The organism is Pantoea sp. Seng (assembly GCF_009829935.1).
GTDB lineage: Bacteria > Pseudomonadota > Gammaproteobacteria > Enterobacterales > Enterobacteriaceae > Pantoea > Pantoea communis.
In genome coordinates this window covers 172,608-230,278 of the sequence record NZ_SZZV01000002.1, presented here as the reverse complement: position 1 = coordinate 230,278, position 57,671 = coordinate 172,608, and the positions used below count along the sequence as shown (strand labels likewise).

Below are 57,671 nucleotides of genomic sequence, written 5' to 3'. Positions count from 1 at the left end.
TTGCAAAACATTCAATATAGTAACCAACCACACTTGGAAATAGCGAAGTATGTTGGCTCGTTAATAGAACCAGCATTTAAGCCCAGCACACAATACACGGGGGCCAATGCTCCTGCTCTTGCGGTCAGTGAAGACTTTAAATCTCTGCTAGCGCGCTCTTATGACAGCTCGATTTGGACCACCATCATCGACCCGAAAGTGACGCTAGACTTCTTCCACGCCAATCAATGTATCGTGCTTATTCATTATTCTGATCAGTACACCAGCTCAGCCAGCTACGATGCGATAACCGTGACGGCACAGCGTGGTTTGTTCGAAAGGGTGGTTGCACAAAGTGGCGGCAAGCAGATTAACGAGTTCAATGCCTTCAATGGTGATTGGCTACTGAAGATGTTGACTTGCAACGACACCATTCGCAAAGAGCGAACTGGCATTATCGGCGCCTATAAATTTGCGACGTGTCTGGTACACCAATCTGATATCACCTGGGTTCCGCTCTCAGTTGGTGAAATGATCCGCGTGTCGGGTAACATCGGCCTGAAAATGACCGACAGTGACTTCTCACGCAATGTGCAGAGATATAAAAAAGGCGCGATTTCAGATGATATACTGCTGGTGGGCTTTAAAGAGGGTAACCTTTATTTGCTTCCTGTCGAAGTGAAAGCAGGCTCCACGCCAGACTACAAAAAAGCAGTACAGCAAGCGAATGAGCTTCGCCGCTATCTAACAGAGCTTTTGAGCGACGAGACACTGGCGTCGAAGCTATACCGAGGCTTGTTTATCCGCCAAGTGTTGATGCAAATCGACAAATACCGTCTGTACAACGTATTCAGCAATGACTATTTCGAAGCCCTGCTGGCAGAGAAAGAAGAGTGGCTACGCGGTAACTACGCGATTGCGGAGCTTGAGAACTATCCAGCAGGTATGGTGGTTAGCCACCTTGAAAGCGGAAGCTGTTTCGAACCTGGCTATAACATGCAGGATGGCGTGTTGAAGGTTGACCTTCCTATGTCTTTGCTGCCTTCACTGGTGCAACACCCGCTTCAAGTATTAATGAACGAAAAGGACATCGCACAGATCTGCCATGTGCCGGCGGAGTATATGTTGGTGGGGCAGACAGCTTTGAAAAAAAGAGAGTCGCTCGTTCCATTAGACGTTGTGGTCGATAAGCCAGAGGATTTAAAACCGAACCTCCAAACAGAGGAGCCGTCAAAGTTAGCTGCAGAGCCAACCCCAAATTATGCGAGTGAATGCCGAGTTGAAATTGGTCAGAATACGCTTACCGGCGAAAAAGTTTTCTGGGAGTACGGGCACAAGGATTTAGCAAACCGTCACCTGATCATTTTTGGTAGCTCAGGGCAGGGTAAGACCTACTGTATACAAGGTTTGTTGATGAGCTTGGCCGATGCTCAAATTCGGTCGCTGGTTATTGATTATACAAACGGATTCTTGCCGAATCACCTTGAGCCGGAGTTTATTGAACGAACAAATCCGAAATCCAATATTCTTTGTAATGAGCCATTTGGTATGTCGCCATTTAGAGCTCAAAAGCAAGATTTTGGCGGGATTTTTCTCGAAGAGAAGCCTCATATGGTGGCTGGAAGGGTAGCCTCTGTTTTTAACAAGGTATATTCGACAATTGGCGAGCGCCAGATCGCAGTGCTCAATGAAGTGATTGAATCTGGTGTCAAACGATATGGTAGTGCTTATAGCTTACAGAATATGTTGGATGACCTAAACGAGGAAGAAACTGCAGGACCAGCACTTGCAAGCAAGCTGGCTCCTCTTGTTAAGTCTAACTTGTTTTCATCTGACAGTGATAAAAGTTGGAATGATGTGTTTGAGAGTGAACATCACCGCTCAACAATTATGCAACTTGCGTCGCTTAACCACGATATTTCAATGCTTTGTACTGAGTTTTTACTTTGGGATCTATATTCCTACGCATGTAGTTACGGTAGTAAGGAAAAACCGATTCCTATTGTATTGGATGAAGTGCAGAACCTCGATCATCGCCTGGAGAGCCCATTGGGCAAAATGTTAACGGAAGGACGCAAGTTTGGGGTATCCCTAATTCTGGCGACTCAAACGCTAAGTATGCTGCGTAAAGATGAGCAAGATCGTTTATTCCAGGCGTGTCACAAGCTGATTTTTGCACCAGCAAAAACAGAGACAAAGACGTACGCGAAAATTCTTGAACTGAGCATGCCAGGTACAAAGCAGGCTGAGTGGGAAAAGCAACTAGGAGACCTATCCAAAGGACAGTGTTTATCAGTTGGCAACCATTTGGATAACGGTCAGTTGAAGATGAGTGTTAAGAAAGTGAAGGTTACCTCGATGTTATCCCGCCTGAACAATTCTAAGGGTTGAGCCTGGTAGGTCTATGGATCTTAGCTTTCTGAAAAATTTAGTTAATTTCGTGCTGGCGGCGAGGGGACTAAAGGGCCCCTCATAATCCTTTGATGTTGTTATATGCACTGGTAATCCCCCCTGCATTCAGGTTAGGAGAAAATTCTACTTATGCCTGCATCGATTTTTCGGGGGGATTACCATATGTCAGATCAAGTCGCGACTAATACAGATTACCGTTGTTAGTGTGCTATTTTCATGCTTTGTTAGCAAAGATGGGGTGAATATCGACTTATTATTTTCCATTATTTGTATACTCCATATACAAAATCTTTTACCGAGCGATAGTTTCTTAACCCCGCAATCCCATCCTCAACATGTGCTGCCCAGGCTTTAATCATATCCTTCTGCGTCATCTGTGGATAAAGCATCTTCAAAACTAATTCTGTAGTCTGTAATGTCTCCCCAAGCCAGGTAATTTTATCCAGTACCAGCGTACCATCCAGCTTCTTACTATCTCGTTCAGGTGAATAGCGAAACTCACTCTCTACCGAGCGGAAAAAAGCCAGTCGGGCGGCAATATTCGGAGTGATCCCGGTATACCCTTTCAATTTTTTAAGCTGCTCTTCAGTCTGACGACTGAGCACCATTCGATTCGGGAGCATCAGACTGCCTCCTTGGTTAATTCCCAGAAATAACCGGGTTTCAGCGCCGATGATTTTGTATGCGCATTAAAAACAATCTCATAAGCGTGAGAGATATCATCACGCAATTGATCGACAAAATAACGCTCATCCACTTCCGTATCTGTAGACAGCAACACTACCTGATGACTGGCAAACGGGAAGTAGTGGTTAATCAGTTTATCTCTATGTTGAGAGTCTAAACGGCCCAGTGGAGTATCAATGATTACCGGCAAATCACGACCAGAAGTTTTTGCCAGCGCCTCAAGAATCGCAATCGCATAGATCTGTTTCTCTCCGGCAGAGAGCAGCTTGCGATTGATCACTGAGCCGTTTTCATCCACTAATTCCACATCAAACGTTTCAGGATTGATGTGTGCATTGAGCTGTAAATCTTCTTTACGAGCTAATTTACGGTAAGCACCTTCAAAATTCGCTGATAGCGTTTTCACCCTTGCTTGAGTTAAAAGTTCACTGTAGCGGTCAAGCAGGTTGATTGTTTCTTGGGCATTATTAAATGCACTATCGGAGTTATGTTGATTACGTGCCAGATCGTGTGTTTTTTGTACCTGACGAGCACAGTCCAGTTGCAGCTGTTTAGTTTGTTTAGCTTCTTCCAACAGCGAGCGATACTCCTGCCGTTTACTCTCGCGTTTACGGTCAAGTTCCCGAAGTTTTTCAAATATATCGATAAGTTGATCATCTTCCGGTGCACGAGCAATGTTTGCTGCGGCTTGCTCAAGCTGCTCTTCAACTTCAGCCAATTGGTTACGATAAAGATCAAAACGCTGCCACGCTTTCTTGCTGTCCTTTTCGATCGATTGTTGGATCATCCCAGCTTCGCGTTCGGAGATGTCAAATAACAGTTCCCCTTTGGGTTTCCCAGCCAGGTAATCTTTCAGATTATCTTCAATTGATTCGGCAGCAATTTTGCCAGTAGTTCCTGAGCGGAATGAAATATCATTTTTCAGCTGCGTAAGAAATTGAGTTAATTCTTTTTCAAAACTGTTCGCCTGCTTAATTTGTATCTCTGCACTAATTTGCTCAAGCAAAAGCTCTAAAGTCTTAGGTGCCAGAGCGTAAGGTAGTGAGCTATCGCATTCATGGCGCAATGCTTTTTCAAGGCGATCTTTTTCTTTTAACAGCGTGTCAACTTTCTGTTTCTCTTGTGCTTTTGTCTGAGCAAAAGCACCACCTTGCGCATTCAGAAGTCCTTCATATCGGTTGATTTCTTTTGATAGCAAATCAATTCGTATTTTGGCAAAATCAGCTTTTTCTAAAATATGCTCTGTCTGGAAAGCAAACCGCTTAACCTGTTCTTCAAGTTCAGCAAGCTTTAGTTGTTGGGAGTCTGCTAGTTGGCTGGATTGCTGACGCTTAACAAAGATCATCAAATCATTACGAAGTTTCGCGATGAGATCTAAACCTAACAAGCGACGTACGGCTGTACGCAAAACATTACCAGAGTCATCTTCAGCGAGCTCTGCAATTTTTTCACCATCAAAGAAGAACAAATCGGCAATTCCATGCGGAATTAATTCATTCAAGAACCCCTGGCATTGATCATAATCCAGCTCTTCAAGGAGTTGGTCATCTTGCTGGAGGGATAGTTTATCCTTTTTCCCTTTTTTCCATGTGCGCGTGACGGTAAACTCAGCTTCATGCCCGCCTTTGTTATAGGTGAAAACAAGTTCAATCGACGCTTCACTTGGCCGTTCATCAGTCGTAGATCCGTTGTGTATTAATGCGCTGAGTTCTTCAACATACTCTTGTTGTTGAGTTGCTGGGCCAAACGCTAACCGACCATACAATGCCAGGCGGATTGCAGACAGAATTGATGTTTTTCCTGCTCCGTTAAGCCCACCGAAAAGAACTATCGGACGTGGGTTATCATTGTTCTGGCGCTTTCTCGGAGCCAAATCAATGATATGAGTACCATTAAATACACGGAAATTACGCAATACCAGCTGTTTAATTAACACGTTCTTTTTCCTCACTGGTAAGCAGAGTCGGCTCACTCACTTCGGCAATTCTGCGCTGCAAGTTCTGTAGTTCGGCTTCCAATTTTGCTACTTCTACATGATGAATATCTCGGTCGTTCCGTTTCTGTAAGGTCTCTTGCTGCTGTTTAATTTCTTCGAGACTGCCCCAGTCTTGTTTCAAGATGGTGCCAAGTTTGTCGAAGATACCCTGACGACGGCTGAGTCCTTCCATAGAAACCTCAAGCTCAATCAGTTTCATAACCATCTCAGGAACCACCTCAAACCCTTGGGCGATCTGCTCAAGCAGTTCCGCATCACTAGCATTGAAACGTGACTGGTCGTCAATAACCCAGTCCAGGTCTTTCCCGTAAACGTCGCGATAAATACCTGGCAAAGTGTCGTACCAGTCCGGCTCATTAGGATCTTTCAGCCATTCCTGTCGAATAGCATGTAGCTCCGGCTGCGTAATTAACGTGATGGTATGGCCCTGATCGTTCAAATCACGCTCAATTTCCAACAAATCTTTAAGCCACTTCTGACGATATTTAAGCCAGTAAGGGCCGGGAACATGCTTGCGTTCCGCACTGATTTCTTCGCCATCCTTGGCATATTGATAACTCACTTTACCGGTACGGCGCTTATAGTTGCGGAACGTATCTTTATTCACGGGGTCGGTAGTAAATGCCAGCAGATCGCGATATTTCAGCAAAGGGGACATCCACTCTTCGCCATTCTTGATCAGACTTTCCATCGCTTTATCTTTGGTGACTACGGTACAGGTCCAGCAGCCAAAGCGGGAGTTACCACAGGAAGGGGTGCTCTCATCGATCACTAATGGGCACTCCCCCTGTGCTGAGGAGTCCATATATAGAGTCCAAAGAGGGCGGTTATTTCCTGCCCATGGACTTTCCCATTCATTGATATCATCAGGGGCATAGCGAAACGCACCGCGCAACAATTTCCATACGTCATCTACGTCCCAGCTATCGATAGGGGTATAGATAAATGCATTTGGCAATGTGGTATGTCTTGCGAGGCGTGAGCCATCAATTTTGTGCTTCGCTATCACCTGTGCGCGTGAAGCACTCTCGCTACTTCGTGAGCCTAGCACAACAATCACTTCATCAAACTGGCTCACCTTATCTTTAATAAAGTCACTAACCGGATTGATTTTCATTCTTTCTGTACACCAGCGGAAACTTCGCGTTGGAGCAGGATATCCTTTACCTAGCAGATTGACCCAGAAAGTTTCATTGGTTTTAGGTGTGACCGAATGCTGAGTTATTGGCAAGTTATTTCGCTTTGCGCCAGCCTCAATCTGCAACATTGTTTTTTTAATCAAATCAACCACTACTGGTGTTTCAACCAATGTATCTGATGATACTAAAAAAACATCTTTGTTGCGCATCTCAGGAGTTAGACCTAACAAGGCCAAATATACTAAGGTGATAACTGCTGATGAATCTTTACCACCGCTGTAGCCGATTACCCAAGGGCGTCTATCTGCGCAATAAATTCTCTGCACTTCAGAAACATATTCAGATAGGGGGCGTCCAGCAAATTGCTCGTTATTAATAAAATCTTCGTATTCAGCCAAATCAAAGGCCTGAACTAGTTTACTCATGATGCAACCATTTGAGCTTCGAGCTCCTGTTCTTCAGGAGAGAGAGGAAGGGATAATGCATTTTTAAGAGCATTACTAGTTAACTGGATAGCTGTGCTGGTTTTACTCAGCTTACCGTGCTGCATTGCACGTTTAATCAAATCTGGATTATTTCTTCGCCAGTTAAATGTTTTCAAATCAGTAATTTTCTCCTGCCATTGATCAGGATAATCTGTCAGAAGTGTATATCCTAGCTGCCCTAGAGCCTGCAAACCTATGCCATGTGCGTGAACATAGTCTTGTCTTAACTGGACCGGAGAAACTTCTTTCTTAGCAGCTAACTGCCAGTCCGGCATCACGTTAAAAACAGCCTGCCAGTAGCGTGTGGCAATTTGAGAACACTCTTCAAAATTGTCCTCTTTTGGCTCTTTACCTAATAGAGCACGAGTTGCCTGTTTAATACTACTCAATGTAAACAGCTTGTTTGAGCGTTGACTAATTCCTGATTTTTCTAATTCAGTCATTCCCAAAAATGGTTCCACGGACATGGCCAAGTAACGTGCCAAGTTTGAACTGATGTCACGGTGATCGTAAAGCGATGACAGTGATGGGCTAGGGCGGATAGCATATTTGTTCAAGTCAGCAAACATTTGTTGACTGCGTTTCAGACCTTCATCAACAAAAAACAGTACAGGGATGTTGTCCTGTCCCAATTCTGGACGGGCATCTAGAGCATCTTCGATCGCCTTGCGACGGTGCTGTCCATCATTTATGAGGATCTGCGCATCCATTGGAACACTTAAAGTACCTAAGTTGTTTGAGCCAGGAAACTCATCGAACTGAACATCAACTGCAATAGAGGCAGTTAGTGCTGAAAAAATGTAATCTTTAGGATTTTCAAGTAAATACTTAACCATTTCTGGAATGCGTGATTTATTTAGTGTACGTTGCGCACGTAGTTCAGGTGGTACGTCATTCCCGTCAAAACTGAAGATCTTGGGTATAATGCGCATCGGGCATGTAGCAATGTAGAAAGGGCGTCCAGCTTGTATGCCCCTTATAGCTGGAAACGAATAGCAGTAATCTGCATCTACACTAGCCATAACTATAATTCCATTAATCGCGTTTATCGGTTACGTGATATTTTACGTATCTCTAAGCGGGATTTATAGTATTTTATACGTAATTTTTTGCGTACTAGTGCTCATATTGCAGTGTAATTAAGTTGCAAAAAACATTAACTCAGTTGCGCAACTGGTGTGATCAGCCTTAACCTTCATCAATCTCTAACACACAAAATAGGGTAAGAGTTACTCTTCCAGACTTGGTTTCACACCAACCACCCAGATTCATCCCCAGCCCCCAACGGCAAATCCTCCCCAACGTCCCCAGCAAATACTCGACAAAAATTCTTACCTTAGTTCGCCGTCTGTTTTGTTGCAAACACCGCGCTCACCGGCATTGATCCCACTGCAAACTCCCTCAACACCGGCACCAACGCCCTGGAAGCCAAATCCGGTCCCGACAGTCAGGCCGGAAACTGCGTAATACCCAATCCCGCCAGCGCAACGGCGCGCTGTTGCTCACCATCATTACTCTGAAACCGCCCCTGAGGCATCAGCGTTATCGCCTTAGCGTGCCCATCCGCAAACCGCCACGGATGCATTCCGCGTCCGGCATTAAACGAGATGCACTGATGCTCACTCAGTTCAGCAGGTGAGGCGGGCACACCATACCTCGCCTGATAATCCGTGCTCGCCACCGTAATCAGCGGGCTATCGGCCAGTTTGCGTTGTGTCAGCGCCGAATCCTGCAGTTCGCCGTGGCGGATGGCGACATCGATATTCTCTTCAATCAAATCCACATGCCGCTCAGAGACGCGCAGTTCCACATTCAGCGCGGGAAAGCGCGTCAGCAGAGCGGGCAGGCGCGGCACGATGTAGAAACGGCCGAACACCGGTGCCACTGAGATACGCAGTGTACCTGCCGGTTCATCTGCGCCATAGTGACGTTTAATTCAAGCTGGTCGAATTTATCGCGCAGGCGCAGTGCGCCGTCTTAAAAGGTTCGGCCTGCGTCGGTTATGGCGATGCCGCGTGAGGAACGTTTCAGTAACGGGTGATTGAACTGCTTCTTTAGCGCGGCGATCTGTTTGCTGACCGCAGATTGCCAGTACCGGCTTCTTTAGCGGTACTATTGTAAGCATCCCTACAAAATGGACCATTCACTTTTAGAGATCTTCCGACATACTGACTATGTCCTTTGAGGAGATCACCATGCGCAAAGCCCGATTTACCGAACATCAGATCATTGCCGTTCTGAAGTCCGTTGAAGCTGGACGTACAGTCAAAGATGTTTGTCGTGAGGCGGGAATATTCGAGGCCTCGTATTACAACTGGAAAGCGAAGTTTGGTGGGATGGAGGCCTCTGATATCAAAAAGAAGAAAGATCTGGAGGACGAAAATCGCCGCCTGAAGCAGATGTTTGCCGACCTGAGTCTGGAATGCCGGGCGCTGAAAGACGTCATCGAAAAAAAGCTTTAAAACTAGCGATAAAGCGTGAGCTCATCAGCTATCTCACCACGGAGTTTACGATGAGCATACGCCAGGCATGCAGGACGTTATCGCTGAGCAGGACGGTTTTTCGCTACCAACCGGACACGCGGCGTGATGAACCGGTGATCCAGGTTTTGACTGAACTGGCCGAACGCTATCCCCGCTATGGCTTTAAGAAGCTTTTTCAGGTGCTTCGCAGGCAGGGCCACGTCTGTAACCACAAGCGCGTGCACCGGATTTACCGCCTGCTGAAACTGAATTTTCGGCGCAAGGGTAAACAACGCCTGCCGGTGCGAAATCCGGCTCCGCTGGCCACGCCGGAAGCACTCAACCAGAGCTGGTCGATTGACTTTATGCACGACGCCCTGACATGTGGCCGACGTTTTCGGACTTTCAACGTCGTGGATGATTTTAACCGCGAGGCTCTGGCGATAGAAATTGACCTGAATATCCCGGCGCAGCGGGTCGTTCGGGTGCTGGACAGGATAGTGGCAACCCGTGGATATCCGCTGAAAATGCGGATGGATAACGGTCCAGAACTGATATCACTGGCCTTGGCGCAATGGGCTGAAGACCACGGTGTGACTCTGGAGTTTATTAAGCCGGGTAAGCCAACGCAGAACGCCTTTATTGAACGATTTAACCGAACGTACCGGACAGAAATCCTGGATTTTTACCTGTTCAGAACGCTGAACGAAGCACGGGAAATCACGGAGCGCTGGGTGACGGAATACAACAGCGATCGGCCTCATTAATCCCTGAATAACCTGACGCCAGAAGAATATCGGCTGATGGCTGAGAAACCGGAAACCTCAAAAGTGTGTGGAACTAAAGCTGGGATACTTACACTATGCACGGATACAATGGAGAGATGAAAGCGGAAACGCCGCAGGCAGGGGTGGTTAAATATGGGTACGTTGCAAATCATGGATGGTGGGCACATCCACAACGGGGCGCAAACCGAGTAGATTGTTTCTAACCCAATCGATAAGTACATTCGAAGCGCTCTCTGGCCTATGAAATTTACTAAATTGCGATAAGAGATTCGTTACATCAATTTTTAGTTAAATGTCTTTTTGAACTTTGTGCTTCTTCAGCAATAAGTTCTCGGCAAACTACCAAATTGAGTTCAATAAACTCATCCCAAGTGTAGAAGTGAGCATAATTTCGATTAAACTGTAAATCGACACGGCAAATATCAGGACGATCCTCGTAGATGCTGCAGCCTTTACTGGTTGCGTCATAATGCTTACATGTTCCATCACCACGGTCCAGAAAATGAGTTTCTGAAGAGCGATTGACTCGTTGGCAACAAAGCCCGCATTGAACGCAAGGAAAGGGTGATAGGGTGCTATAGCATTGCATATATATCCCTCATTATGTGGCTCACGTTTGAACGTGAGCCTTAATTAATTTACTACGCGACGATATCATCCAAAGTGTCTTTTTTACCCTCAGCAATAGCCGTAATATCAATAATCCGCCGTTCCGTAGAAAGGACCAAATTGCCCGCTTGATCGAGAATCGGTGTATCAATCATTGCTTTCAGTAATTGCGCGTACTTTACAGACATAAATACGTTGTCTTTACACTCTTGAGGAAAGTCATGGAAGTTTTCGCCGTAGCTATCAAGGGCATTTTTCATGTCGTGAATGGTGCCGCGAAGACGGCCGCTTGCAAGAGAGAAGGTATTATTTGCTAGCGTGGTAACCTTTTGGATAGCTTGCAGTTTATGAACCATTAGCAGACCCTGATCACGGATTGTTTTTGCTTGTTCTAGATTGCTACGGGCATTATTCAGCGCTTCTTCACCTTTATTTCCCAAAATGTGACCAAAAATAGCCAATGCTGGGCCTGCCACAATGCCGCCAAGGACCATCATTCCCCCAGCCATGCCAAAACCACCCGTAGCCAGGGAACCACCACCTAGCCATGCCAGAGTGGCGTTTGTTGCTGCAACACCTGAGAGAGATGAAATCGCTGTTCCTGTGCTTGCGGTAGCCAGCAGCATCGTGCCGTTATAAGCACCAAATGCCAGCGCTGCGCCGCTTCCCATACCTGCACCCAAACCCAGACCTGCATCTTTAAGCATCTGGTAATCCTGCTTTAAACCAGACAAGGTGGTACCAGTAAAATCACCTGCGTTGAGTTTTTCCAGCTCTGTGCTTTGAGTCAGCTCAACGTTTTTAAGGCGACCAAAAGTACTGATGAACTCATTGATGACCCCATTGAACGCGCGTAATTTACGCTGGCCATAATCCTCAATAATTTTATTAGTAGATTCACGGCCAGACTCAATTTTTGAGCTAATATTATCAACCATGTGCTGTGCATTTTCATTTATATCTTTAGCATTACTATGATCTTTTGCGCCACTAACGCCTTTGACGAGACCATAAATACCACTTGCAACAGCTACAGTGCCAATGATAATGGGAATAGGCATGTTATTACTCCTTTATTCAAGAATGAGAGCGAGTGTTTTACTTAACTCATGATTTAATGATTCAGCGCTGCTTAATAAATCTTTAAATATAAAATCTGGTATTTTAAAGTGAAGTTGAATTTCTTTCAGAAGCATCCATTCAATATTTGATATTTTTCCATCTCTTAATGCGACCAGGAAAAGTTGGAAAATTATTATTTTTGGCGTTGTCAAATTATCTGTTTTAACATTATCAAGAAGTGTTTTCAGTACGGAGATTGCAGCTTGAATGCGACTTTCAGGTGCGTCGATTTTGGCCAGGGGATAAACCTTAAGTTTCTCAATTAAATTTAATTCTGCAGATTTATTTAGTAGTCCAAACCCGCTTAATCCACCAAAAAGAACAGGTGGGAAATTTTTAACTCCAGGGTGCAAACCTGGCGAAAACTGTTCCATCTCTTCAAGTATTTCACATTCCAGCGGATCTTTCTGGATTGTTAGCTTATTAAGATCAGAGTCGGAAGTAAGTTCATCCTTCGTTTTTCCATCCCATAACAATGGGTTGTCAGAAAGTGCGAGGAGTCTGGCAAGCTCAATGAGCAGTGGTTTTTTTTCATCTGGTAGCATTTTAATTAACATGAAAATTATTCCTTCACAACATTAGAGGTTTATCTGAAGCCATAAATCCTTCGAACTCAGACATTGACTGAAACTCCAGTTGAGTTCCTAGTAAAGTGGCAAAATCATTAATCGAAAAAACAAGGTCATTAACGTTTTCATAACCACCAGATGTGACTTTGAAAAGATGTTGGATGTTTTTACGAAGCTGTGGGATTTCTCGAGCAGTAAATTCATCCAACAATTTTTGCTCATGTGCGATAGATGCGCGTGCTGCAGTTTGAATCTTTTTAATATGTTCCAAACGTTCTTTTGAAAGTACAGCGCCGCGAGCAGCATCAAGTGCACTTTTATAAAACATGGATGAAAGTGTGTAACCAATCATGCCGCCAATTGCAGCTCCTACTACCGGAATAGGAATGGCAATCTGCCCCAGGGCTGCCATCATTCCACTAGAAAGCATTCCAGACCCTTTTTCTCCAATCTCATGAAGCAACTCTGCTTCGTTAATTTCATCATTGAAATAACGATTGATTGACATCCCAAGTGACAAGCAAATATTTACCGCAAGTGCAGGCGCTGACGTTTTGGCAACTGCACGTAATAGATGGCTTTCTGATTGCTGTAGCCCTGCCTTAATTGCTGAACCCGAGAACGAGGTTAGATAACTCAGTGCAGCGGCGTTAGAGGTGTCTACAATAATATCTTCAACGGCTTCATTCAGAGCCTTCTTTTGCTGTGCAACATTAAATATGTTGACGACTAATGAAATCGCGCTGCCTACAATAGCTCCTGATTTTGCCCCTTCTAAGCCTGCGCGGTGGCTAGTACGTGCAATATCCATTGCTGTTGCGATTGTTGGATGCTCGCGATAAAAAATGGCTTGATCTGTCGATATTCCGCTGTCACTAATGTCGTTAGCAAGACGATCGTAATTATCTGCTTCCCTACGAAATTTATCTGCAACATCCTGCTTTCCAACGGTTTCAACTTTATTCGCTTGCTCACGCAATTCTGTTGCTCGCTTGCGGCAGTGTTCCGCAGCCCCTTCATATTGTTCAGATGGTAGTTTAAGTTTGATGCCTTGGTAGCGGCTAAACTTACCATCCTCTAGAGCAATATCTTTAAACAGCTGATCACGGTTACCGACGAACTTCATTTGGCTTTGTGATCCTTCAACAATCACACCATTATCATGCTTCACACGATCTACAACATTATGATTACGACCATATTCGGGTAAATCATCGCTGCGAATTGTCTGTATAGGATCTTTATTAATAATCGCTTCTGCATTGTCACGGCTTGTGGTTGCAATTTCGGCCGAAAAACCCGCCTGTTGCTTGGTATTTTGTGCCGAGTAATCAGGATTTACTTTGTGCCTTGCAACTTCTGCCAAGCCTTTAGCAAATTTTTTCCCTGTTTCAATATCAATACCACTATAACCTTTCAGGTATTCTGCGCTCGCGCTGCCAAAACGCTTAACTACTTCATCTTGAGCTAACGCTGTAACGGTACGAATTCGATCGCTGGAGATTTCATTCCTGTGCTTTTGCTGCATATCAACACTTGAAATATTTAAAGCATCTCTTTCATTTTTCTTCATGATAGTTCCCAAGTATGCTTATTAGAATCTGATTAATATCAGCAATATTATTAAGACGATTTATCGTTCACTGTCGGCACCCGTTTTACATCACTCACCGCATCACCAAACGCGGCCAAAAACCATTTCAGCATCGCGCTATCAACCACGGTGGCGGAAATTTCTAGGCGTTCTTCACCAATTTCCCGATGTGTTTGATCGGTTGATAGCGGAGATTCAATCAGGTGGAGTCCAGCAGTGCGGTCAATTTCAAAAGTAAGGAAAATCATTTGCCCTTCACCAAATCCAAAGCGGCCGTCATCGTCATATTTTTTTAAGTTGAATTCGGCTGGTCGTTCGAAGGTAAAGGTGCTGACGCTCGCGGAAAGGATGCGGTTGAGCGCCAGACTGCGCTCGTTGTTGTAACCTTCGAAGCGGCAAACCAGATAGAGGCGAGGCCCTTGCTGCGCCAATCCCAATGGCATCACTGTGTTTTCGCTTTCTTTGCCGCCCGCATTGCGATAAGTGATGCGTAGTAAGTGATTGAGATACAGCGCCTCACTGACGGATTCAAACACACCTTCAGCGATGGGGGGCGGCAGTAATGGCTGGCTGGTTGCCACGATACGCACTTTATCCGGCCACTCCGCTTCCAGGCGGGTAGGGCCGTTGTCATGCAAATTACGCTGCGCCTGGGTAAACAACCCGGTCATGGATTTAATCAGTCGGGTCGGCAAAATAGGTTTTAGATGCGCTTCCGCCATCGCCAATAGCAACGACTCTTGCGGCGTCAGCATCGGAAGTGAGACGCCACTTGAATTTTCAAGCCAGCGATAGCCATAAGGGCGGTTGCGGTCGTCGCGCTCGATATCAAAATGGTCGCAAAGCATCTCCAGATTACGCTGAATGGTCCTTACATCGCGCTCGATTCCAGCATGCTGTAGCTGCTCATGAAGCTCTTTTGCCGTGATTTTTCTGCCGCGAGGAATACGGCGCAGAAGCTCAAGAGCGAGCACGGTGGTCTCAATGGTTTCAGGTCTTTTAGCCATTTTGATTTCCTATCAAATTACTTAGTGCAAAAAGCCAATCGCCGGTTTTTCGCGTTTCTTCATCCAGCACTCGGCTTTCAGTGCGGCAACAAAAGCCGCTGTTGAACTCACTGGCTTAAATTGATGCTGACGTGCTACCAGTGCAAAATCGCCCGGCGTCAGGTAGTCCAGTTTAGATATTTCTTTAATTTCAGTAGATTGCGGTTCATTGAGCTTAAGCTTAAGAGAGTAAAGATTCAACAATGCGACCGCCTGGTCATCACATAAATAGTTGAACCGCACCTTAAGATCGAAACGACGCAGCGCGGCGGCATCCAGCACATCAAATCTGTTCGTCGTGGCGATCAGCACACCTTCAAACAGTGCCATCTGGCTTAACATTTCGTTGGCACTGCTCACTTGCCAATGGTGCTGGAACTCGTCGCGTGCGCTAAGAAAACTATCAATCTCATCAATCAGCAGGATCGCATTGTCGCGTTGCGCCTGTTCAAATAATGACGCAATGTTCTGTTCACTTTCACCGACGTAGCGGCCAAAAAGCCGTGAAGCCTTGCGTTCTATAACGACCTTATCTAACTGCTTTGCAAGCCAATGTGCCCATGCTGTCTTACCCGTACCCGATGGGCCATAAAGGCAAAAACGCGCTGAGTGACCCGATGTCAGAGCTTTACCAATCTCATCGAGTGGATTATCACAATTGATAAATGCCGTGTCATAGAACGCGGGTATTTGGGCCGCAACATGGTTTTTTATCGGCTTATGCCCCTGAGCCTTTAGGGTGTTATTGATTAAATACATTAAAGTCTCATGGCGTTTTTCTTTTGAGAGCTTGCCGCCAATGCCCGCGAGAACGTTAGCTGCCCGGTTAATAACCGCTGGGGCCAGATAAGAGGGCTCCGCTAATAGGGCAAGAGCGCCTGGTGCCAGTATTTCGCCACAAGCCTCTTGAATGATCTCTGCCCGCTGATGACGTGGTCGGGCATTGAGCTCAATGACCATGTCAAAGCGGCGTACCATTGCGGGATCCATACAATCAATGTCATTGGCTACCCATAGAGTTGGAACAACATTCTCTTCCAATAGACGATTGATCCATGCTTTCGCTAATGGAAGTGGACTGTTGTTATGAATCCCGGGACTTTCGACAAAAACATCTTCTGCCTCATCGAGCAGGATGATGGCTCGTTCATCGTTGAATAAGCGCTGCGCAGCACGCCAGGCACGTAAACGACGGCTGCCACTGATCGGGCGCAGGGATTCATTCTCACTGCTGACTTCATACAGGGGGGTTTGCAACTCGTTGGCAATCAAACGACAAAGCTGACTTTTGCCGCTACCCGGTTGGCCATGAATCAGGATATTGACCCCGATACGTTGGGTGCTCAGCGCATGATGCAACCACTGATGCAGAATATTAACTGCCGGGATGTGGGCATAATTATCAAGCTTCAGATGGGCTGGCCCACAGATGTTGATCATGCCTTGCAGGAGTCGCGCTGGACTTGTCTCACCCGAGTAAAGGCGTTCTGCCAGGGTGGGTGAGAATGGCTCAAGTTTATTGCGCAGTAGATGCGCGCCGTTCATTTCAAGGCTAACCAGACCGGTTTTGGTCAGAGTGCTGGAGGGGCCAAGTGCCTCGCGTACCTCGGTTTCAGTGATATCCAAAATCATCGCCAGCGTGCGATAAACTTTGGCGGAGGTGAGCGGCCCAAGCCATTCCGTGACGTCGTCAAGCAGCCTTTCCTGGTGGAGTTGTAATGTGAACTCCAGAATAGAATTTTCAGCGCTGTTCAAGCCAATACGCGTGGCAAACCTGCTCATTGCAGTTTGAAAAATTGAAGCTTGGGTTAACGAGTTATGCTGTTCAGCATCCTGATAATGTTTGCGTAATCTCTTCAGCAACGAATCGTGATCCTGCTGGCTCAGGTTAAAAGTATGCTCATTGTTGAGGTGAAGATAATCAGCCAGCGGTTGGCTACTGAATCCATGCTGAGTAATAAACTGTTTGTGTGCGCCCAGGCGAAATAGTATCCGCAAAATCCACTGCTGCATTTTGGTATCCTGATAATTCATTTCAGCGACTTCATTTACTTCAGCAGACATGACAGTGTTCATATTCTTCTCCTTGTGAAAGCACTATTTTTAAATTGCGCTGAGACATTTTGTGTCGCAGGGGATGAGAAGATTTTTTTAGGATTTTTGTTTGGTTGCGACACAAATTGTCGCAATAGTGTGATTGTGTTTTTTTGTTAAAAAATAATTAACCTAAATTTTTGATTTTAAGTGCCGATAACTCTTTTTCAGCCGTGAGCTAAATGTTTTTGTATGTAAATTATACGTTTTTATCTATAAGGAAATGGAAATGCCAAGTAAATCTATACGTTCGATGATCAAAGAGATCAACAATCCAGATGCCGATGGTAACGGGCTTTGGTTGCCGAATATTCAGCGACAATTCGTCTGGAATCAGGATCAGATTGCTAGATTGTGCGACTCAGTGATGCGCCGTTATCCTCTGTCGTCTATGCTGCTATGGCGCACGAATGAACAGATAAAGTATCGAAGCTTTATCCAAAATCTTAATGACGGGAAAGTCGATCTTAAAAGTCATTATCAACATAATCCAAACAAATTAAAGCGACTGGTCCTGGATGGTCAGCAACGACTGCAAAGTTTTTATCTTGCTCTGCAAGGTTGCATTGATGGCAAAGTACTTCATTTAAATGTTTTGAGCGGAGAACAAACCGGTTCAGAAGAGATCCGTTATCAATTCGAGTTTAAAATTTCTTCAGAGCATAATTGGCCGTGGCTACCTCTTGCAAAAATAATTTATTCAGGAAGTCTTCCGGAGGACTTGCTTTCTGATCTGGCAAAAGATGAAGTCTCAGAATTAAATGATACGCAAAGACGTCAGGCGATTCGTAATTTAAGTCTCGCCCAGCGTGAATTCAGTAATGATAGCGTTTTACTTTACCATGAAATTGATAGTACCCAAGATGATAATCCGCTGAAGTTTGAAGATGTAGTGGAAGTGTTCATCCGTGCTAATTCTGGTGGCACAAAGTTAAATAAATCAGATTTAATGATTACCCTGCTTTCTACGGAGTGGGAAGATGCAGATATTGTATTCGAAGAGTTCCTGGATAAAATTAACGATAACGAAAGATTCCAGTTTTCACGAGATTTCCTTATCAAACTCAGTACAACACTGCTTGGCTATAATGCGAAGTATGATGTCGATAAACTTCGAGACGATAAGGTCAGGAAGGAGATAAGCGAAAACTGGCCTGATATTGCAGAAGCCCTGTTGTTTGTAAAAGATGAGATTGTCAGCAAAACTTACATTCGGTCGCACAAAGCGCTGACGTCTTACAATGCGCTCATTCCGTTAGTTTATTTGCAATATCACTTCCCTGGACAGTTAGCAAAATCAAAAATCCTTCATGAATACTTCGTTCCAGCGCTTTTTGCCGGCGTGTTTTCTGGTCAGGCGGACAGTATTATAGATAAAATGGTTAAATCCATAAGGGAAAATGAAGGTTTTAATCTCAAAAAAGTTAAATCGATGATTGAATCTTCTAATAAATATCTTTATGTTAGTGAAAATCATTTGCTATATAGTTGTGGTTACGGTTCTGGGAATATCCATCTACTATTCAATATGTGGTATGGACGAGATTATAAATCAAGCGGATTCCAGCATGAACCACAAATAGACCACATTTTTGCACGTAGCATACTTAAAGAACAAAAAATATTAAACGAAGCAACAGGGCGTGAAGTACAGCGTTTCGGCGCATGGGAAATAAATCAATTAGCAAACTGTATGTTGTTACCTGCACATCAAAACGGTGCAGGAGATAAAGGCGATAAATCAGTCGATAGATGGTTAGCTGAACAATCAGAAGAGTTTCTTGATTTGCACTGCATTCCAAAAATGAAAACTTTGTGGAAAGTCGAAAACTATGAACGCTTCATCGATAAGCGTCAGCAATTAATCATTCAGCGATGTGAAGAGTTGGGATTACTGAGTTCTGAGGAGTAATACAACCGAAGAAATATGGCTCTTTGTAAAAAAGTTGCTATAAATTTTTCATTCCTTTTTTTAGCAATAAAGTAACCGCACATTTTTTGTCCAAAAAAATTGCGCGGTTACTTCAATAATCAACGGATGCAACTTATTTAGGCAAATCCTCCCCCAACGTCCCCTGCAAATACTCAACAAAAACTTACCTTACTCTTCCGTCTGCTTCGTTGAGAACACCGCGATAACCGACATCGATCCTACTGCAAACTGCTTCATCACCTGCACCAATGCCCCCGACGTCAAATCCGGTCCCGCCGGCCATGCCGGAAACTGCGTAATCCCAATCCTGCCAGCGCGGCGGCCCATTGCTGCTTACCATCATTGCTTTGAAACCGTCCTTGAGGCATCAGCGTTAACGCTTTACGGTGCCTATCCACGAACCTCCACGGATACATGCCGCGTCCGGCATTAAATGCAATGCACAGATGCTCACTCAGGTCTGAAGGGGAGGCGAGCATGCCATACTTCGCCAGATAATCCGGGCTCGCCACAGTGATCAGCGGGCTGTCGACAAGTTTGCGTTGTATCAGCGAAGAATCCTGCAGTTCGCTGTGGCGAATGGAGTCATCGCGAGTCTCTTCAATCAAATCTACATGCCGCCTGGATACGGGGTTTTCAAAATTAAGCGCCGGATATTACGCCAGGTGTGCGGGTAGGCTCGGCACAATATAGAAGCGGTCGATCACGTTCCTTTGCAGGTGTAACAATCACTTGCCGAGTAGCAAGCTCATCGCAAGCACTTTAGCGGCGCCCTGCGCGATAATGATGACGAGATGAGCCCGGAAAACAGCTTAATGCGAAATATATTGTTAGTCAGAACCCGCACTCACAAATCATCAATTTATGAGAAATCACCTATTACTCGCTTCAAACCCAACCAAGCAAGTGCTCAGACCTGATTCTCCCAACTTTGATGCGGGCGCTTTGAGGCATTTCATCCAGATTATCTTCACGCAGCCCCAGCATTATGTTGTACCCGCAATAAAGCCCCATATCACCCAATCTGGGCACTGGCAGCAATCGGGTAGGCAGAGTCAGCCAGAATCGCAGATCATAGTCACAGCCCAGATAGGTGCGCAGCAGCGCCATCACGTCCTGGCGGAGCTGCCCGTCAGGCATCCAGCCCTTCGCTTCTAAGGGATCATCGGTGGAAAGCTCTATCCGTGAGCAATAATCAGCCACGCGAGTTTCATTGCCCAATATCGGATTTTGATCGAGTGTCATGCCGCCGCGCAGCGAGAGCCGGGCGCGTTTTGCCACCGGCATCGTCACTGGATGGTGGTCGAAAACTTCAATTTTTGTGTTCGGTGCCTGGCTGCTGATCACCGCAGCGATACCTTCAGCGGTGTGCGTGGTATGCAGCAGAGGTTTCAGTATTGCTAAAAGGCGTGATGAAGGTTGATCGCCACTATGGGGGATGCCGGTCAGGGCCATCAGACTTTGCGACACCGTATCGGTACCGCCCGGCTCAAAGGTGGCCGGATAGCTGTATTTGCGCCAGATGCGGTAAAACTGCGTCATCAACCGATGATTGAAGATATCCAGAAACGCTGCCATCGCATCCGCACCTTCACGGCCCTGATTGATGTCGTCAATGATGCTCGTCGGCAGTGGCGAATCCACACCGTATAAGCCGAAAAAGTTGGTTCTGACCGTCGGCGCGGCATCCGGATTGTCAGCGTTAGTTTCCGTGCGTTTCAGTTCCCCGGCGGGAAAGCCCAGATGCGGATTGGGGCGAAAGCGCACCGGATCACTCTCCGGCGTGCGGCCCGTGCCAAGGCGGCTGTCGGTCGTCTGCTCCAGCAACTGGCAGAATCGATAAAAGTTAAACCGCGCCGTCTGGTCACGACCTTTATCGTCCAGCCAGAACGGTGGCAGCGGCTGGCTGTTTTTTTTGTTCTCCATGCTCACATCAGCACCCTGTCAATACGTCGCTCCGGCCAGGCCCATTCGGTGCCCGAAGCGGTCAGTAATACCGTAAGCTGGGTATAGCGCAACACGCTGGCGTATTGCGTCAGGAACTGTTCCAGCAGCTCGCAGAACAGGCGGGCATCACCAGTTCCGCTGAACTGCGTTTCATCAAGCGCCACACGGATGCGCACGCCGTGCCAGTGATACGACGAGTTATAGTCCTGACGCCAGCTAACGTGGCGGATACCATTGATGCGGCGGAGGTTGTTTTCGTCATCGCTCCAGTTGAATAACGCCAGCACGGCCCTGAGGCTTGCAGCATCACTTATCATCTGGCTCAGAGCTCGCGGGTGCAGTAGCGACATCAGGTGCCACTGATACAGCTGTTTGGTTGGTGGGTAATAAGGCATGGAAGGTGGCTGAAGGGTTTTGCACTGCAGCGCGAGGTTGCCGGTGACCGCGCTTCCATCAAAAACCGATTTCTCCAGCGCCATGCGCGGATAGTTACCATTGGTGCAGGTGATGTTCATAAACAGCGTAGCATCATCTTCTCCCCGATCAGCCTCACTCGCATCCCCACCCAGCATCAGTAGGGTTTCATAGAGACCGCTGACGCCGCGCCAGATGCGCGTATGAAAATAACGCTCCGGCCACGACGCTTTGCGCTGCAACATACCGCCTTTTTGCCGGAAGTGTCGGTACGGCACATAGCGTCGCTTTTCCAGAGTTTCGCTGGCGGCAACGTCATCCACGCTGTAGATCTCAGTATGCTGATCGCGCAGTCGGTGAGGGCACAGACGGTAGTCGAGTACAGCAGGCTTCACCTTCAGTGGCTCCGCGTTCAACGTAAACAGGTTAATCACCGGAACGCAGTGAATACGCAGCGCATCTTCCGGTAACGAAATATCGCGTGGAAGCGGCTGGCTGAGATGAATATCGAGAATTGCCTGCCGACAGCTTTCACTGAAAGGAAGCGTTTCGAGCCCGGTAAGAGTAAAGAAGGCGTAGCGAGCCGGGAAACTGAAGTATTCCAGCAGTGGGCGAACTTCGCCACAGAGTGCCGGACTATCGCTTTCCGGCCAGACTGACCGCCAGTGCTGCTGCCAGCGGACGCTAATGCCACCATGAAATGGCTGCGGATCGTGGTTATCACTCTGCGGCAGACTAACAGTGATGTTGCGAAGATGGCGGGTGAGCACATGGTATAGCAGCGACTGAACAGGGCGATCCCCGTGAATATAAAGCGGAATATCGCTGGGATCGATCTGGCTCGGATCGGCCTGAGGGCTGAGTGTAAACCGCAGGGAGATCATCTGGTGCCCGTCATGGTGAAACGATGTGGTGACATGACCTAACATCAATGGGTGTAATTTCAACACATCAGTGGTGCGATAAGGGCAGCGCAGGCCAGAGATATCCATCGGGCGTGTCAGCAGCGTCGTGCCTTCCGGTACCACCTCATCACGCACCTGAGCGACAACATCGGGTGTCAGTTCTACCACTGACATAGATGGCAGAGTGCGATTCACCACGGGCAGCAGATGCCCGAGCAGTGGCTCTGTCAGCTCCGGAATATCGTCATCAATTTTGCGGCGCATCTGCGCCATCATCAGTGAAAAGCCCTGAAACAACTGTTCAACCGAGTCATCCATCTTCAGAGACATTCTGTCCAACCCTAATCGCCGCGCCGCTTCCGGATATTGCCCGGCAAACTCCTGCGTCGCCGCCTTCAGATAACGCATTTCACTGTCGAAATACTTCAGAAATTCATGATCTTTCATTTCTGCTCCGGTAGCAGGCTCAGGGTGTTATCCCTCACTTCAATCGTGCGAGGTGAATCCGGATCAAGCTCCTCGCGGCTCAATACTCGTTTCCATGTGCCGCGCTCTCTGTCAGGCTGGCGGAACAAGCCCAGAACCGCGACGAACTGCGCCTGCTTTTCCATTGGCATATCCAGGCTAACGCTCTGCTCCGGCGTAATGCTGAGCTGCCGATGTGAGACCAGTGTTTCTTTCAGCACGAGGTCAGGCTGCGTCAGCAAGCTGTTGTATTCGGTGTTATCGACGCGCTGGCGGTCTGTGAGTTGCAGCACAACCAGGCGCAGTGGCATCGATTGCTGAGCATCATCCTGATTGATGGCTGCGCGAGCGGTGAAGGTCAGATGCAACGTTTCCACCTGGCGATAAAACACTGTTTTCGCCACACTTGCCGTGCCCTGTTTGGTTTTTTGCCAGGCACCACAACTGCTCATCAGCAAAGCAGAGAGACAAATCAATAAGGCGTAGCTGAGGCGAGAGATCATCCTTCACCTCCCGACAAAGCAGCATCATTAGTCGGACCAGAAACGAATATTCTCGCTGGCAGGCTGAAACCGCGTAGATCGAGTAACGCCAGCGGGCCGTTACCCAGTTCCGTGCGTATTTGATAGTTAAGCGACAGGCCATCCGGCGTCGGCCAGACTACGCGATACATGTTGCTACCCAGCTCCGTGATCCGTGCTTTACCCAACAGGCGAATCAACCCCCAACTTCCCGGATGATCGGCATAAAGGCGGGTTCCTGCTCTGGCGCTGCGCCAGGTCAGCGTGGTTTGAGGCTGCCAGCGGTTATCAGGCCAGTTCAGCATCTGCCAACTCTCTTCCTGATTGAAATATTGCAGTTTCTGCCTGTCTACCGTCAGTTCAGATTCCACTACATTGCGGGAAGGCTTTGCCATCATCTGGAAATGCAGCTCCACATCGCCTCTGACAAAAACCGCGTTCGCGATGCGCGTCAGCTTGTTCAGCGCCGCCAGAAAGGCCGGATCAAAGATTAGTCCCTGGCTGTTCATCGCATCCGGCACCCAGCGATCACCTTCCAGACGCAGCAGACCGCCTAAACGCCCATTAACGAACTGCGCGATGCGACCGGTGTCGGTGCGCATAAACTGCGCCAGATGCGGCATGGAGACGTCACTCTGTCGGTTAGAGAACGGATAGCGATCGGCAAAGGCTTCATCCCAGGGTGTCACAATATCGCTTTGCCACTGGCTGTTAATGCTTTCTGCCGTTGGGCTTAACACCTGTTCCCAGGCCTGCACCATCGGTTCTACAAATACCGACTGACCAAAGCCGCTCCACTCCTGGCCGAGGCTGGCAGCAATCAGGCTGCCGTAGTCTCGGGTATCGGTGAGATCAACGGCTTTACCCTGAAACACCGTCAGCGCCAGCGATTGCATCATGGCCTGGGGATCCGGTGCGTTAGTGACCTGCTGCAGACGCAGGCGAACGCGGGTGATGCGGGTCAGAAATGTTTGCAGGCTGAGGCTCTCTTTCGACGCCGCATTACTATCTGTCAGTGACAGCAGCGGACCAAAGGTGGCATCCATCGGCCCTTTGGCGATTTGCGCTTGATTGATGGCGCTGGTTTTATCGCTGCTGAGCAGATTCTTCGCCGAACTCACCAGTGAATCGGTCAGATTGCCGCCGGTTTGCCCGGTTCGGCCCTGAACGTTAAGGGTATTCATGAGTGCAATCAGCGGCGACTGACGCGCATCAGCCAGCAGAGATAACTGTTCGATAGATTCCGACAGACTTTCAGCTCGCTGCCACTGAATGCTGTTGAGAAACTTCAGCCAGGCCGCGGCGTAATCAGAGAAATAGCGCTCTGTCAGCCGCGCCTGCAGCGTCTCCGGAGAGACATCATCGTTGCTGGTAGGTTTGCTGTCGCTCAGTACCCAGTCAATTTCGTCACGCCGAACCTTAGCCGCTTGCTCAATGGCGGGTTGAACATCTTCTTCCCATGCTTTGCGCGTGAACACTCCGGGCACGGTTTCATCCGTGGTGAAAAGCATGCTGCTGTCGGTGCCACTGACCATTTCACTGAGCGTCATATCGGCATAGTCGCGCGATACCTGCTCAATCAGCTTCTGGTAGCGGGTGGATTCGGCATTGCTGGCCCCAATCTGGCGCAACAGCGCAGAGCGCATGCTGCTGACCAGCCGCATATCCGGCTCGATTCGCCACGCGGGATGCGCGGGCAGATTGCTCATCATAAAGGCCAGCATATCGCCGCCCTGATTGCGCCAGCTGGCATCATTAATGCCGCTGCGCAGCTGCCAGATCTTCATCAGCGTACTGCTAAAAAATGCCGAATCTGATTTGTCAGGATGGGCCAGCATCAGATACGCCTTCAGCAGGTCATACATGCTTCTGGCGTCATCCGATCGCAGCGGGCTATCGGGTGGCAGGTTACGCCAGCCGGTCATCAACGTGGTGAGGCGCTGCACAGAGGCATCGCGTAGCAGCGGCATGGCTGCTTTCTGCCACTGCGGCCACAGCGCGTTAAGTAATGCATCGTTCTGGCTGAGGCCAAAGCGCATATACCAGGGCGCACCGTACCGCTGGCGATATTGCAGCCGCTCGATTTCTTTCTGCAATTCACGCAGCGCGAAAAGCTGCTCGCGCAGAGGCTGGCGGGTATCGGTTGCAGCGGCTGCGAGCTGCTGGTCGGTCTGAATCAGGCGATAATTGGCAATCCAGGCAACAACTAAGCAGGCCATCCACGCTGCCAGCAGGCAGGAGAAAACCATCAGCCCCGTTTTTCGCCATGACACCCCGTTGGTGACAGGTTTGCGCCAGCGCTGTGCCAGTAGATCACGCCAGGCTTTTCCAGGTTGCCAGGCGTGGCGCAGGGAAGCACCTCCGGCAGTTAGCGGCTGGCTGAGCACGACGCCTGCCAGCGGCAGCGCCCGTGCGCCTTCGCCAAGTTGTGACAATGCTTTTGTCAGTCGATTGATGCCGCCACTGCGTAGCATCTGCGCCAGTTCCAGCAGAAAGCTGTGCTGACGCTGATGATCGATTTGCTGCATACCGCGTTCAACTAACTGGTGTTCCAGCGCGTTAAGCGAGTGGCGATAATCTTCTGTCGACTCACCAGGCGCAATAATAAAGCCCACACCCTGTTCGGGCGAACCCGGTTGCGAGGGGGTATGAACCTCCCACAGCCACAGCGGGATATCCTGGCCCAGCAGGCGATAGCGTTTCTGCATCTGCCGCGCCGTGGTATCCAGCAAATCCTGCTCTATCTCCGCTTCTGCGCTCACGACCCAGATGACGGCATCCGCCAGTTGTCGGCGAATTTTACGCAGCGCTTTAAGCTGGGAGGGAACGGGCTCATCCTGTGGATTGCCGTGCCAGATGAGCAACGTATTGTGTCCTTCCAGCCAGTACTGGGTTGTCAGACCAGGAATGCTTTGCTCAACCAGATGCTCATCGCCAACCACCAGCAGAATGCGCAACCGGCTGCGCCAGCGCCATCGATACTGATAACGCATCTGCGTGATGATGTCCTGTACCCGCTGATTTTCAGCTGGGCGCTGTTTCCGGGGGCCTGTTGCGCCAGTCACTTCGCGGGCGCTGAGGCGCACCAATCCGCGCCAGGCGAGAATAAACAACGGGCAGAACCACACCATTGCCAGCCAGACCATGAATGACCAGAAAGCAATCTGGCGCGGCAGCGCTTCAGGTAAATCAAGGCTGCGACCAATAAAGTAATAAAGCCCGGCGCCGATCAGCACCAGCAAGGTGATGGCAATGAGATAGCCACAAACCAGCCAGAACAGCGAATGGCGGGAATTAGTGCGGGAGGTTTCCACGGGGAACGCAAACTCCTGTAATGTATTGAGATTCCATATCTGAGGCGATCCAGCCGCAGGATTGACCGTTTAGCACTGAAAGCAGCGCCAGCGACCGTAATGTGTAAGGCGTGACTTCTCCGGCATTGCCGAGCCATGCGGCAAGCACATGCTCCAGCGCCGACCAGCCGCCATCTATCAGTGCTGTCATCGCCGGTGTGTCAGCAGCAATCACCCGATCCGGCACATCAGTCAGCCCGGCATAGCGAGTAAGTTGCATTACTGCTTGTCCGGCTATTCCTGCCTGAGCCGGTTGCCAGCTTTCTGACCGGTGCAACAATGCCGTTCCCTGCGCAGAGCAGATCCAGGCAAAAGCGGCTTCGCCTGTGACATTGATGTTAGCAGGCTGACCTTCATCGCTTCCGGCACACAGTAACAATGATGACGGTGATTCAGCGATAAGGTTAATCAGGCTGTCTGCACCAGTACGTGCTTCGAAGCTGAGGGTTTCGTCAGGCAGAACAACGCCTTCACGCCGCAACGTTTCACGAAAGGGAGACAGGCCAGCATCATCGCCCAGCCAGCAGAAGTGCGTGAAAAGACGCGTTTCGCTGGTCTGACGCAGATGCGCCACCAGGCGGTGAGCCAGATACGCCGCGAGCATTGCCGGGCGATTGCCGATGCCATTCAGCACCAGCGGGCAACGAAGCGCCGCGTTTCCACTGGCATCCATCACCGGTTGCGGTGCATCTGAAGGCCGGGATAGCAGCGCCAGATGTTCGGCAACATCCTCTCCGACCGGCGTCACCAGCAGCACGGCTTCAACCGGTAGCGCCTGACTGCGCTTACGCCACCACGTCTCCGTTGCCTGCGAGGTTTCCGCATAATGCGTTGCGCTGTTATCCATACCCTGCAGCCATACCAGCCAGCGCAGTGCTACGGCCAGCGACCAGCAAAGTAGCGGCAGAACTAATGCCCCAAACCAGAAGAGCGGCACACGGGTTGGCTTGCCTTCCGGCCACAGCATAATCGTTACTATCGCCGAAAAAAATAGCAGTACAGGTAACGCGATCCACCAGCGTCGCCAGCGCACAGCAGGAATTGCAGCATAGTCAGGCCAGATTGGTGGCGAATTCATCCGCATACATCCATATCCGGCAGCGAGCTAACCAGCGTGCAACCACAGGCGCATTTGTGACCATCCAGCGCCACCGGTTTACAGTTTACCGTGCTGTCGGATGCTCCCTGAATGATGCTGGTCATGCCATGCTGATTACACTTCGCTTTGTCATCAACGCAGGCTACTGGCTTACCAAAAGCATCATAACTGCCGGTAAGCACTTCGCCGCCGTGCGGTTTCAGCGTATCGCCAACGCGCACCAGTTTTTTAAGCGTCATACCACCTTCGCTCCTGATGATTTCAGGATGTCGAGGGCAGAGGCCATCATGGCCTGGTGCTGCTCGCTAACCACATTGGTGCGTGCCAGAGCAACGGCGGTACCTGGTTGGGTCGTTACCTCTGGTGGAGTAAGTGTATGAACGACACCGTTCGCCATATCTTTGACTTTATAAGTCACGTTGTTAGAAGCGGTTTTCGGCTCGATAAAATAGATGACGTTATTCGAGGTTGGCGCGGCATTGATGACTTTGCCTTCGACGGATATCAGGCGAAGGTTTTTATTGGTCTGGTTGCCACAATAAATCATGCGATAGCGGAAATATCCGCCCCAGGGTTCACGTCCTCCCAGCGCACTTTGCATAAACCAGGCGCGGGAATCGTGAATTTGTTCATCATAAAGGGCTAATAAGTCCGCGCGTGGTTGAGTACGAATGCCGGTGCCCAGCTTATCGATAAACAATTGCGGATAACGGCGATCGCCATCGGCTTTCATTTGCGCGTATTCAGCGTCTTCATCGTCACCGTTGATCAGGAAGATGGCGTGCCTGGGGATCACATCCAGAACGATCTGCGCGGTTTTATCTATCCAGCCACCATTGATATCTCGCCGCCACAGTTTATAGTCGTGCTGGAATTCACGAGCAGCTTCGCGGAGCTGATATTGTGCGTTAGTAGGATCAAGATCGGGTTTACCCTGTAAACTTTCGTCCATCGGCAAGCGACTCTTTTTAGCCTCTGCTCGCCGTGACTTAAGGTTTTCTACTGCCGCTTTGTGTTCTTCCGCTTCTTTTTTTAGTCCTTCAGGAGTCAGCTGGGGTGCCTGGTTAAAGAAACTGTTGGCAAATTTATCGCCCTGAGGAAGCATGCTGCCGTGAGCGTAGCGGCCGATGCGCCACGCTGTGATCCAACCAATCTGATCGATCAGTGCACTTTCAAGTGTCTGCGAAAGTTGATAGGCGCGATAACCTTCCGCTTTATCCACCGTCTCCTCGCTGCCTTGCAGGGTGGTGTTGAGCAGGGTTTGACGCCAGATATTGAAGCGATTGGCTAGCAGAGGTGCAACAGCGAACTCAGTAATAGAGTCACCAGACATCACGCGCGAGGGAGATATATCCTTTATTAGTGACGTTATTGCTGATGGATGTACCAGTAATGGGGCTCCAGATTCGAATGCTGCAGCATACATATCGTGAAGAACGATTTGCGATAAAAGTTCACCCGTGCCGTTGCATGATTTCCCCTGGTCTCCAGGAGGATAACCGCCACCAACGTCTGAGTGCATCCCGGGATAAAGGACCTCCTGAGTTTTGGCCGGGTAGCTGCCATCGGGGCGGCGGACTGAGTCAAGAGGGAAACATAAGCGCTGTTCGTGTGCGGCAACGAAATGACGACAACACTTAATCAACCCTGGAAATTTACGTTCATCAGGTAACTGCTGACTATTATTCGCCCAACCCATATGACCTGCCGCCCCCGGTAAAACATGAGCAGCACCAACAGACGCCACCGTATCCAGTAAACCCAGAAACTCAATACTGATCGGTAAACCAGCAAGTTTCAGATGTTCGTTTTTTAATTTGGGGTCGGGTAACTGGGTTAACCAGTTAACAAAAGTCCGCGCCTCGGCAGCCCCACGGGAAAATCCGTAAATAAACAACTTAATACCCAGAAGATGGGGCTGTTGGGTTTGCGCTGTCTGGCTTTCCAGGGCATTTAATAAGGGAGTAATCGCATTACGTCGATTCACCTCCCCAGAAAAAGCTCCGCGAGCCTGCATACTGGATAGAATTCCTTTCGCTACGTCATCATCAAGGCGTTTAGCCCCTTTGGTAACGGCAAAAGTCAAAGCATCCACCAATCTCAGCAGCGCCCAGTTAATTCGATCCTCTCCACCAGCGGCGAAAGCCAGACCGTCATTGCTGTAATCTATTTCGCCGATTTTAGGGAATGGTGTGCCGACGCCTGGGATGTAGTAGCGAAAATAGCCATCACTGTCAGCGTTCTCATATGTCGCGTGATATAACTTAGCGATATTGGTCGGATGCGATGGTTTAGCTATACGCGTATCGTTCTCTTCATTATTTCCCGTACCATCGAAAAATAAGCTGATATGTAGGCTTCGACAGCAAGGGACGATGCCTTTCTTTCCGGTTTCTTCAGCCAGGCTGGCCCGGTAATCAATTTCTTCGCGAATCTGCTTTTTATAATTGGCATTAACTTGCGTTTCACTCAGGTGCAAATGTCCTCCATCAGGAAACAGAGGTGGCGCAAAACAGGGCAGAGCAAGACTCATTTCACGGGACATGCCGCAGGCTCCTTCATATTTAGCGGTTCTTTGATTGGATAGTTTTCAGTGCCATATCCGGAACAAACCGTTGTGACCTTCACCTGATTACAGGGTAGGAAGTGCACAGTTAAACCACATCGCTCCTTGCCATACCGCGGAATGTTAACGATGGCACTATGTTGCTTAAAACTGCTTTTCAGCTCCTTTTCCCAAACTAGATAATTGTCCCAATCTTTATAACTGGGTGGCGGCGGTGCAGTATGAGGGTCAACTTCCCACTCCACCCGAGCTTTCAATTCAGGCGTCCACTTCTCAGGAAGCATGATGCAGCAATATCCCCCACCTAAACTTGGAACATGGTATCCATTCACCGAAAACCCATTTATACCCTGTCCCTCGACATGGTTGACCGCTCGAAGATCACCAGCTGTATAGCTGTCATCACCGCTTGCCTGCGAGCAGCCAGCCATCATCGATAAAAGAAGTAATGAGCAACTTATCAACATTCTCTTCATTACATTTCAATCCCTAAAATCTGCCAAATCGCCGATGTAACCCGCCTTGCTTGCCCGCATTGCTATTGCCAGGCAAACTTTAAAATGTGCTTCTTGCAAAAGAGGCAGGGCTGTTTGCCCTTTCATCAATATCTCGGCATCACTGATACATCCCATCAGCTCAACCTGTGCATCGCTGATGCGACTCATCTCCGGGGCATCAGCAAGTTGTCGATCCGGTGTCCAGCTTCCGGTTTTCCACACCGCCTCGCCATCACGATCCCGCCAGCTCCAGAACAGCGCAATATCGGTGAAAGCAGTCTGCTGCTCCGCCGTCAGGACATGCTCAAGCAGCGAGGGAAAAACGCGATTATCGTAGTAGCGCAGTAAGCCAGTCTGTTCTTCCCACTGAACCTGCGAAAGTGCTTGCAGATGGGTGGCAAGCAGATCGAATGCCAGTGGCGATATCAAAAATGTCAGTCTTGGCGTAGCGGAAAAATGCTGCACCAGTTGCTCCAGCCAGCGCTGATGGCTGGCAACGCTAAAATGCAGCCGCATCACCAACGGGGAGTACTCTTCCGTCGCGGCTTCCGGCGTTCCCTCAAACAGCGCAAACCAGCGCAGCGGTGGATTGATCTGATTCAGTGCCTGCTGCAACGGTTGATCAGTACCTGCCTGATCAACTAGCACGTCGATATAGTCCTGTCCGGCAGCAGTACACAGAGCTGTGGCCTGTTTTAACCATGCCAATTCGTTATCTTTACTGGTCATGGTTATCCCCTCGGCGCGAAAGCCAGAGCGGCTTCCTGCGCTTTTTTCAGGCACTCTTTGCACACCGATTTAGGCAACTCCGGCAGCTGTGTCTCTTCGCTGGCAGGTGTATTCCAGGCATGAACGCCGCGAATGCTGGTTTTACCCGGTGAATGAATCTGAATATCACCCTGCGGAGTGATCCTGATGGTTGCGCCGCCGCAGCCCAGCACAATGCCGTTCTTCGCGGTCAGACGCAGTTCACCCTGAACGGTCTGCACGCTGATATCTTTCATCGCCGTCAGGCCAAGGGTATCGCCATGCGATTCGACGGTCAGAGGTCCCTGGCCCGATACCATGCGAATGCCTTCCTTCTGCGACAGCAGCGAAATCGCCTGACTGGCGTTGACCTGTACCCGTTTGCCGCTGGCAATGCTGGTTTCCGTCTGGCTTTGCAGATGCAGGGTTGTGCCAGAGTTAAGCAGGATGCTTTTGGGGCTGACGGCACCAATTCCTTCCGGGGCACTGAGCAACATGGAGGGGGATTTGAGCTGTTCGGCTGCAGTCAGATACGCGCTCAGGTGAGAAACATCGGGCTGAAGGTTGTGGTGAGACTGGGTAATGGTCTGCCAGTCATTCATCTGGCTTAGCGCGCCTTTTACCAGGCTGATTGCCGGAGCCATCTCCAGCACCTGACCCGTCGCCGTTGTCTGTGCATCTGCTGTCAGGAACAGGCCTTTACCAGCACGCAGCGTACCGGTGCTGTCAGTGCGCAGCTCAAATCCTTCGCCGCGCTTATTACGTGCGTTGTCAACAATGTGACCTAACGACAACTGACTTTTGCCGCCAAATTCCGTCGAAAGCTTGGCATGTTCATAACCCCGGCGATCTTCGAATCTGAGCTTGTTGTTTGCCGGTGTCCGCAGGACATTGCGTTGATAATTATAAAGATTGACGTGATCCGCATGGCGCGAGTCATGCATTGAGCAAAGAATGTAGGGCCGGTCAGGATCGCCGTTGGTGAAAGCAATCATCACCTGCGTTCCGGCTATCAACGGGAAGTGCCAACCGTGAACGTTACCAGCATATGGCTTCGCCAGTCGCACCGGCACACTCTCAAAACCGGCCTGCCATGTTTCGTTCAGATCAAACTGGAAACGCACTCGATAGCGGCCATGTTCATCAAGCTCAGCATACTGCGCGTTGCTGACCGGACTGGTAACGCGTGCCAGCAGCGTTCCTGCGATGTGCGGCCAGGTTTTTAGCGGCGGGCGATAAGTGCTGCGAGCACGCACCGGTACGGCAGTAAAGCGAATAACATATGCCGTGTCGCGTGAGATGCGCTTTGAAGAGGTCGAAACCACCAGCAGACCATCCGGTGCATCAGGCCACTCTTTGCCTTGTGGCGAAATCACCGCGCCAGGACGAACGTCCATGGCATTGGTCATGCCTGTAAACGTCACCTGCTCGGTGATTAAGCGTTCCTGACGGCACTTTGCAAACCATTGCCCCTGTTCCGGCTGCTCCTGATATTCTTTACCCTGCTGTAGGTAATGTTCTCCGTAGCGATACAGCGTTCCCGACAAGGCGATTTTGTCAGGATCGGTTTCTACCTGCGCCTGCATGTCATTTTGCGCATCGAGATAGTATTCATCATTAAGTTTGGTGCTGGCGGCTACTGACTGGCGGTTAACCGATATGTCCCAGAGTGATTCCTGTCCGCCATCGAACAGGCCGGAAGGATGACGGAAGGCGATGATTTGATCAGCGCCATAAGCGCGTGAACTGTCACCCAGCACCAGCACATCCCGGTGATTTTCTTCATCCCATGCGAAGTAGTAAAACACGCCAATGCGTGCAAGATGGCGTTCGATAAACGCGAGATCGCTCTCCGCATAGGAGATGTAAAAATCACGCGCCGGATAACGGCTGTTCAGGCGAAAATGGTAATCCAGAGAGGAGAATTCCCAGCGTTTGAGTATGTCCTCCAGCGCGCCCGGCACGCTTTTATGCTGATAAACGGCATAGGTAAGGCTATTTCTCAGCAGCGCCAGACGGGACTCCAGCGTCACCACGTAGCGGGTTTCATCCGCAGAAGATTCACACTGCCGAAAGGCGGTAATCACCCCGCGCAGAATGCGTGGCTCAACCGATTGCCAGGGCTGACCATCAGGATAAAACAGCAGCTGAGCAGTGCTGTTAATCAGAATATCTGCCGGGATATCCCGGCTGGCGCTGGTCATTTCAATCGTGTAGCACCACGGCGTGTTCAGCGCTTCTTCACCGCTGAAACGCAGCACCGACAGTTGAATATCCGGATGCTGATTTTTCAGCGCCGGGATGCTCAGTTGATAGTGGTTGTAGACCGGCGTCGTTCCGCCCTGAATGACAAAATCCTTCTTACCCATTTACAGATTCCTTCCTGAAATTTGCTGGCCCGATACCTACCCTCTTCCAAGCAGATATTGCAGATGGCCGTTCATGATGAAAGTGGCAACAATGATGGCAACCATCACACTGCCCCGAATAAGCCAGGGAGAACGCTGCCAGAAAGATGTTTTGTGTTTTGATCGCTGGATAATGACCGCTGAGTCGGGAGATCCAGCCTGCTCAGGCAACAGCGCTTTTAGCTGCTGCACCAGTGACTGACGCTCCTCATCGTCTTCCGTTCGGTATTTTCCGGTATAGCCAAAGCGCAACATTCTGTAGTAGCAGCTGACGGCGGCTTCTGCTGTTGCAGGTTCACGAAGCAGCTTTTTGATGCGTTCGTAGAAATGCTCGCCACCGTTGAGATGGCCGAGAAAATGCCCCTGCAAAGGTGTGCGCTTCCACCAGGCTGAAATATCAGCGTCTGGAATGGTCATGATCAGTTCATCAAGAAAGACGCAGTGTGCAAATTTGATTTCTTCGCGGAGAGAGGCCGCTGCACCCGCCGTACTCAGTTTATCCTGGACCTGTTGGACCATGCTGAAACAACGTTGATAAAGTGCATCGTCAATCGTTATGGATTGTCCGTTTCGGACAGAGAGCGCCAGCAGCCAGGTATCCTGCATGAGCGTATCGAGGGTACTGGCTTTGATGTTGTAGGCGGAAGACGTTGTGGGTACCATCCTGGTAACTCCTAAGTGTTATTAATCCCTTATCACAATCACAAATTTCATTGAATGGTGTTGTCTTTACTGACTTCTAACATGCTTAGAAGTTTAATTTTCGGCTGCGCGTCAATCAGATTAACACCCATACTTCAGTGCGACTGATGATATTACACAAGGTGATAGTTGATCAAATTTACAGATCCAATTTTTAGTATATTTTTCTTCCGCAAATCCTCTTTTTAACTAACTGCAAACGTTCCTCTTAACAACATCCTGTTATCGAAGTGGAGTGATCCCGTAACTCTGACCCAAACTCCTGCTCCATTCAGAAACGGAATTCCTGCATGATATTCACTTCTCCAATCTTACAAATCTCCTGAAACGATCTCTCCTCGGTCACAAACGAAACCCCAAACTTCTTCTCCGCGTCCTCCAGCAGCTCAACTCCATCATCTCCGGTAATACCCAGATCAGCATCCAGCAGGGTATGCTCAGTAATCACAGATTTGTGATCCCCCGAAAACTCACGCACAAACTCAATCACCTCTTCCAAAGTAGGCTTCACACTAACCTCCCAGATTCATCCCCAGCCCCCAACGGCAAATCCTCATCCAACGTCCCCAGCATATACTCAACAAAAACCCTTACCTTGCTATTCGCCGTCTGCTTCGTTGCGAACACTGCGCTCACCGGCATCGATCCCACCGCAAACTCCCTCAACACCGGCACCAATGCCCCCGAAGCCAAATCCGGTCCCGCCAGCCAGGCAGGAAACTGCGTAATGCCCAATCCCGCTAGCGCGGCGGCGCGTTGCTGCTCACCATCATTGCTCTGAAACCGACCTTGAGGCATCAGCGTAAACGCCTTACCGTGCCCGTCCACAAACCGCCACGGATGAATCCCGCGACCGGCATTAAACGAGATGCACTGGTGCTCGCTCAGTTCAGCAGGTGAGGCGGGTACGCCATACTTCGCCAGATAATCCGGGCTCGCCACCGTAATCAGCGGGCTATCGGCCAGTTTGCGTTGTGTTAGCGCCGAGTCCTGCAGTTCGCCGTGTCGGATGGCGACATCGATATTTTCTTCAATCAAATCCACATGCCGCTCGGAGACGCGCAGTTCCAAATTCAGCGCCGGATAGCGTGCCAGCAGCGCAGGCAGGCGCGGCACGATGTAGAAGCGGCCAAATACCGGTGCTACAGAGATACGCAGCGTGCCTGCCGGTTCATCCGCGCCATATTTGACGTTTAATTCTAGCTGGTCGAATTCATCGCGCAGGCGCAGTGCGCCGTCATAAAAGGTTCGGCCTGCGTCGGTTAAGGCGATGCCGCGAGAGGAACGTTTCAGTAACGGGTGATTGAACTGCTTCTCCAGTGCGGCGATCTGTTTGCTGACTGCAGATTGCCCGATACCGGCTTCTTTGGCGGCGGCGGAGAAACTACCGCACTCGACCACGCGCAGAAACAGCCGGATAGCATCAAGTCGATCCATTCAGTAGTCCTGGAGGGAATAAATGGTATTCCATTAAGCCAGCTAGTTGCGAAAATTGGAATGGCATAAGGTTTCTCCACACCCTTTTACCGGAGCAACTTATGAACAAGACACAGCACTCCTTAACCGATCACGACCGTTTGCAGGTGCAGCAATCACTGGCCGAGCAGCAAGCGCATCGCGAGCACTTTAGCGGCACAATGCGCGAGTATTATGACGAGATGACTGCGGAGACACCGCTGGCAGCAAGCGTGCTTAGTGAGCACGTCGCGGATTCGGGTTGGTGGCTGCATCCGCAGGAGACACGCACCGAGCAGGTTATCGTTTTCATCCATGGTGGGGCATATATGCTCGGCAGCGCGCAGGCCTATCGCGGGTTCGCCAGCCAGCTGGCGGTGCGCACCGGCTGTTCAACCTTTGTGCTGGACTATCCGCTGGCACCGGAACATCCATTCCCGACCGCGCCGGACAGGGTGATTGAGATACTGAAAGGGCTAGTCGACAGCGGCATTGAACATATCGCGCTGATGGGGGATTCAGCGGGTGCTGCGCTGTCATTGGTGGCGCTGCAACATCCGCAGCTGGTGCAGAAAATCCGTGCTGCGGTGCTGTTTTCGCCGTGGACCGATCTGACCTTCAGCGGCGCTTCGTTTAACGATCCCAATACGCGCGATCCGATTTTCCAGCCATCGATCCTGCGCGATGCCGCTGCGGCTTATTTGCAGGGCGCATCGGCGGAGGATCAACGCGCCTCGCTACTGTTCGCGCAGTACCGTCAGTTACCACCGCTGATGATTCAGGTTGGCACCGAAGAACTGTTGCTGGATGACGCCACGCGCTTAGCGGCTCAATTAGCTGAGCAGGGCGGTGAAGTGCAGCTGGATATCTACCAAGGCATGCACCATGTGTTTCAACGGGATATCCGCCTGGATGCCACGCGTCACGCACTGGATTCCGCTGCCTGTTTTATTCGCCAGCATCAGTAACACTTCATGTGCCCGGCCAGTGATTCCCGCAACACAGTCCGGGCACAAATCCATCCTCTCATCCCCCTATCACATTTATTTTAGCAACCGCCACATCCACCGATATAACCGTTAAGGGATCGTTTTCGGAGAGTGGTGGCTGGCGAGACAAGGAAGAGTCAATTTGGCGCTGATGCCTGACGGTTAATGACGCACGTCAATTCACCCAGCCGCTCTACTTTATCGGTCAATGCGCGGGACGGGGTGAAAAATGGAAAAGGTACTGATTGTTGACGATCATCCAATCACGCGATTAGCGCTCAAGATACTGCTTGAAGAAGATAATCGGGTAGTCGTAGGTGAAGTGGGCGATGGCATTCAGGCTATAAAGTTTGTGAAAAAACTGCAGCCGGATTTAGTGATTATTGATATCGATATCCCGGTGCTCAACGGTATCGATGTCATCAAGCGTGTGCGCCAGAGCGGGCACAAGAGAGGCATTCTGGTGCTCTCCGGCAAAGACAGCGAGCACTATATCCGTCGCTGTGCCATAGCGGGTGCCAACGGATTTATCAGTAAGTGCAAAGAGTTAACCGAGCTGAGAGATGCGATTCGCGCTATCAGCAAAGGATATGCCTTTTTCCCGATGAATTGTGCGCGTCAGGGCTTGCATCTTGAGGATGAAAACAGCGACCAGCGCAAAATTGACGAACTGTCGCCCAAAGAGCTGAATGTATTGCGGCAGCTGGCGCGCGGCGAGAAAGTGGTGGATATTGCGCGAGGCATGAACATCAGCGATAAGACCGTCAGCACCTATAAAAGCCGGCTGATGATGAAGCTGGAGTTAAAGAACCTGGTGGATGTGCTCTATTTTGCCCAGCGGCACAACCTGGATTGAGGCGCTGGGCATATCATGCGCTGAACTCGTCTTTGAGAAAGGTTTCGATAGCCTGATTCAACACATGCACGCAGCCCAGCGTTTCATCAAGCATCTGGCCGAGATGGCGTTCATCGGCTGGGGCGCTACAGGCTTGCTCTAATTCGCGGCACTGATCGGCAATCGAGACTGCGCCGATGATCTGCACCGAACCTGCCAGACGGTGCAGGCTGCGCTCCAGCGCGGGCCAGTCGCGATTGTCGAAACAGGCGCAGGCAACCTGCATATCATGCAAATTTTCATCGCGGGTAGCGCTGAGCAGGCGCTGCAGCATCTCGTTGTCCTGATGAGCCAGTTCGCGCAGGGCGTTGAGGTCGAGCAGATGATTCAGTGCGACATGGCCGGGATAGGGCACAACAGTCGGGCGCGGCACTCTTTGCAGCAGTGCTTCAAGCTGCGGCAGGCGCAACGGTTTGAACAGGCAGTCATCCATGCCTGCTTCCAGGCAGCGCGATCGCTCTTCCGGCTGGGCGTTGGCGGTCAGTCCCATAATGGTGAGCGGCTCGCGCTGTTTTTTACGCAGTTCGCGCGTCAGGGTGAAGCCATCCATCACCGGCATGCTGCAATCGGTGATCACCAAATCAATCTGGTTTTCCTGCCACAGCCACAGCGCCTGTTCGCCATCCTCGGCTTCGATCACTTTGTGTCCCAGTCGGGTGAGCTGGCGTTTCAGCAGCAGGCGGTTGGCGGGATGATCATCCACCGTCAGGATGGTTAACGGCAGGCCACAGGCATCCTGCTGGCGTATCGGTTCCACTGGCACGCTGACCGCTTCACGGCAATCTACCGGAATGCGTACGCAGATGCGGGTGCCGCGCCCCGGCTGGCTGTGCAGCGTCAGGCTGCCCGCCATCATCGCCACCATTTGTTCGCAAATCGCCAATCCAAGTCCGGTGCCGCGCTGTTTTTTGCCCGATGCGGACTGTTCGTAAGGATTGAATATCAGTTGCTGATCCTCTTCGCTGATGCCGATGCCGGTATCCTGCACCGTGAGTTCCAGCGTCGCGCGATCGCCTTCGCCAGGTTTGCTACGCACTTGTACTTCCACCGTGCCGCGCTCGGTGAATTTGATGGCGTTGCTGATCAGGTTTGAGAGGATTTGCCGCAGACGCATCGGATCCAGCAGCAGTTCATCTGGATGCAGCACATCAATCTGATAGTGCAGCAGCAATCCTTTCTGGCGCGCCAGCCCTTCGAACACGCGCACCACCGGTTCGGCCAGCGTATCGAAGCGCACCCATTCCGGCGACAGTTCCAGCTTGCCCGATTCGATTTTCGCCATGTCGAGGATATCGCCAATCAGCCCCATCAGCGATTGCGCGGATTCATAGGCGACGCGCACCGATTCTTTATCGCACGGTTGTTGCAGACGATTGGCGACCGCCAGCTCCAGTAAGCCAATAATCGCGCTGATCGGCGTGCGGATTTCGTGGCTCATAGTGGCGAGGAAGGTACTTTTGGTGCGGTTAGCTTGTTCGGCGCGCTCGCTGGCCTGCAGCAGATCGCGGGTCAGTTGTTCATGTTCCGTCACATCCTGCCAGCTGCAAATCATTCCGGCGATGTTGCCGTGATTATCGCGAAACGCCACTGCGCGGTGGATGACATCACGCAGTTCGTGGCCGTTATTGATCTGGCCGCGCTGTGGTGTCATCTCCATTGACGTTTGTTCCGCCAGTAAGGCCATTTGCGCCTGGCAAATAGCGTGCAACGGATGCGCGCTGTCGCTGAGCGGCAATTGGCTGATATTGGAGTGTGCATCGTTGAAGAACTGGCTCCAGGCCGGATTTTTGTTGGTCATCTCGCCTTTGTGGTCAATGACGTAAATCGGCACCGGCGTGCCGTTGAACAGGGTTTTCTGGAAGGTGGCCTGTTCCTGCAGTCGCGCCTGCGCCTCTTTACGCTGACGCACCGCGCGGTGCAGATGGTAGTTCCAGAACAGTGAGGTGATCACCAGCACCGCGAAGATTCCCGCCAGCCAGTAAAACTCGTGTCGATAGGCCATCCAGGTGTCGAGTTTGACATCGGGCGTGCCCTGCCATTTCATCGCCAGCAGCGAGATATCGCGCGGCGGAATGGTCGCCAGCACCTTATTCAGGATGCTCAGCAGTTCCGGATTATCGCGCCCTACAGCAAAGGCAATCCGCGCGGGATTTTCCCCGAGGCGCGAGACAATCTGCAGGCGATTACTGAAGTAACGATCGATCATGTAGCGCGCGGCAATCAGGTTATTCACCGCGCTATCCACCCGACCTTCATTCACCATCTGTAGTGCAATACTGGCGTTCTCAACGGTGACCAACTTGATGTGGGGGAAATTTTCCGTCAGCCAGCCGGTGAGCTCATGCTGGGGCGTAATCGCCAGCGTGTCGGTGTCATTGAGTGATTTGGGCGCACCCAGCGTGTTTTTGCTCACCAGCACATACGGCGGCAGCACGTAAGGGCGGGAGAAGAGGGCGCGCGCTTCACGCTGCGGGCTGTGGGCCAGCGAGCCAACCAGCTCAACTTCATGGCGGCTGAGCCGGTCGAACATTGCGTTGACGGAAGAGGCTTCGATCATGGTGAAGTCGATACCGGTGCGCAGATGAATCAAACGCAGTAAGTCTGCAGTCATACCGTTAAATTTGTTGTGCCGATCTTTTAGCGTGAAAGGCGCATCGAGCGGGTTCATCACCACGCGCAGCGTCTGATGCTGAGCCAGCCAGCGTCGCTCACGGTCAGTGAGTTGCAGAGGCGCCGCCGCCATCATCGGCGGCATGCTTTGCACCCATTGATGGAAGATGGCTTTGTGCTGCTGCAAGGGAATGGCATTCAGCACCGCATTGACGCCCCGATACAGTGGCGCATTGCGGATGGGAAAGACAAAGCGCGGTCCGGCATCGGTGGGCTCAAAAATGCGTATCACGGAGAGCGTCGAGGCGTAGTTGCGTTCAATCAGGTAATTGGCGGTGTTGAGATTGCCAATAAAGTAGTCGTTTTCGCCAAAGGCTAATGACGCCAACGCACTGAGCGCAGAAGGATAGCGGGTGATTTTCGCTTCCGGATAGCGCGCCTCGATCCAGGCGTCGCTCAGGTAGCCTCGCGGCATGGCGATCTGCATCGGCGAATTATCATCACTCATTTCAGACATGATGTTATCGCGTGACACCATCGCAGGGTAATCAGAGGCAAACGGGGTACTTAATAATAGCTCTGCGCCAGTGGGTTCCGGGCTGCCCGCGCTGTCCACCAGCATATCGACCTTGCCTTGCTGCAGCGCATCGAGCGCCGCACTGCGACTGCTGTAATAGTGCGTGTTGATGTGTAAACCGAGGTAATGCAGAACTAAAGCGGTGTAGTCTGCGGAGATCCCTTCCAGCGTGTTGGCATCGATGACCATATCGAACGGCGGATTTTCAGGCGCGTAAATCGCAACGCTGACTTCGCGCTTTTCGCCCAGCCAGCGCCAGTCGTTGTCGGGGAGATCAAAGGTCAGCAGGACATTTTGTTCACGGCTGACCAACTGCATGATGCGGGGATCTTCAGCCCTGACTGGCTGGCTCATCAGGCAGAGCATCAGGCCAATCAGGAGGAGTAATTTAACCATCACTCTGTCAGGCGATATTATTGCGTTTGGCAAACTCGTAAAGGCCGACCATATTTTGAATGTCGAGCTTTTCCATTAATCGGCGTTTGTAAGTGCTTACCGTTTTATCACTGATTTTCATCCGCTGTGCCATTTCCACCACTTTCATTCCTTTGGATAAATACACCAGCACCTGCAATTCTTTACTGGAGAGGCCGGCAATTTTATTTTTGTCTTCCTGAATATCATCCGGTAAACCCTGACGTCGGCGATTTAAAGGAAAGAAGCCATATCCGGCATTAATCGCGCGAATGGCATCGTGCAATTCGGTCATGTTATTGCGCTTGCTAATAAAACCATCGGCACCGGCAGTGGCGCTGCGCTTGATGTAGTGGTCAACGTCCTTGCCGGTCAGTACCAGAATGCCACCGTTGAAGCCGTTGTGGCGCAACCTTTGCACCAGGTCGATGCCGTTGTAAGAGGGCATATCGATATCCACGATGATCAAATCCGGCGACAGTTTTTTGGTTAGCGCTAATGCTTCAAATCCGTCATCCGTTTCGCCCACCACATTCATGTTGTCCGTTTCAAGCAGCAGTCTTAATGCCATCCGAACCACCGGATGGTCATCAACGATAAGAACTTCCTTCATATGGCTGTCCTGTTTATTGCGGTGAATGGAATATTCATAAGGATTGGTTTTATTGGTTAGCAGATTTTAAGAGTAAAGTTTAAATGGCGCAAATAATTATTTTGTAAGGTTTTCCTGATGCAATAAATATCATGACCTGACGTGTTATTTATATATTCACTATGGTTTTTAATCAGTTTTCTAATTATGCGGTGAGTCTTTTAAATTCAGTGATGTCACTGGGCGTTAAGGTGATGATTTCGACGTGAAAGCAGTAGAAAAGTTATCACTGTGGGTAAATGTTAAGGTGTGCAGGTAGTGGTCTTATCGGGGCGAGAAGAGAAATCAGAGTCTCGCGTCGGAAAGACGAAGTGTGACCTTGTTTAGATTGGGTTTAATTTTACCTGAAGGTAAAGTTATTTATGTGATCCTAAGAGTAACGTCATAAAATGTCACTAAACTCATAGTCATGCCAGTAAGTAACCTTGCATAAATAAACAAGTGAAGTTGGACCAATATGCTGTTTTAAATTATTAAATTTATGTTTTTGTTGTGATTTTTTTATCGGTAAATAAAGCATCATCACCTCTGATTTCCAGAGTGTGATTAATTCAACACTGAATGGTTATTAGCGATGTTAATTAACGGTCTAATTAACTAAAACATGACCCCGGTCATCTCGGTAAAGATTAATAATATTAAACTGGGCTTTTGTTTTACTCTCCTTTTTTCATTTTATTGTCAACCGCACGGGGTGAAATATGACCGTTGTTCCTTTCCGTCCAGATCGATCGGATTCATCTGATCGACACTTATATCAGCTCGACAGTGCCAGCGCTTTTATCCGCTTAAACAGTTCGCCCAGTGGCTTGCAGACCGAAGAGGCGCAGGCGCGTCTGGCGACTAACGGGCGCAACGTGCTGCCACAGAAAGCCGAAAAATCACTGCTGATGCGCTTTCTGGCGCACTTTAAAGATGTGCTGATCTACATCCTGCTGGCGGCAGCGCTGATTACCGCGGTGATGGGCCACTGGGTGGATACCTTTGTCATTCTCGGCGTTGCTGTCATCAATGCACTGATTGGATTTATCCAGGAAAGTAACGCCGAGAAGTCATTGAAAAGCATTCAGAACATGCTGTCGAACGAAGCGATGGTATTGCGGGATGGACGGCAGATGACGGTACCGACCGAAGAGCTGGTGGTCGGTGACGTGGTGTTGCTGCGTCCTGGCGACAAAATCCCTGCCGATCTGCGTTTGTTCGACGTGCACAATTTGCGGGTAGAAGAAGCCATCCTCACTGGGGAATCCACGGTGGTGTCCAAATTAAGCGATGCGCTGGAAGGCGAAAAGTCGCTCGGCGATCGGCTGAATCTGGCTTATTCCGGTACTACGGTGAGTTCTGGCACTGCCGCAGGTGTGGCGATCGCCACTGGCGGTGATACCGAGTTGGGGCACATCAACGCGATGATCTCCTCCATCGAAGAAGCAAAAACGCCATTGCTGGTGCAGATTGAAAAACTCGGTAAGGCGATTTTCTACATCATTTTGCTGATGATGGCCGCGCTGTTCGTGTTCGGTTATCTGCTGCGCGACATTCCGCTGGCGGAGTTGCTGCTGGCGGTGATCAGCCTGGCGGTCGCGGCGGTGCCAGAAGGTTTACCGGCGATTATCTCAATCATTCTCTCACTCGGCGTGCAGTCGATGGCGCGCAATCACGCCATCATTCGTAAGCTGCCAACGGTCGAAACTCTCGGCGCCATGTCGGTGATCTGCTCCGATAAAACCGGCACGCTCACCATGAACGAAATGACGGTGAAAGCGCTGGTGCTGGCCAACAGTCACTGGCGCATCAGTGGCAACAGCTATGAGCCGAAAGGGGAGTTTCATCTGGAAAGCGGCCAGCGCGATGAGGTGCTGCTTAACGGCTTTTTACAGACGGTAGATATCTGCAACGAGAGCCAACTGCGCCAGGATACTCAGGGCCATTGGGGGATTGTTGGTGGCCCCACCGAAGGCGCGCTCAAAGTATTGGCGGCGAAAGCGGGCATCAACTCGGAATCCGTGCAGGTACTGAGCAAGCTGCCGTTTGACTCGGCCTACAAATACATGGCGGTGAGCTGTTTGATTGATGGCAAGGCGTGTCTGCTGCTGACCGGTGCACCGGATGTGCTGCTCGCGCTGTGCCAGCAGCAGCAAGGCGAAAACGGCGCCGAAGCGCTTGATCGTGATTACTGGAACGCCGCAATCACCACTTATGCCAGCGAAGGGTTGCGCACCGTGGCCGCCGCCTGGCGCTGGCTGCCGGAGGGCCAGCAGCGGATCGATCACGCCGATCTGCGCGAGGGCATGATGATGCTGGGTCTGGCGTGCATGATGGATCCGCCGCGTCCGGAAGCGATTACCGCCATACGCGACTGCCAGCAGGCCGGGATTCGCGTCAAAATGATCACCGGCGATCACCCGGAAACGGCGATGGCCATCGGTCAGATGTTAGGCATCGGCAACAGTGACAGCGCCGTCACCGGCTATCAGCTGGAGCACATGGATGATGCGGAACTGGGCAAAGCGGCTCGTGAGTACGACATTTTCGCACGCACCAGCCCGGAACATAAGCTGCGTCTGGTGAAAGCGCTGGCAGAGAGCGGGGAGATCGTCGGGATGACCGGCGATGGCGTGAATGATGCCCCTGCGCTGAAACAGGCCAATGTCGGCATCGCCATGGGCATCAAAGGCACCGAGGTGACCAAAGAGTCGGCGGATATGATTCTGGCGGATGATAACTTCGCGACTATCGCGGCGGCGGTGAAAGAGGGGCGTCGCGTTTACGATAACCTGAAGAAAACTATCCTGTTTGTGATGCCGACCAACCTCGCGCAGGGGTTGTTGATCATCATCGCGATTCTAATGGGCAACTTACTGCCGCTGACGCCGGTGCAGATTCTCTGGATGAACATGGCGACCTCGGCGACCCTGTCATTTGGGCTGGCATTTGAAGCCGCCGAGCGCAATATCATGCGTCGGCCGCCGCGTAACGTGCGCAGCCATGTAATGGATGGTTACGCCATCTGGCGAGTGATTTTCGTCGGGCTGCTGATCTCGATTAGCGCCTTTGTGCTGGAAGCCTGGCTGCAGCCGCGCGGTTACTCGCCGGAGTTTATCCGTACGGTGCTGCTGCAGATGCTGGTGACTGCCCAGTGGGCATATATGCTCAACTGTCGCAACAGTGAGGGCTTCTCACTGGATAAAGGCTTGCTGAAAAATCGCGGCATCTGGCTGGTGACGCTGGTGCTGGTGGCGCTGCAGGCGATGATTATTTATCTGCCGCTGATGAATACGCTGTTTGGCACCGAGCCGCTGCCGATCAAATACTGGTTTATCTCGCTGGCGGTCAGCGCGGTGATTTTCGTATTGGTGGAAATCGAGAAACAGCTGACGCGCGGCTGGCGCGTCGCCCGATAGTTCACTCTGGCTGGCGCAGTGCCAGCCAGACTTTTTTCAGCAGGAAGGTGAGGGGAATCGCCAGTATCGCACCGGTCATACCCAGCAGCGCTTGCCAGAACAGGAAAGCCAGCAGCTGCACGGTCAGGGTGAGATTGAGGCGTTTGCCGAGCATCAGCGGCTCCAGCACCGAACTGAGCAACAGGTTCAGCACCACAAAGAATCCCACCAGCATCAGGCTGGTTTGGGTATCGAACAGGATAAAGGTTTGAATCACCGGTGGAATGGCCGCCAGAAAAGATCCGAGCACCGGAATGTAGTTGAAGATAAACATCAGCACGCCCCACAAAAAGGCGAACTTCAATCCCAGCAGATGCGCCATGCCCCAGACAATCACGCCGCCCAGCAGGCCGGTCAGCGTTTTCACCCGCGCATAAACAATCACACTCTGAATCCCTTCTTCCAAAGCGATAAACAGCGCAGTGTGCTGTTTACTGGCGCGCAGGGTGCGTTTCAGCAGCGGCAGCTCAATCAGCATAAACAGCAGCATCAGGAACACCATCAGCCACCACGAAAGCAGGCCGGGGATTAACGACAGTTGATAGGTGACAAAGCGCACCACCGCACCGGCATCGACAAAATTCAGCATCTCATCGGCGGTGAGGGCAATGCCCATCTGGCTCAGAGAGAGCGTCAGGTATTGCAGCTTGGCTGCTACCAGATTGGGTGCCTGACGGCTGAGTTTGATCAGGTCGGGCGCGGAGGCGCTAAGTGACATGATGGTGATGACGATCAGCAGCAGCAAAATCACAATCACCAGCAGAGAAGAGAGCGTACGTGGGATGCCGCGTCGCGCCAGGCGGCTAATCAGTGGATCGAGCATCACGGCAAGAAATATCGCCAGCAGCACCTGGTTGATCAGCGGCGCACCAAGGCGCAGCCCAAACAGCACAAGGGTCAGACATGCGAGCAAAATAAGCGCCTGCGCTAGCGGCGCGAAAGATTTTAACCAACCCTGGTACATCGATGCAGTTCTCCGGTAAACGGGCGGTTGCCGTGTGCAGCAACCGCCTGACAGGGAAAGGCCTTACTCGCGAGATTTCCCCTCTTCAATAAACTCTTCGTCGATCTCCTCGACATTGTCGCGGTTGTCGCGCCCGGAGAGCAGGTTCCAGCAGGCGATAAACAGCGCGGCAATCAACGGGCCGATGACAAAGCCATTGATACCGTAAACTTCCATGCCGCCCAGCGTCGAGATCAGGATCAAGTAGTCAGGCATTTTGGTGTCTTTTCCGACCAGCAGCGGACGTAAAATGTTGTCTACCAGACCGACGATTACCACAAAGAAGCCGACCAGGAACAGACCCTTCCATATCGCGCTGGTGGCGAAGAAGAAGATCGCCGCAGGCACCCAAACGATGGCGGAACCGACCGCCGGGATCAGCGACAGGAACGCCATCAACGCACCCCACAGCAAGCTGCCGTCAATGCCGGTGAACCAGAAGGCAAGACCGCCCAACACGCCCTGAACCACCGCGACCACCACCGTGCCTTTGACGGTAGCGCGTGAGACGGCGGCAAATTTCACCATCAGGTGATGCTTCACATAGGTAGAGAGCGGCAGTGCTTCCAGTATCAGATTCACCAGCCATGGGCCATCCTTCAACAGGAAGAACAGCAGATACAGCATCACGCCGAAGCCAACCGTAAAGGTGAACGTTCCTTTACCGATCATGAACACGCTGCCTGCCATGTATTGGCCGCCTTTGAGGGCAAATTCAGACAGTTTCTGCTGAATCTGGCCGGCATTGTTGAGGTTGTGTTCCGCGAGATAACTCTGTGCCCAGTTCGGTAAGTGCTGCATTAATTCGGCAAACACCGTCGGGAACTGTGACGAACTGTTCTGCAGTTTGCTGTACACCGTATTGACTTCAACTACCATCGACGAGGTGATAATCGCTAATGGCGTGAACACGATCAGACAGATGATCGCCAGAGTGGCAAAGGCAGCGAGCCCGTTACGATCGCCCATTTTGCGGCGCAGCAATGACTTCAGCGGATGGAAGATCACCGCCAGAATGGCTGCCCAAAAAATGGCAGAGAAGTATGGTGTCAGCACATCAAAAAAGGCGTAGGTGACTATCGCCAAAATAACAATAAAGAAGCCGAAGTTAAGTCCTTTAATACGCATTCAATTGTCTCGTGAGTAAACGTGGCGATTGAACTATAGAACGTGATTAGCGGAATGTAATGCTTTTAGGCCACGCGTGTGGACATCGGATGTCCCGATTTGTCCTGCTGATGTCTGCAACCGGGCTGGCGCGTTTGAGGTAACACGGTGATGATGGTGAAAAATCTGACTGGAGATGAACCATGCTGGAACTGCGTCCCAACTGCGAATGCTGCGATAAAGACTTACCGCCGGACTCACCCGATGCGCGCATCTGCTCGTTCGAATGTACCTTTTGTGTCGACTGCGTGGAAACTACGCTCAACCATCGCTGCCCAAACTGTGAGGGGGAACTGGTGCGCCGTCCGGTGCGTCCGGCGGCGGCGTTAGCACGCCATCCGGCCTCGACCACGCGTCATTTATCGGCTGCCGCGACACGCTGAATGAGTTCGCGCAACTGCGCTTCGTTGAAGACTTCAATGCCGTGCTGGCGCAGCAGCGTGCGAGAGATGAGCAACTTATCGCTGCCATTATAACTAACCGTCAATCCCATCAGGCAGGCACTGACTAATATTCTTTCCATGACTCCATCCTTCGGAAATAAATCGCAGCGGTAACGTAATATTCTAACGCTGATATCGAAGTTGAAATAAAAATCCATTAAGCGAGTTAAAGCCTGCCCTATATTTAGCGCGATATTAATCACGATTGTGAATTAATCGAGGTGCTGCAGGATTCTAACGTATTAATGCCGGGTAAATTGATGAATAACGCTGAAGTCTGATTAATGAAAGGGTTGGCCGACGCAGGTTGAAGGGAATGGTATTGATTTAGCAGTGTTTTATCGCCTGGTGGTTGTGTGGTTATCGTTGGGGGCAGGTTCGTTTCTATCACCACGACGGTGCGAAATTTATCAAACCGCTATTCTGGTCAGAGCACAGACCTTATTTGTGCATCAGATCCCTCGCACAGCAGATTATTTTTCTGCGCCATTTTATTTTTACGGTTTTTTCCGAAAAGCAGGGGTTTTTAAAAGAATTTTGCATTTTAAAATGGTATTGTTTATCCGCAATGCTAGTGATGTGGCGTTGTGTGCTTCAGTTTTACCCTCAATTTTAGGGTTTACCCGCTTTATGCAATTTATGGAAATAGCATTCTCCACCCGATCCTCGCGATCGGGTTTCTTTCCTCTCCGCTGTAGTATGAATCCGCTGACTTTAAGACCAGATAATGTCAGAAAAGACACAACCGTTAAGAAATCGATAATTTGCAGTAATTTAATGTAAGTCTGCGGTTTTTAAGAGTTTTGGAAATCCTCTTTTGCTTTTGATTGGTGAATAGTGTCTCTCGACGGCGCAGTAACTGCCGTTATCATTGGAGGCAACATCATGAAAAAAACAACATTAAGTCTTATTGCGTCACTTATTGCATGCAGCACACTGTTCTCTTCCGTCTCCTGGGCAGATGGCCCGGGCGACCAGCGCTGGCAGCAGCACGGCGGCGACCAGCATCAGGATCATGGGCGCGGCCCTGACCATGGCGGCGATCGCGGCCCCGATCATGGCTACAACCATGGCCCGGACCGTGGCCCGGATCACCATGACCGTTATGCCGACCATCGTGGCCCAGATGGACACCATGACGGCGATCACTTCGCCTGGAACGGCCATGACTTCCGTCGCGGTCACCCGATGCCGCCAGAATTCCGTGGCCCGCACTATCGCGTAGATGACTGGCGTGAACGCCGTCTGCCAGAGCCGCCGCGCGGTGAGTACTGGTCTTACATTGACGGTAATTACGTCCTGATTGCTGCCGCCACTGGCGTGATCACCTCGCTGCTGCTGAACGGCGCATTTAACTAATCACCCCCACGGATGGCTACGGCCATCCGTGTTTCTCTCTGCTTTCTGCCCTCACCAGGTTATTCTCTATGCGACCCTTTTTTCCCTACAACGCGCTAAGGAGTCATGATGACCGTGGTAAAAATGGTGGCAGTAGACAAGGACGGCACCTTTCTCGACGATAAAAAGCAGTACAACCGGGCTCGTTTTCAGGCTTGTTATGAAGAGATGAAACGGCGCGGCATCAAATTTGTGGTCGCCAGTGGCAATCAATATTACCAACTCAAATCCTTCTTCCCCGATATCTCCAGCGAAATTGCCTTCGTCGCCGAAAACGGTGCGTGGATCATCGATCGCGATGAAGAGCTGTTCTGCGGCGCATTCAGCCGCGACGATATCGATGCGGTACTCGACACCCTGCACAACGGGCACTACCCGGAACTGCGTTATATCCTCTGCGGACGTGAAAGTGCTTACTACTTCGAAGGTCTCGACGAGAGCTGGCTGGTGAAGATGCGCCACTACTGCCATCGTCTGAAGCCGATTCGCAGCCTCGATGAGGTCGCGGATGACAAACTCTTCAAGTTCGCCCTCAATCTTTCCGATGATTATGTTGAACCGTTAATGGCCGATATCGAACGCCTGCATCAGGGTTCGGCCGCAGCGACCTCCAGCGGCCACGGATCTGTGGATCTGATTGTGCCAGGCAATCACAAAGGCCATGGGCTCGATCTGCTCGGCAAACGTTGGGGCATCGATCGCAGCGAGATTTTGGTGTTTGGCGATGGCGGTAACGATCTGGAGATGTTGCAGCAATCGGGATTTAGCTTCGCCATGGCGAATGCACCGCAAAAAGTGAAAGATGCCGCACGCTATGAAGCGCCCAGCAACAATGAAGAGGGCGTGCTGCAGGTGATCGAACAGATGCTGGCGGGCAAACCGCCGTTTAGCCTCTGAGCGTCATCTGACACTTAATTCATTGTTTGCTTTGCCGATGCGCGGAGCGTATGCAGGCGCGGCGAGATGAAGCGGCGCAACATTGCGCGGTAAAGTGGCGGGAAAGTCATGTTGTGCGGGTGTGCTTTGGCGCACCCGCATCGTCTAAATCAACCGATGTTATGCAACGTGCCAGGCCGCAGTAATCATCTCGGTGAGGGTGGAGGCATCGTAACTGACCCAGCCGTTTTTACTGTTGGCGCGCGCGACAATCCAGTCAACATCGGTGGCGTTCAAGGTCGGCCCATCCTGCCAGAACGGCACAATCGCATGCGCCTGCAGCCAGGCTTTCAGCGCTAACGCTGGCGGCGCCGGATCGTCCGGTAAAAGAGCTTGCCCCAGCTGTGTCATCAAACGCTGCTGTTCGGCGTGTTCGGTTTCCGCCAGCACATCGAGGAATGGGAACAGCAAACGTCCACACACTTCTCCGTGATGGAAAGGTTTGATGGCGCCCAGTTCACCGGCAATCCCATGAATCACGCCCAATCCCGCACTGCTCAGGCAGACACCGCCCAGCCAGGAAGCCATCATCATCGCTTCTCGTGCTTCATCACCTTGGGCATCGTCGCGATTCAGATTTGGCCATGCCTGAAAGAACAGTCGCAGCCCATTTAGCGCCGTTTGTTGGGTAAACAGATTGCCTTTGCGCGACAGGTACGCCTCGAACAGATGGGTAAAGGCATCAATGGCGCAGGTGGCCAGTACGCTATCTGGTGTGCCCTTGAGCAAATCGGCATCCAGAATTGCCACCTGTGGCACAAACACCGGATGGCGCAACGAAGCTTTCACCTGAATATGCTGCTGATCGGTCACCACGGCGTTTTGCGTCGCCTCACTGCCCGTTCCCGCTGTGGTGGGAATGGCGATCAGCGGCAGAGTGATCGCCTGAACCGGCGTATCACCCACTTTCTCCAGGTAACGTGCGGTATTCAGCGGATGCTGCATCATGGCGCTGAAAGCTTTAGCGGCATCCAGCACGCTGCCACCGCCAATCGCTACCACGCGATCCACATGGCCGCGCCAGCGATTGACCCAGGCATCGATTTCATCAGGCGAGGCTTCATGGCTGACAATTTCATAGCCCAGAATCTGGTCATTGAGTGCCGCGCCCAGTCTTTGCCAGGCGGGACCGTTGAGGAAAGAGCGGCCACAAAACAGCAACGTCGGTTGGGGATGGGCAGCCAGCAGCGGCAATAATCGGTCAATACTGCCACGTCCAAACAGGGTTTGTTGATTACTGTACAACTCGATCAGATTCTCACTCACCTGCAGATCCTTATTTTGAAGGGCATAAAGACCTTAGTGTAACCAAAAGCGGTGACGCCCCCGCTGCAAACATTCTGATAACTGCCTGGCAAAAAGTTGATCACCTTCGCAAAACAGAAATTCCCCCCGCACGGTTGATGCTTTGTGCGCAATGTTACCCTTAACATGATACCCGTAACATTGTGCGACAGACCGCGTGCCTCTCAGCGATGTCACCGAATCGACTGTCCTTTGGGATCAACAAAACAAACCGCTGCCGACATGCTGTCGTGCGCAAAAGTGGAGAAAAATTATGCCATTACTCTATGTGGCGATTGGCGTAGCCTTACTGCTGCTGTTAATGATTCGCTTCAAGCTGAATGGATTTATTGCGCTGATACTGGTCGCGCTGGCGGTGGGCATGATGCAGGGTATGCCCGTCAACAAAGTGATTGGATCGATCAAAACCGGCGTGGGCGGCACACTTGGTAGTCTGGCGCTGATCATGGGCTTTGGCGCGATGTTGGGAAAACTGCTGGCTGACTGCGGCGGTGCCCAGCGTATTGCCACCACGCTGATTGCTAAATTTGGTCAAAAACACATTCAGTGGGCGCTGGTCTTAACCGGCTTCACGGTGGGCTTCGCGCTGTTCTATGAAGTGGGCTTTGTGTTGATGCTGCCGCTGGTGTTCAGCATCGCGGCGTCGGCGCGTGTGCCGCTGTTGTACGTCGGCGTGCCGATGGCTGCGGCATTGTCGGTGACGCACGGTTTCCTGCCTCCGCATCCAGGTCCAACGGCGATTGCGACACTGTTCAACGCCGATATGGGTAAAACGCTGCTGTATGGCACCCTGCTGGGTATTCCGACCGTGATTCTGGCGGGCCCGGTGTATGCGCGCTTCCTGAAAGGCATCGACAAACCGATTCCTGAAGGTTTGTGGAACCCGAAAACCTTTACCGAAGCGGAAATGCCCGGCTTTGGCGTCAGCGTCTGGACGGCGTTAGTGCCGGTAGTGCTGATGGCCTTGCGTGCCGTGGCGGAGATGGTGTTACCGAAAGGGCATCTGTTGTTGCCGTATGCGGAGTTCTTTGGTGACCCGATTATGGCAACGCTGATTGCAGTGCTGATCGCCATCTTCACCTTTGGTCTGAACCGTGGACGTAGCATGGATGAAGTGATGGGCACCATCACCGACTCGATCAAAATCATCGCCATGATGCTGTTGATCATTGGTGGCGGCGGGGCGTTCAAGCAGGTGCTGGTGGACAGCGGTGTCGATAAATACATCGCGAGTATGATGCACGAGACCAATGTATCGCCGATCTTTATGGCGTGGTCCATCGCGGCGGTGTTGCGTATCGCATTGGGTTCAGCCACCGTGGCGGCGATTACCGCCGGCGGGATCGTTGCACCACTGATTGCCACCAGCGGTGCCAGCCCGGAACTGATGGTGATTGCCGTGGGTTCTGGCAGCGTGATCTTCTCTCACGTCAACGACCCGGGTTTCTGGCTGTTCAAGGAATACTTCAACCTGACCATCGGTGAAACCATCCGCTCCTGGTCCGCGCTGGAAACCATTATTTCGGTGTGTGGTTTGGTCGGCTGTTTGCTGCTGGCTAACGTGATCTGAAGGAAATTAGCTGAGGCGATGTGCCTCAGCTTTCTTATTACTGGGATCTACTGCGCCAGCGCGCGGAAGGCCGCCAGCTCTTCATCGGACATGCCCGCTTGTAATGCGGCTGCACAAATCTGTTCCCAACTGTTGCTGTCGAGCGGAATCCCCTCGCGATCGCGTTCGATACGATTCTGTTCTTCCCATTCACCCGGCACCTGAATCGGTGCATCGCCGCTTTGTGGCGAGCGTTTTACCCATTCGAGGAACGATTCTGCTTCTTCCTGCATCGCCGGGGCATCAAACGCTTCGGGATTAACGATGATGGTGGTCATGCAGTTGAAAATGGCGTCATGGCTGCTGACCAGCGTGGCATCGTGCGTGGTGCGACCACCGGAAAGCGCACCGCCCAGAATTTCGCACATCGTGGCCAGCGCGTAACCTTTGTGCAGACCGAAGGGCATGAGCGAGCCATAAGGTGCCTGATGCATCACGCCGGGTTCGGTGGTGGGCTGCCCCTGATGATCGATCAGATAACCGGGCGCGACCTGTTGCCCTTTGTTCCACGCCACGCGTGTTTTGCCGTAGGCAATCCCGCTGGTAGCGAAATCGAGCAGCAGCGGTTTGGCATTTTGGCGTGGGAAGATGGCACAGAAGGGGTTGGTGCCAAAACGACGGTCGCTACCGTTAAAGGGCGCAACCATCGGATCACCCATCACGTTGACGAAATGGAAAGAGACGAATCCCGCAGCTGCGCACTGTTCCGCCCAATGACCGATACGACCAAGTATGGTGGGAGTGGTGTAAGCCGACCGCAGCGATACCCAGCTTCGCTGCACGCTCAATACCCAACTGCATCGCCTGATGTGCCGCCACCTGACCAAAGCCGTTATGTCCGTGCAGGGTGAGCACCGCACCGGCATCCTTTTCAATGGTGGTGTGCTGGTTCAGCTGCAGGAATCCCTGCTTCAGTGAACTCATATAGCTCGGGATCATTCCTACGCCGTGTGAATCGTGACCGGCCAGATTGGCGGCCACCAGATGGTCAGCCACTAAACGTGACTCTTCGGCGCTGCTGCCGGCATGTAACCAAATGGCCTGAACAAATTGATGTAACTGGGAAGGGGGAAGTCGGTAAAGGGCACTCACGCGGTCAATCTCCTTGTCATGTTCGATAATGCATCCTGCGCTTAAAGCTATCATTACCGCAAGTGAGTGTTATCAAAAGCAAAGGGCCACAATCTGTGGCCCAAAAACTCAATGCGGCTGTTCAAAGCCCGCTTTCACCATCTGATCGCGCAACGCGCGGGTAATTTCACGGTTCCCACCCGTGACCGGATAAATGACATTGTTGACGACATCGTCAAGGTAATGCTCTTCAAACTCTTGCATGGTGAGTTGGGTGCCACCTTCATCGTTAATAGCAATGCTGCCACTGATGTGGTTGCCGTAATCCTTTGCCTTCAGGCTGTAACGCCCCATGCTGGTATTAATCGTGCTCATAAGATCTCCTTGTTACGTAGGCAGTGATAACAATTGAGGCCTGCTAGAGGCGCTGTAAGTTTAGACAGCACGAGCTGGCGGTGCGCAGCGGGAGAGAGAGATAAAATCGCGACATGCGACCCGTCTCGCAGAAATAAAACTGAACGGAAGGCAACGCTCATCACCATGCGTGACAGTGCTCGCACTGCACAGCGAACGCAGAAGGATCATCTATACTGGTTAACAGGCGCGTTATTTTTCATCACTGAAGGAGCGAACAATGAAAATAATTCTGTGGATTATTGCCATCATTTTTATCGTGGGATTACTGACGATTACGGGTGTATTCAAACTGATTTTTTAGCATGAACAGGCACCTGAGGTGCCTGAATTCTTTATTCTGCCCGGGACGCGGCGAATTCGCTTAATGTCAGCATTGCCGGAATCATGTCCCGCCAGTCAATCGGTTTATCACAACCCGCGCAACACGCACCATGGTGTGGGTTATTTCTATCCTCTTCCACTTTCGGCAATGTGAAATAAAATTTAGCGCAGCCGCAGCGTCGACAGCGAATCGTCATTTCAATGTTCCTCCCTCTCCATCCTGGAAAGATGAGATTTATCTTATTCGCTCTTAGAGTTCAATTCATAAATTTAATCAATTTATTTCAGATATAAATGATTGTCGTTAAGTTGCTGAAAATTAAGTTGTCTCTCTGGGTGATTATCACGCTGAGAGTGCATTTAATGTGCATTTTTCCTGACGACCGGGATATTTCTTTCCTATAGAAAAACCACAACCTAATCTAAATCATCGGAAAATAATGGTGTAACACAGACTATCCCTGGAGTTTTTAGCCGCTTTTTTAGATATCGTTTTAAGTTGTTGCGCTAATAATCGCCCACTCACCGAATGCGCCTTTTACTGGGGCGAATTTAAGAGATGACTTAATAGGATTTTTTTGTGAATCGGCACATTTTATCCGCACTTTTGGGCGGAATTTTGACGTTACCCATGACGTTTTTGGCATCAGCAGTCACAACATCGCAAGCCGTTGAGGCGGGATGGAACACATTTAGCACCAATGTTGAGCAAACCTGGTCGCAGCCACAGCATCATGACTTTTACCTGCCCGCTATCACCTGGCATAATCGCTGGACCTATGATGACGAGCATATCGAAAAGTACAACGAGCGGCCGTGGGGTGCAGGTGGCGGTGTCTCTCGTTGGGATGAGAAAGGCAACTGGCATGGGCTCTATGCCATGGTGTTCAAAGACTCGTTCAACAAATGGGAGCCTATCGCTGGCTATGGCTGGGAAGCGACCTGGCGGCCATTGAACGACCAGAATTTCCACATCGGTGCAGGCTACACCGCGGGCGTCACCGCGAGAGATAACTGGCGCTATATCCCGGTTCCACTGGTTTTGCCATTAGCATCAATAGGATATGGACCAGCCACTTTCCAAATGACTTATATTCCAGGGACTTATAATAACGGCAACGTCTATTTTGCCTGGCTGAGATTCCAGTTTTAGCGTGTGAAAAGCGTCAAAAAGTGTGAAGGGGATGCAAAAAATCAATATTTATCACTTTTTCATCAATTCTCACTGGACAAATGTCACCGCAATTGCTGTACTAGATGCCGACACAGTTTAGTGTCCATTTTTCATGTAAAGGTAATATAGATGTCCAAGATCAAAGGTAACGTTAAGTGGTTTAATGAGTCGAAAGGCTTCGGTTTCATTACTCCAGAAGATGGCAGCAAAGATGTATTCGTACACTTCTCTGCAATCATGAGCAATGGTTTCAAAACTCTGGCTGAAGGTCAGCGTGTAGAGTTCGAAATCACTGACGGCGCTAAAGGCCCATCTGCTGCTAACGTTATCGCTCTGTAAGTTAACAGTTAGAATTTTGAAAACCCGCCTAATGGCGGGTTTTTTTTGTCCTTTTTACATGTGCCACCAGGTCAGGGAATAGCCCAACACGGCCGCCATGGCGACGAAAAGCGCCATCACTTCATTGTAGCTACGTGGAATCAGGTTTTTCATGTGCGCGCCCCAGAGGTGTATTTCACTCAGCATCGCAAAGCCAGGTTAAGCCAACCTTAAGCCGTGATGACAGTCTGATGACAGGGCACATTCTGCGGCGTATTTCACAGAACGTGGCAGTAACATTCTCATAACAATCCTTACTTGCAGCTTTTTACGCAACAACGCTATATAACTGCATGCAAGGACTCATGAGGAGGCAGGATGAATATACGTCAGGCACTGGCAAAAGACAGTTTTGCCCTGAGTGCGCTGTTAACCGAACTGGGTTACAGCGGCACTGAAAAGTTTATTGATACGCGTCTGGCGCAGTTATGCAGCCATCCCGACGAAATTTTATTGGTGGCAGAACACGGTAATCAGGTTCTGGGGTTTCTCTCTTTGCACTTTATCCCCCAACTGGCGCTGCCCGGTGATTTCGCCCGCATCAGCTATTTTTGCATTGCGGAAGGCGAGCGCAGTAAAGGCAGTGGCCAACAGCTGCTCAGTCATGCCGAGCAGCTAGCGCGTGAACGGGGCTGCGATCGCATGGAAGTGCATTGTCACGCTTCCCGCCTTAAAGCCAACCAGTTCTACTCGCGTGAAGGCTATGTAGAATCTCCGCGTTATCACATCAAAGATCTGGGCTCGCTTTAAGTTCACGCCCGGTGGCGATGACCAGCGCGTCAGCAATGCTTTCAAGCTGATCGAACGGGAGCAGTGAAGCACTGACGCGAATAAAGGGCTCGCCGTTGAGGCAACAGCGTTCTCCCGGCAGTACAGCA

The 57,671-nt window shown here is 50.8% G+C and carries 44 protein-coding genes and 4 pseudogenes (2 of these 48 cut by a window edge); 13 read left to right on the top strand and 35 right to left on the bottom strand.

Features of this window, described 5'->3' with window-relative positions; translation table 11 throughout:
- Positions 1-2,370: the 3' portion of a DNA phosphorothioation-dependent restriction protein DptH gene (dptH, locus tag FD737_RS02760; RefSeq protein WP_160832648.1), read on the top strand. 2,679 nt of this gene lie to the left of the window's left edge; only the last 2,370 of its 5,049 coding nucleotides appear in the window; the start codon falls outside the window, past its left edge; it ends in the stop codon at positions 2,368-2,370.
- Between the two features lie 284 nt (positions 2,371-2,654).
- Here dptH and dndE read toward each other — a convergent pair whose 3' ends face one another.
- The 6 genes and pseudogenes from dndE to FD737_RS24100 all read right to left on the bottom strand — a co-directional run.
- Entirely contained in the window at positions 2,655-3,014 is a 360-nt protein-coding gene (dndE, locus tag FD737_RS02755; RefSeq protein ID WP_160832647.1) for a DNA sulfur modification protein DndE, read from the bottom strand.
- Positions 3,014-5,014 carry a DNA sulfur modification protein DndD gene (gene dndD, locus FD737_RS02750; RefSeq protein WP_160832646.1) on the bottom strand — a complete coding sequence of 667 codons (2,001 nt, stop codon included), beginning with the start codon at positions 5,012-5,014 and terminating at the stop codon, positions 3,014-3,016. Before dndD ends, dndE begins: the two co-directional genes overlap by 1 nt.
- Entirely contained in the window at positions 5,004-6,638 is a 1,635-nt protein-coding gene (gene dndC, locus FD737_RS02745; RefSeq protein WP_160832645.1) for a DNA phosphorothioation system sulfurtransferase DndC, read from the bottom strand. The genes dndD and dndC overlap by 11 nt, the downstream gene beginning before the upstream one ends.
- Positions 6,635-7,720: a DNA sulfur modification protein DndB gene (gene dndB / locus FD737_RS02740; protein WP_160832644.1), complete on the bottom strand. Its 1,086-nt coding sequence runs from the start codon at positions 7,718-7,720 to the stop codon at positions 6,635-6,637. The genes dndC and dndB overlap by 4 nt, the downstream gene beginning before the upstream one ends.
- A 425-nt stretch (positions 7,721-8,145) precedes the next feature.
- Positions 8,146-8,634 (bottom strand): substrate binding domain-containing protein, encoded by a 489-nt coding sequence (locus tag FD737_RS02735; protein ID WP_370522989.1) that lies wholly within the window; start codon positions 8,632-8,634, stop codon positions 8,146-8,148.
- A gap of 41 nt (positions 8,635-8,675) precedes the next feature.
- Positions 8,676-8,774, bottom strand: a pseudogene (locus FD737_RS24100) (LysR family transcriptional regulator); the annotation flags it as partial.
- Positions 8,775-8,893: 119 nt separating this feature from the next.
- Between FD737_RS24100 and FD737_RS02725 the strand changes: the two are divergent.
- Positions 8,894-9,924 (top strand): annotated as a pseudogene (locus tag FD737_RS02725) (IS3 family transposase); the annotation flags it as partial.
- Between the two features lie 301 nt (positions 9,925-10,225).
- Here FD737_RS02725 and FD737_RS02720 read toward each other — a convergent pair.
- Genes FD737_RS02720 through FD737_RS02695 form a run of 6 tightly spaced genes read right to left on the bottom strand, consistent with a single transcriptional unit; the run spans position 10,226 to position 16,964 of the window.
- Entirely contained in the window at positions 10,226-10,537 is a 312-nt protein-coding gene (locus FD737_RS02720) for a YkgJ family cysteine cluster protein (protein WP_160832641.1), read from the bottom strand.
- Between the two features lie 52 nt (positions 10,538-10,589).
- Positions 10,590-11,618 carry a hypothetical protein gene (locus FD737_RS02715; protein WP_160832640.1) on the bottom strand — a complete coding sequence of 343 codons (1,029 nt, stop codon included), beginning with the start codon at positions 11,616-11,618 and terminating at the stop codon, positions 10,590-10,592.
- A 12-nt stretch (positions 11,619-11,630) separates the two neighbouring features.
- Positions 11,631-12,236, bottom strand: a complete 606-nt coding sequence (locus tag FD737_RS02710; protein WP_034828248.1) for a hypothetical protein — start codon at positions 12,234-12,236, stop codon at positions 11,631-11,633.
- Positions 12,237-12,249: 13 nt separating this feature from the next.
- Positions 12,250-13,821, bottom strand: coding sequence for a hypothetical protein (locus tag FD737_RS02705; RefSeq protein ID WP_160832639.1), 1,572 nt, complete (start codon positions 13,819-13,821; stop codon positions 12,250-12,252).
- Between the two features lie 50 nt (positions 13,822-13,871).
- Positions 13,872-14,849, bottom strand: coding sequence for a YafY family protein (locus tag FD737_RS02700; protein ID WP_160832638.1), 978 nt, complete (start codon positions 14,847-14,849; stop codon positions 13,872-13,874).
- Between the two features lie 21 nt (positions 14,850-14,870).
- The gene (locus tag FD737_RS02695; protein ID WP_237448727.1) at positions 14,871-16,964 is read right to left on the bottom strand and encodes an ATP-binding protein; all 2,094 of its coding nucleotides are present in this window, start codon (positions 16,962-16,964) and stop codon (positions 14,871-14,873) included.
- Between the two features lie 247 nt (positions 16,965-17,211).
- Here FD737_RS02695 and FD737_RS02690 point away from each other — a divergent pair, with 247 nt between their 5' ends.
- The gene (locus FD737_RS02690; RefSeq protein ID WP_160832637.1) at positions 17,212-18,894 is read left to right on the top strand and encodes a DUF262 domain-containing protein; all 1,683 of its coding nucleotides are present in this window, start codon (positions 17,212-17,214) and stop codon (positions 18,892-18,894) included.
- A gap of 281 nt (positions 18,895-19,175) precedes the next feature.
- On the opposite strand, the gene FD737_RS02685 is transcribed toward FD737_RS02690, so the two are convergent.
- From FD737_RS02685 to FD737_RS02620, 14 genes are all read right to left on the bottom strand, one after another.
- Entirely contained in the window at positions 19,176-19,523 is a 348-nt protein-coding gene (locus FD737_RS02685) for a LysR substrate-binding domain-containing protein (protein WP_160832636.1), read from the bottom strand.
- A 280-nt stretch (positions 19,524-19,803) separates the two neighbouring features.
- A complete protein-coding gene (gene tssG, locus FD737_RS02680; RefSeq protein WP_160832635.1) occupies positions 19,804-20,841 on the bottom strand; it encodes a type VI secretion system baseplate subunit TssG in 1,038 nt (345 codons plus the stop codon).
- A gap of 2 nt (positions 20,842-20,843) precedes the next feature.
- On the bottom strand, positions 20,844-22,628 hold the full coding sequence (gene tssF, locus FD737_RS02675) for a type VI secretion system baseplate subunit TssF (RefSeq protein WP_160832634.1): 1,785 nt from the start codon (positions 22,626-22,628) through the stop codon (positions 20,844-20,846).
- Entirely contained in the window at positions 22,625-23,149 is a 525-nt protein-coding gene (gene tssJ, locus FD737_RS02670; RefSeq protein ID WP_160832633.1) for a type VI secretion system lipoprotein TssJ, read from the bottom strand. Before tssJ ends, tssF begins: the two co-directional genes overlap by 4 nt.
- On the bottom strand, positions 23,146-26,481 hold the full coding sequence (locus FD737_RS02665; protein ID WP_160832632.1) for an ImcF-related family protein: 3,336 nt from the start codon (positions 26,479-26,481) through the stop codon (positions 23,146-23,148). The genes tssJ and FD737_RS02665 overlap by 4 nt, the downstream gene beginning before the upstream one ends.
- On the bottom strand, positions 26,462-27,598 hold the full coding sequence (locus FD737_RS02660; RefSeq protein ID WP_160832631.1) for a hypothetical protein: 1,137 nt from the start codon (positions 27,596-27,598) through the stop codon (positions 26,462-26,464). The genes FD737_RS02665 and FD737_RS02660 overlap by 20 nt, the downstream gene beginning before the upstream one ends.
- A complete protein-coding gene (locus FD737_RS02655; protein WP_160832630.1) occupies positions 27,595-27,858 on the bottom strand; it encodes a PAAR domain-containing protein in 264 nt (87 codons plus the stop codon). The genes FD737_RS02660 and FD737_RS02655 overlap by 4 nt, the downstream gene beginning before the upstream one ends.
- Entirely contained in the window at positions 27,855-30,164 is a 2,310-nt protein-coding gene (locus tag FD737_RS02650) for a DUF2235 domain-containing protein (RefSeq protein ID WP_160832629.1), read from the bottom strand. Before FD737_RS02650 ends, FD737_RS02655 begins: the two co-directional genes overlap by 4 nt.
- Positions 30,149-30,661 carry a DUF3304 domain-containing protein gene (locus FD737_RS02645; protein ID WP_160832628.1) on the bottom strand — a complete coding sequence of 171 codons (513 nt, stop codon included), beginning with the start codon at positions 30,659-30,661 and terminating at the stop codon, positions 30,149-30,151. Before FD737_RS02645 ends, FD737_RS02650 begins: the two co-directional genes overlap by 16 nt.
- 6 nt (positions 30,662-30,667) lie before the next feature.
- Complete coding sequence (locus FD737_RS02640; RefSeq protein ID WP_160832627.1) at positions 30,668-31,411, bottom strand: DUF4123 domain-containing protein; 744 nt, start codon at positions 31,409-31,411, stop codon at positions 30,668-30,670.
- 2 nt (positions 31,412-31,413) lie between these two features.
- Positions 31,414-33,798 carry a type VI secretion system Vgr family protein gene (locus FD737_RS02635; RefSeq protein ID WP_160832626.1) on the bottom strand — a complete coding sequence of 795 codons (2,385 nt, stop codon included), beginning with the start codon at positions 33,796-33,798 and terminating at the stop codon, positions 31,414-31,416.
- A 36-nt stretch (positions 33,799-33,834) separates the two neighbouring features.
- A complete protein-coding gene (tssL, locus tag FD737_RS02630) occupies positions 33,835-34,500 on the bottom strand; it encodes a type VI secretion system protein TssL, short form (protein WP_058960824.1) in 666 nt (221 codons plus the stop codon).
- A gap of 310 nt (positions 34,501-34,810) precedes the next feature.
- The gene (locus FD737_RS02625) at positions 34,811-35,050 is read right to left on the bottom strand and encodes a DUF1493 family protein (protein WP_160832625.1); all 240 of its coding nucleotides are present in this window, start codon (positions 35,048-35,050) and stop codon (positions 34,811-34,813) included.
- Entirely contained in the window at positions 35,047-35,976 is a 930-nt protein-coding gene (locus tag FD737_RS02620; RefSeq protein WP_160832624.1) for a LysR family transcriptional regulator, read from the bottom strand. The genes FD737_RS02625 and FD737_RS02620 overlap by 4 nt, the downstream gene beginning before the upstream one ends.
- 101 nt (positions 35,977-36,077) lie before the next feature.
- Here FD737_RS02620 and FD737_RS02615 point away from each other — a divergent pair, with 101 nt between their 5' ends.
- Both FD737_RS02615 and FD737_RS02610 read left to right on the top strand, forming a co-directional pair.
- Positions 36,078-36,962, top strand: coding sequence for an alpha/beta hydrolase (locus FD737_RS02615; protein WP_160832623.1), 885 nt, complete (start codon positions 36,078-36,080; stop codon positions 36,960-36,962).
- A 250-nt stretch (positions 36,963-37,212) separates the two neighbouring features.
- Positions 37,213-37,839, top strand: a complete 627-nt coding sequence (locus tag FD737_RS02610; RefSeq protein ID WP_160832622.1) for a response regulator — start codon at positions 37,213-37,215, stop codon at positions 37,837-37,839.
- Positions 37,840-37,852: 13 nt separating this feature from the next.
- Here FD737_RS02610 and FD737_RS02605 read toward each other — a convergent pair whose 3' ends face one another.
- Together FD737_RS02605 and FD737_RS02600 are read right to left on the bottom strand one after the other, a co-directional pair.
- Positions 37,853-41,461, bottom strand: a complete 3,609-nt coding sequence (locus FD737_RS02605; RefSeq protein WP_160832621.1) for a transporter substrate-binding domain-containing protein — start codon at positions 41,459-41,461, stop codon at positions 37,853-37,855.
- 7 nt (positions 41,462-41,468) lie between these two features.
- Entirely contained in the window at positions 41,469-42,092 is a 624-nt protein-coding gene (locus tag FD737_RS02600) for a response regulator (RefSeq protein WP_034828290.1), read from the bottom strand.
- Between the two features lie 740 nt (positions 42,093-42,832).
- Between FD737_RS02600 and FD737_RS02595 the strand changes: the two genes are divergently transcribed.
- The gene (locus tag FD737_RS02595; RefSeq protein WP_160832620.1) at positions 42,833-45,532 is read left to right on the top strand and encodes a cation-transporting P-type ATPase; all 2,700 of its coding nucleotides are present in this window, start codon (positions 42,833-42,835) and stop codon (positions 45,530-45,532) included.
- Position 45,533: 1 nt separating this feature from the next.
- Here FD737_RS02595 and FD737_RS02590 read toward each other — a convergent pair whose 3' ends face one another.
- Positions 45,534-46,535, bottom strand: coding sequence for an AI-2E family transporter (locus tag FD737_RS02590; protein WP_160832619.1), 1,002 nt, complete (start codon positions 46,533-46,535; stop codon positions 45,534-45,536).
- 63 nt (positions 46,536-46,598) lie between these two features.
- Complete coding sequence (locus tag FD737_RS02585; protein ID WP_097117448.1) at positions 46,599-47,702, bottom strand: AI-2E family transporter; 1,104 nt, start codon at positions 47,700-47,702, stop codon at positions 46,599-46,601.
- Between the two features lie 182 nt (positions 47,703-47,884).
- Between FD737_RS02585 and FD737_RS02580 the strand changes: the two genes are divergently transcribed.
- Positions 47,885-48,124 (top strand): DUF1272 domain-containing protein, encoded by a 240-nt coding sequence (locus FD737_RS02580; protein WP_097117447.1) that lies wholly within the window; start codon positions 47,885-47,887, stop codon positions 48,122-48,124.
- Here the strand turns inward: FD737_RS02580 and FD737_RS23670 are convergent.
- Entirely contained in the window at positions 48,097-48,264 is a 168-nt protein-coding gene (locus FD737_RS23670) for a hypothetical protein (protein ID WP_202404443.1), read from the bottom strand. The genes FD737_RS02580 and FD737_RS23670 overlap by 28 nt on opposite strands.
- Positions 48,265-49,069: 805 nt before the next feature.
- Between FD737_RS23670 and FD737_RS02575 the strand changes: the two genes are divergently transcribed.
- Positions 49,070-49,543: an RcnB family protein gene (locus FD737_RS02575; RefSeq protein ID WP_034828301.1), complete on the top strand. Its 474-nt coding sequence runs from the start codon at positions 49,070-49,072 to the stop codon at positions 49,541-49,543.
- A gap of 108 nt (positions 49,544-49,651) precedes the next feature.
- On the top strand, positions 49,652-50,479 hold the full coding sequence (locus FD737_RS02570) for a Cof-type HAD-IIB family hydrolase (protein WP_097117446.1): 828 nt from the start codon (positions 49,652-49,654) through the stop codon (positions 50,477-50,479).
- 159 nt (positions 50,480-50,638) lie between these two features.
- Here FD737_RS02570 and FD737_RS02565 read toward each other — a convergent pair.
- Positions 50,639-51,951 (bottom strand): annotated as a pseudogene (locus FD737_RS02565) (iron-containing alcohol dehydrogenase).
- A 125-nt stretch (positions 51,952-52,076) separates the two neighbouring features.
- Between FD737_RS02565 and gntT the strand changes: the two are divergent.
- A complete protein-coding gene (gene gntT, locus FD737_RS02560) occupies positions 52,077-53,393 on the top strand; it encodes a gluconate transporter (protein ID WP_045816524.1) in 1,317 nt (438 codons plus the stop codon).
- 47 nt (positions 53,394-53,440) lie between these two features.
- On the opposite strand, the pseudogene FD737_RS02555 reads toward gntT, so the two are convergent.
- Both FD737_RS02555 and FD737_RS02550 read right to left on the bottom strand, forming a co-directional pair.
- Positions 53,441-54,524: pseudogene (locus FD737_RS02555) on the bottom strand (malate/lactate/ureidoglycolate dehydrogenase).
- Positions 54,525-54,632: 108 nt separating this feature from the next.
- On the bottom strand, positions 54,633-54,878 hold the full coding sequence (locus tag FD737_RS02550; RefSeq protein ID WP_008103719.1) for a hypothetical protein: 246 nt from the start codon (positions 54,876-54,878) through the stop codon (positions 54,633-54,635).
- A gap of 994 nt (positions 54,879-55,872) precedes the next feature.
- Here FD737_RS02550 and pagP point away from each other — a divergent pair.
- The 3 genes from pagP to FD737_RS02535 all read left to right on the top strand — a co-directional run bounded on the left by pagP (position 55,873) and on the right by FD737_RS02535 (position 57,543).
- Positions 55,873-56,394, top strand: a complete 522-nt coding sequence (gene pagP / locus FD737_RS02545; RefSeq protein WP_082678124.1) for a lipid IV(A) palmitoyltransferase PagP — start codon at positions 55,873-55,875, stop codon at positions 56,392-56,394.
- Positions 56,395-56,544: 150 nt separating this feature from the next.
- A complete protein-coding gene (gene cspE, locus FD737_RS02540; RefSeq protein WP_034829024.1) occupies positions 56,545-56,754 on the top strand; it encodes a transcription antiterminator/RNA stability regulator CspE in 210 nt (69 codons plus the stop codon).
- Between the two features lie 357 nt (positions 56,755-57,111).
- The gene (locus FD737_RS02535) at positions 57,112-57,543 is read left to right on the top strand and encodes a GNAT family N-acetyltransferase (RefSeq protein WP_034829026.1); all 432 of its coding nucleotides are present in this window, start codon (positions 57,112-57,114) and stop codon (positions 57,541-57,543) included.
- Here the strand turns inward: FD737_RS02535 and FD737_RS02530 are convergent.
- Positions 57,521-57,671, bottom strand: the 3' end of a protein-coding gene (locus tag FD737_RS02530; protein ID WP_097117442.1) for a PLP-dependent aminotransferase family protein. It continues 1,205 nt past the right edge of the window; only the last 151 of its 1,356 coding nucleotides appear in the window; its start codon lies off the right edge, out of view — the gene reads right to left on this strand; its stop codon occupies positions 57,521-57,523. The genes FD737_RS02535 and FD737_RS02530 overlap by 23 nt on opposite strands.

Excerpts from the sequence above, each read along its gene's own strand:
- dndE (WP_160832647.1), bottom strand. The coding sequence starts at position 3,014 with ATGCTCCCGAATCGAATGGTGCTCAGTCGTCAGACTGAAGAGCAGCTT.
- dndC (WP_160832645.1), bottom strand. The coding sequence starts at position 6,638 with ATGAGTAAACTAGTTCAGGCCTTTGATTTGGCTGAATACGAAGATTTT.
- dndB (WP_160832644.1), bottom strand. The coding sequence starts at position 7,720 with ATGGCTAGTGTAGATGCAGATTACTGCTATTCGTTTCCAGCTATAAGG.
- FD737_RS02720 (WP_160832641.1), bottom strand. The coding sequence starts at position 10,537 with ATGCAATGCTATAGCACCCTATCACCCTTTCCTTGCGTTCAATGCGGG.
- FD737_RS02715 (WP_160832640.1), bottom strand. The coding sequence starts at position 11,618 with ATGCCTATTCCCATTATCATTGGCACTGTAGCTGTTGCAAGTGGTATT.
- FD737_RS02710 (WP_034828248.1), bottom strand. The coding sequence starts at position 12,236 with ATGTTAATTAAAATGCTACCAGATGAAAAAAAACCACTGCTCATTGAG.
- FD737_RS02705 (WP_160832639.1), bottom strand. The coding sequence starts at position 13,821 with ATGAAGAAAAATGAAAGAGATGCTTTAAATATTTCAAGTGTTGATATG.
- FD737_RS02700 (WP_160832638.1), bottom strand. The coding sequence starts at position 14,849 with ATGGCTAAAAGACCTGAAACCATTGAGACCACCGTGCTCGCTCTTGAG.
- FD737_RS02695 (WP_237448727.1), bottom strand. The coding sequence starts at position 16,964 with ATGAACACTGTCATGTCTGCTGAAGTAAATGAAGTCGCTGAAATGAAT.
- FD737_RS02690 (WP_160832637.1), top strand. The coding sequence starts at position 17,212 with ATGCCAAGTAAATCTATACGTTCGATGATCAAAGAGATCAACAATCCA.
- tssG (WP_160832635.1), bottom strand. The coding sequence starts at position 20,841 with ATGGAGAACAAAAAAAACAGCCAGCCGCTGCCACCGTTCTGGCTGGAC.
- tssF (WP_160832634.1), bottom strand. The coding sequence starts at position 22,628 with ATGAAAGATCATGAATTTCTGAAGTATTTCGACAGTGAAATGCGTTAT.
- tssJ (WP_160832633.1), bottom strand. The coding sequence starts at position 23,149 with ATGATCTCTCGCCTCAGCTACGCCTTATTGATTTGTCTCTCTGCTTTG.
- FD737_RS02660 (WP_160832631.1), bottom strand. The coding sequence starts at position 27,598 with ATGAATTCGCCACCAATCTGGCCTGACTATGCTGCAATTCCTGCTGTG.
- FD737_RS02655 (WP_160832630.1), bottom strand. The coding sequence starts at position 27,858 with ATGACGCTTAAAAAACTGGTGCGCGTTGGCGATACGCTGAAACCGCAC.
- FD737_RS02650 (WP_160832629.1), bottom strand. The coding sequence starts at position 30,164 with ATGTCCCGTGAAATGAGTCTTGCTCTGCCCTGTTTTGCGCCACCTCTG.
- FD737_RS02645 (WP_160832628.1), bottom strand. The coding sequence starts at position 30,661 with ATGAAGAGAATGTTGATAAGTTGCTCATTACTTCTTTTATCGATGATG.
- FD737_RS02640 (WP_160832627.1), bottom strand. The coding sequence starts at position 31,411 with ATGACCAGTAAAGATAACGAATTGGCATGGTTAAAACAGGCCACAGCT.
- FD737_RS02635 (WP_160832626.1), bottom strand. The coding sequence starts at position 33,798 with ATGGGTAAGAAGGATTTTGTCATTCAGGGCGGAACGACGCCGGTCTAC.
- tssL (WP_058960824.1), bottom strand. The coding sequence starts at position 34,500 with ATGGTACCCACAACGTCTTCCGCCTACAACATCAAAGCCAGTACCCTC.
- FD737_RS02620 (WP_160832624.1), bottom strand. The coding sequence starts at position 35,976 with ATGGATCGACTTGATGCTATCCGGCTGTTTCTGCGCGTGGTCGAGTGC.
- FD737_RS02615 (WP_160832623.1), top strand. The coding sequence starts at position 36,078 with ATGAACAAGACACAGCACTCCTTAACCGATCACGACCGTTTGCAGGTG.
- FD737_RS02610 (WP_160832622.1), top strand. The coding sequence starts at position 37,213 with ATGGAAAAGGTACTGATTGTTGACGATCATCCAATCACGCGATTAGCG.
- FD737_RS02605 (WP_160832621.1), bottom strand. The coding sequence starts at position 41,461 with ATGGTTAAATTACTCCTCCTGATTGGCCTGATGCTCTGCCTGATGAGC.
- FD737_RS02600 (WP_034828290.1), bottom strand. The coding sequence starts at position 42,092 with ATGAAGGAAGTTCTTATCGTTGATGACCATCCGGTGGTTCGGATGGCA.
- FD737_RS02595 (WP_160832620.1), top strand. The coding sequence starts at position 42,833 with ATGACCGTTGTTCCTTTCCGTCCAGATCGATCGGATTCATCTGATCGA.
- FD737_RS02590 (WP_160832619.1), bottom strand. The coding sequence starts at position 46,535 with ATGTACCAGGGTTGGTTAAAATCTTTCGCGCCGCTAGCGCAGGCGCTT.
- FD737_RS02585 (WP_097117448.1), bottom strand. The coding sequence starts at position 47,702 with ATGCGTATTAAAGGACTTAACTTCGGCTTCTTTATTGTTATTTTGGCG.
- FD737_RS02580 (WP_097117447.1), top strand. The coding sequence starts at position 47,885 with ATGCTGGAACTGCGTCCCAACTGCGAATGCTGCGATAAAGACTTACCG.
- FD737_RS23670 (WP_202404443.1), bottom strand. The coding sequence starts at position 48,264 with ATGGAAAGAATATTAGTCAGTGCCTGCCTGATGGGATTGACGGTTAGT.
- FD737_RS02575 (WP_034828301.1), top strand. The coding sequence starts at position 49,070 with ATGAAAAAAACAACATTAAGTCTTATTGCGTCACTTATTGCATGCAGC.
- FD737_RS02570 (WP_097117446.1), top strand. The coding sequence starts at position 49,652 with ATGACCGTGGTAAAAATGGTGGCAGTAGACAAGGACGGCACCTTTCTC.
- gntT (WP_045816524.1), top strand. The coding sequence starts at position 52,077 with ATGCCATTACTCTATGTGGCGATTGGCGTAGCCTTACTGCTGCTGTTA.
- FD737_RS02550 (WP_008103719.1), bottom strand. The coding sequence starts at position 54,878 with ATGAGCACGATTAATACCAGCATGGGGCGTTACAGCCTGAAGGCAAAG.
- pagP (WP_082678124.1), top strand. The coding sequence starts at position 55,873 with ATGACGTTTTTGGCATCAGCAGTCACAACATCGCAAGCCGTTGAGGCG.
- cspE (WP_034829024.1), top strand. The coding sequence starts at position 56,545 with ATGTCCAAGATCAAAGGTAACGTTAAGTGGTTTAATGAGTCGAAAGGC.
- FD737_RS02535 (WP_034829026.1), top strand. The coding sequence starts at position 57,112 with ATGAATATACGTCAGGCACTGGCAAAAGACAGTTTTGCCCTGAGTGCG.